The sequence below is a fragment of the Amycolatopsis sp. NPDC059657 genome, from assembly GCF_042734395.1.
In the GTDB taxonomy this organism is placed as follows: domain Bacteria; phylum Actinomycetota; class Actinomycetes; order Mycobacteriales; family Pseudonocardiaceae; genus Amycolatopsis.
In genome coordinates, this window is the sequence record NZ_JBHWEB010000048.1 from 20767 (window position 1) to 69523 (window position 48757).

45 protein-coding genes and 1 tRNA gene are annotated in these 48757 nt (G+C 68.7%); 18 read left to right on the plus strand and 28 right to left on the minus strand.

Features of this window, described 5'->3' with window-relative positions:
* Positions 1-43: 43 nt before the first annotated feature.
* The 8 genes from ACFV15_RS25110 to ACFV15_RS25145 are packed head-to-tail and all read right to left on the minus strand — an operon-like array spanning position 44 to position 12081.
* Positions 44-694, minus strand: coding sequence for a GntR family transcriptional regulator (locus ACFV15_RS25110; protein WP_378353033.1), 651 nt, complete (start codon positions 692-694; stop codon positions 44-46).
* 29 nt (positions 695-723) lie between these two features.
* Positions 724-4899 (minus strand): GDSL-type esterase/lipase family protein, encoded by a 4176-nt coding sequence (locus tag ACFV15_RS25115; RefSeq protein WP_378353034.1) that lies wholly within the window; start codon positions 4897-4899, stop codon positions 724-726.
* 11 nt (positions 4900-4910) lie between these two features.
* Entirely contained in the window at positions 4911-6584 is a 1674-nt protein-coding gene (locus ACFV15_RS25120) for an aldehyde ferredoxin oxidoreductase C-terminal domain-containing protein (RefSeq protein WP_378353035.1), read from the minus strand.
* Positions 6581-8032, minus strand: a complete 1452-nt coding sequence (locus tag ACFV15_RS25125) for a sugar ABC transporter ATP-binding protein (protein WP_378353036.1) — start codon at positions 8030-8032, stop codon at positions 6581-6583. The genes ACFV15_RS25120 and ACFV15_RS25125 overlap by 4 nt, the downstream gene beginning before the upstream one ends.
* On the minus strand, positions 8029-8940 hold the full coding sequence (locus ACFV15_RS25130) for an ABC transporter permease (protein WP_378353037.1): 912 nt from the start codon (positions 8938-8940) through the stop codon (positions 8029-8031). The genes ACFV15_RS25125 and ACFV15_RS25130 overlap by 4 nt, the downstream gene beginning before the upstream one ends.
* Positions 8937-9956, minus strand: a complete 1020-nt coding sequence (locus tag ACFV15_RS25135; RefSeq protein WP_378353038.1) for an ABC transporter permease — start codon at positions 9954-9956, stop codon at positions 8937-8939. The genes ACFV15_RS25130 and ACFV15_RS25135 overlap by 4 nt, the downstream gene beginning before the upstream one ends.
* Positions 9953-11041, minus strand: coding sequence for a mandelate racemase/muconate lactonizing enzyme family protein (locus tag ACFV15_RS25140; protein WP_378353039.1), 1089 nt, complete (start codon positions 11039-11041; stop codon positions 9953-9955). Before ACFV15_RS25140 ends, ACFV15_RS25135 begins: the two co-directional genes overlap by 4 nt.
* A complete protein-coding gene (locus ACFV15_RS25145; RefSeq protein WP_378353040.1) occupies positions 11038-12081 on the minus strand; it encodes a sugar ABC transporter substrate-binding protein in 1044 nt (347 codons plus the stop codon). The genes ACFV15_RS25140 and ACFV15_RS25145 overlap by 4 nt, the downstream gene beginning before the upstream one ends.
* Before the next feature lie 252 nt (positions 12082-12333).
* On the opposite strand from ACFV15_RS25145, the gene ACFV15_RS25150 reads away from it, so the two are divergent.
* The 3 genes from ACFV15_RS25150 (at position 12334) to ACFV15_RS25160 (ending at position 17088) form a co-directional block, all read left to right on the plus strand.
* On the plus strand, positions 12334-14637 hold the full coding sequence (locus ACFV15_RS25150) for a glycoside hydrolase N-terminal domain-containing protein (RefSeq protein ID WP_378353041.1): 2304 nt from the start codon (positions 12334-12336) through the stop codon (positions 14635-14637).
* Positions 14638-14646: 9 nt separating this feature from the next.
* The gene (locus ACFV15_RS25155) at positions 14647-16575 is read left to right on the plus strand and encodes an NPCBM/NEW2 domain-containing protein (protein ID WP_378353042.1); all 1929 of its coding nucleotides are present in this window, start codon (positions 14647-14649) and stop codon (positions 16573-16575) included.
* A gap of 102 nt (positions 16576-16677) precedes the next feature.
* Entirely contained in the window at positions 16678-17088 is a 411-nt protein-coding gene (locus ACFV15_RS25160; protein WP_378353043.1) for a hypothetical protein, read from the plus strand.
* Positions 17089-17227: 139 nt separating this feature from the next.
* Here ACFV15_RS25160 and ACFV15_RS25165 read toward each other — a convergent pair whose 3' ends face one another.
* Genes ACFV15_RS25165 through ACFV15_RS25180 form a run of 4 tightly spaced genes read right to left on the minus strand, consistent with a single transcriptional unit; the run spans position 17228 to position 19115 of the window.
* Positions 17228-17674, minus strand: coding sequence for an NUDIX domain-containing protein (locus ACFV15_RS25165; RefSeq protein WP_378353044.1), 447 nt, complete (start codon positions 17672-17674; stop codon positions 17228-17230).
* Positions 17675-17696: 22 nt separating this feature from the next.
* Entirely contained in the window at positions 17697-18335 is a 639-nt protein-coding gene (locus ACFV15_RS25170) for a DUF899 domain-containing protein (RefSeq protein WP_378353045.1), read from the minus strand.
* On the minus strand, positions 18332-18781 hold the full coding sequence (locus ACFV15_RS25175; RefSeq protein ID WP_378353046.1) for an SRPBCC domain-containing protein: 450 nt from the start codon (positions 18779-18781) through the stop codon (positions 18332-18334). Before ACFV15_RS25175 ends, ACFV15_RS25170 begins: the two co-directional genes overlap by 4 nt.
* Positions 18774-19115, minus strand: a complete 342-nt coding sequence (locus ACFV15_RS25180) for an ArsR/SmtB family transcription factor (RefSeq protein ID WP_378353047.1) — start codon at positions 19113-19115, stop codon at positions 18774-18776. Before ACFV15_RS25180 ends, ACFV15_RS25175 begins: the two co-directional genes overlap by 8 nt.
* Before the next feature lie 206 nt (positions 19116-19321).
* Between ACFV15_RS25180 and ACFV15_RS25185 the strand changes: the two genes are divergently transcribed.
* The 4 genes from ACFV15_RS25185 (at position 19322) to ACFV15_RS25200 (ending at position 20965) form a co-directional block, all read left to right on the plus strand.
* A complete protein-coding gene (locus ACFV15_RS25185; protein WP_378353048.1) occupies positions 19322-19573 on the plus strand; it encodes a WhiB family transcriptional regulator in 252 nt (83 codons plus the stop codon).
* Between the two features lie 80 nt (positions 19574-19653).
* Entirely contained in the window at positions 19654-19905 is a 252-nt protein-coding gene (locus ACFV15_RS25190) for a glutaredoxin family protein (protein WP_378353049.1), read from the plus strand.
* Positions 19902-20099, plus strand: coding sequence for a ferrous iron transport protein A (locus ACFV15_RS25195; RefSeq protein ID WP_378353050.1), 198 nt, complete (start codon positions 19902-19904; stop codon positions 20097-20099). Before ACFV15_RS25190 ends, ACFV15_RS25195 begins: the two co-directional genes overlap by 4 nt.
* On the plus strand, positions 20096-20965 hold the full coding sequence (locus tag ACFV15_RS25200; RefSeq protein WP_378353051.1) for a spermidine synthase: 870 nt from the start codon (positions 20096-20098) through the stop codon (positions 20963-20965). The genes ACFV15_RS25195 and ACFV15_RS25200 overlap by 4 nt, the downstream gene beginning before the upstream one ends.
* A gap of 168 nt (positions 20966-21133) precedes the next feature.
* Here ACFV15_RS25200 and ACFV15_RS25205 read toward each other — a convergent pair whose 3' ends face one another.
* From ACFV15_RS25205 to ACFV15_RS25215, 3 genes are all read right to left on the minus strand, one after another.
* The gene (locus tag ACFV15_RS25205) at positions 21134-22093 is read right to left on the minus strand and encodes a ribose-phosphate diphosphokinase (protein ID WP_378353052.1); all 960 of its coding nucleotides are present in this window, start codon (positions 22091-22093) and stop codon (positions 21134-21136) included.
* A 16-nt stretch (positions 22094-22109) separates the two neighbouring features.
* Positions 22110-22328 carry a hypothetical protein gene (locus ACFV15_RS25210; protein ID WP_378353053.1) on the minus strand — a complete coding sequence of 73 codons (219 nt, stop codon included), beginning with the start codon at positions 22326-22328 and terminating at the stop codon, positions 22110-22112.
* Between the two features lie 256 nt (positions 22329-22584).
* Positions 22585-22995, minus strand: coding sequence for an SSI family serine proteinase inhibitor (locus ACFV15_RS25215; RefSeq protein WP_378353054.1), 411 nt, complete (start codon positions 22993-22995; stop codon positions 22585-22587).
* A gap of 172 nt (positions 22996-23167) precedes the next feature.
* On the opposite strand from ACFV15_RS25215, the gene ACFV15_RS25220 reads away from it, so the two are divergent.
* Entirely contained in the window at positions 23168-24301 is a 1134-nt protein-coding gene (locus tag ACFV15_RS25220) for a helix-turn-helix domain-containing protein (RefSeq protein ID WP_378353055.1), read from the plus strand.
* On the opposite strand, the gene ACFV15_RS25225 is transcribed toward ACFV15_RS25220, so the two are convergent.
* Positions 24290-25261, minus strand: a complete 972-nt coding sequence (locus tag ACFV15_RS25225; RefSeq protein ID WP_378353056.1) for a LacI family DNA-binding transcriptional regulator — start codon at positions 25259-25261, stop codon at positions 24290-24292. The two genes, ACFV15_RS25220 and ACFV15_RS25225, sit on opposite strands and share 12 nt — an antisense overlap.
* Positions 25262-25341: 80 nt before the next feature.
* Here ACFV15_RS25225 and rhaI point away from each other — a divergent pair, with 80 nt between their 5' ends.
* The 8 genes from rhaI to ACFV15_RS25265 all read left to right on the plus strand — a co-directional run bounded on the left by rhaI (position 25342) and on the right by ACFV15_RS25265 (position 36061).
* Positions 25342-26490, plus strand: coding sequence for an L-rhamnose isomerase (gene rhaI, locus ACFV15_RS25230; protein ID WP_378353057.1), 1149 nt, complete (start codon positions 25342-25344; stop codon positions 26488-26490).
* On the plus strand, positions 26478-28490 hold the full coding sequence (locus tag ACFV15_RS25235) for a bifunctional aldolase/short-chain dehydrogenase (RefSeq protein WP_378353058.1): 2013 nt from the start codon (positions 26478-26480) through the stop codon (positions 28488-28490). The genes rhaI and ACFV15_RS25235 overlap by 13 nt, the downstream gene beginning before the upstream one ends.
* Before the next feature lie 44 nt (positions 28491-28534).
* Positions 28535-29815 carry a rhamnulokinase family protein gene (locus ACFV15_RS25240; RefSeq protein ID WP_378353078.1) on the plus strand — a complete coding sequence of 427 codons (1281 nt, stop codon included), beginning with the start codon at positions 28535-28537 and terminating at the stop codon, positions 29813-29815.
* A gap of 71 nt (positions 29816-29886) precedes the next feature.
* Entirely contained in the window at positions 29887-32454 is a 2568-nt protein-coding gene (locus ACFV15_RS25245; RefSeq protein WP_378353059.1) for a glycoside hydrolase family 97 catalytic domain-containing protein, read from the plus strand.
* A 54-nt stretch (positions 32455-32508) separates the two neighbouring features.
* Complete coding sequence (locus ACFV15_RS25250; RefSeq protein WP_378353060.1) at positions 32509-33285, plus strand: class I SAM-dependent methyltransferase; 777 nt, start codon at positions 32509-32511, stop codon at positions 33283-33285.
* 58 nt (positions 33286-33343) lie between these two features.
* Complete coding sequence (locus tag ACFV15_RS25255) at positions 33344-34261, plus strand: NADP-dependent oxidoreductase (RefSeq protein ID WP_378353061.1); 918 nt, start codon at positions 33344-33346, stop codon at positions 34259-34261.
* A 60-nt stretch (positions 34262-34321) separates the two neighbouring features.
* Positions 34322-35347, plus strand: a complete 1026-nt coding sequence (locus ACFV15_RS25260; protein WP_378353062.1) for a CobW family GTP-binding protein — start codon at positions 34322-34324, stop codon at positions 35345-35347.
* A 30-nt stretch (positions 35348-35377) separates the two neighbouring features.
* Positions 35378-36061 (plus strand): L,D-transpeptidase, encoded by a 684-nt coding sequence (locus ACFV15_RS25265; protein ID WP_378353063.1) that lies wholly within the window; start codon positions 35378-35380, stop codon positions 36059-36061.
* 244 nt (positions 36062-36305) lie between these two features.
* Here the strand turns inward: ACFV15_RS25265 and ACFV15_RS25270 are convergent, their stop codons facing one another.
* From ACFV15_RS25270 to ACFV15_RS25310, 9 genes are all read right to left on the minus strand, one after another.
* A complete protein-coding gene (locus ACFV15_RS25270; protein WP_378353064.1) occupies positions 36306-36755 on the minus strand; it encodes a single-stranded DNA-binding protein in 450 nt (149 codons plus the stop codon).
* Positions 36756-36857: 102 nt separating this feature from the next.
* Positions 36858-36929: transfer RNA gene (locus ACFV15_RS25275), tRNA-Glu, on the minus strand.
* Positions 36930-37457: 528 nt separating this feature from the next.
* The gene (rhaS, locus tag ACFV15_RS25280) at positions 37458-38513 is read right to left on the minus strand and encodes a rhamnose ABC transporter substrate-binding protein (protein ID WP_378353065.1); all 1056 of its coding nucleotides are present in this window, start codon (positions 38511-38513) and stop codon (positions 37458-37460) included.
* Positions 38510-39481: an ABC transporter permease gene (locus ACFV15_RS25285; protein ID WP_378353066.1), complete on the minus strand. Its 972-nt coding sequence runs from the start codon at positions 39479-39481 to the stop codon at positions 38510-38512. Before ACFV15_RS25285 ends, rhaS begins: the two co-directional genes overlap by 4 nt.
* Positions 39474-40526 carry an ABC transporter permease gene (locus ACFV15_RS25290; protein WP_378353067.1) on the minus strand — a complete coding sequence of 351 codons (1053 nt, stop codon included), beginning with the start codon at positions 40524-40526 and terminating at the stop codon, positions 39474-39476. Before ACFV15_RS25290 ends, ACFV15_RS25285 begins: the two co-directional genes overlap by 8 nt.
* Positions 40523-42025 (minus strand): sugar ABC transporter ATP-binding protein, encoded by a 1503-nt coding sequence (locus tag ACFV15_RS25295; protein WP_378353068.1) that lies wholly within the window; start codon positions 42023-42025, stop codon positions 40523-40525. The genes ACFV15_RS25290 and ACFV15_RS25295 overlap by 4 nt, the downstream gene beginning before the upstream one ends.
* A gap of 132 nt (positions 42026-42157) precedes the next feature.
* Positions 42158-43093, minus strand: a complete 936-nt coding sequence (locus tag ACFV15_RS25300) for a nucleoside hydrolase (protein ID WP_378353069.1) — start codon at positions 43091-43093, stop codon at positions 42158-42160.
* A gap of 32 nt (positions 43094-43125) precedes the next feature.
* Positions 43126-43344: an antitoxin gene (locus ACFV15_RS25305; protein ID WP_378353070.1), complete on the minus strand. Its 219-nt coding sequence runs from the start codon at positions 43342-43344 to the stop codon at positions 43126-43128.
* Between the two features lie 207 nt (positions 43345-43551).
* A complete protein-coding gene (locus ACFV15_RS25310; protein ID WP_378353071.1) occupies positions 43552-44208 on the minus strand; it encodes a maleylpyruvate isomerase N-terminal domain-containing protein in 657 nt (218 codons plus the stop codon).
* A gap of 245 nt (positions 44209-44453) precedes the next feature.
* Here ACFV15_RS25310 and ACFV15_RS25315 point away from each other — a divergent pair, with 245 nt between their 5' ends.
* Positions 44454-44651: a hypothetical protein gene (locus ACFV15_RS25315; protein WP_378353072.1), complete on the plus strand. Its 198-nt coding sequence runs from the start codon at positions 44454-44456 to the stop codon at positions 44649-44651.
* Here the strand turns inward: ACFV15_RS25315 and ACFV15_RS25320 are convergent.
* The 3 genes from ACFV15_RS25320 to ACFV15_RS25330 are packed head-to-tail and all read right to left on the minus strand — an operon-like array spanning position 44596 to position 47693.
* Positions 44596-45747: a sulfotransferase family protein gene (locus tag ACFV15_RS25320; RefSeq protein ID WP_378353073.1), complete on the minus strand. Its 1152-nt coding sequence runs from the start codon at positions 45745-45747 to the stop codon at positions 44596-44598. The genes ACFV15_RS25315 and ACFV15_RS25320 overlap by 56 nt on opposite strands.
* A gap of 9 nt (positions 45748-45756) precedes the next feature.
* Complete coding sequence (locus ACFV15_RS25325) at positions 45757-46530, minus strand: SDR family oxidoreductase (protein ID WP_378353074.1); 774 nt, start codon at positions 46528-46530, stop codon at positions 45757-45759.
* Entirely contained in the window at positions 46530-47693 is a 1164-nt protein-coding gene (locus ACFV15_RS25330) for a hypothetical protein (protein ID WP_378353075.1), read from the minus strand. The genes ACFV15_RS25325 and ACFV15_RS25330 overlap by 1 nt, the downstream gene beginning before the upstream one ends.
* Positions 47694-47777: 84 nt before the next feature.
* Between ACFV15_RS25330 and ACFV15_RS25335 the strand changes: the two genes are divergently transcribed.
* On the plus strand, positions 47778-48632 hold the full coding sequence (locus tag ACFV15_RS25335) for an IclR family transcriptional regulator (RefSeq protein WP_378353076.1): 855 nt from the start codon (positions 47778-47780) through the stop codon (positions 48630-48632).
* The last annotated feature ends 125 nt before the right edge of the window (positions 48633-48757 follow it).

A 48757-nucleotide genomic window follows, 5' to 3' on the forward strand; every position in this document is an offset into this window, starting at 1 on the left:
CAGTCGCCGGTTAGAACCGGCCGTACCACTCACGACCCCCGTGTCAGAGGCGGGCCAGGATGCGGTCGCGGGCCGTTTCGAGGTGGTGCTTCATCGCGTCCATGGCGGCTTCGGGGCGGCGGGCGATCAAGGCTTCGGCGATGGCGTGGTGTTCGTCGATGGTCTGCTCGCCGAAGGGCTGGTTGTACGACAGGCGGAAGAAGTGCAGGTGACAGTGGGTACGGGTGATCGCCTGCTCGACCGCCTCGTTGCCGGCGATGTGGAGGATCAACTGGTGGAGGCGGGCGTCGTGGGCGGTGAGGGCCTTGTAACCCTCGTAGTTGCCGCTGGACGGCGCCGCCGGGCAGGTCAGTAGTTCGTCTCGCAAGGCCGAAGCCAGCGGCTCGGTCATCTTGGCCGCGGCCTTGCCGGCGGCTTGGGGTTCGAGCAGGAGGCGGAGTTCGTACAGGTCTGCTATCTCCTGGGGGGTCAGCAGCTCTGTGGCCCGGTAGCCGCGCAACGGCAGGCGCGAGACCAGGCCTTCCGACTCCAGGCGCGCCAGTGCCTCGCGGACGGGGGTGCCGGACACCTGCAGCTCCCGGGCGACCTCGTCGATGTTGACGCGGTCGCCCGGCGAGATGCCGTGGTTCATGATGAGCGCGCGGATCTGCTCGTAGACGCTGTCGGCGAGCACCTGCCTGCTCGGCAATTCCATGAACCCAGTATATCGTGCATGATCCACGATCACAGCGTGGCTAGGTCGATCGCCGCCGCCATAGCCGAGTTGCCCGCGTCGGAGGGATGCAGCTTGTCCTCCGCCGAGTATTCCGGCTTCATCCGCAAAGGATCCTGCGGGTCGGCGATGGCGGCGGCGAAGTCGACGACGCCGTCGAAGATGCCGCTGGTGCGGATGAACTCGTTGACCGCCGTGCGGGTGGCCTCCAGGCCGGTGTCCCAGCCCCACCAGCCCTTGAACGGAGTGATGGTCGCGCCGATCACGCGGATCCCCTTGGCGTGCAGGCGATCCACCAGCGCACGGTAACCCGCGGCGAACTTGGCAGGGTCGTTCTGGCGCGGATCCTGGAGCATGTCGTTGATGCCCTCCAGCAGGATCACCGTGCGCACGGCCGTGCGATCAAGTACGTCATCGTCCACACGCGACAGTCCACTTCGGCCATACGCGAGCTCGCCGCCGTCGAGCAGGAGTCGGTTCGCGCTGATGCCGGAGTTCAGGACGCCGAAGCGCTGGCCCAGCCGGTCCGCGAGATAGTCCGGCCAGCGGTGATTGGCGCTCGAGGTCGAGTAGCCGCCGTCGGTGATCGAGTCGCCGAACGCCAGCACGCTCGCGTGGGCCGACGAGCCTCGGACGTCGATTTCCTTGACGTAGAACCAAGATCCGATCTGCCAGCCGAACGCGGCACCGGACACGTCGCCGACATGATCGCCCGCTCCCGCGAACGAGGTCTGGCTCGCGGCCGGGTGATACGTCGACGGGCCGGAGGACGGCGTGTACGTGGTCACCAGCAGGTCGCCGTCCGCGGGCACCGCGAAGTCCAGCGGATCACTGCGCACGTCCTGACCAGCGGGAACGGTCACCGTGTCACGGCCTGCGAAGGTCAGCCGGCGCACCGAGCCCGGCACGGCGTCGGCGGTCTGCGCAGCTCGTAACGCGACGCTGGCGCTCAGCACCAGCGGCGAGGTGCCGAACTTGTTGCTCAAAGTGACCCGCGCCGACGTCCCGGCCACGCTCGTGTGCACGATGTTGCGCACTGACTGCCCGGCCCGCGGCTCACCGCCCCCCGCGGGCGCCGTACCCCAGGTCCCGACCCAGCCTTCGTCGGCGACCGGGGTACCGAACACCTGAACCTCGGCCAACGACAAGTAGTCACGGCGAGCGAGCTGCACCATCACGTAGCGCCCGGTCACCGACATCGGCACCGAGGCGGAACCGCTCAGCCGCTGCGACCACACGCCAGGACGCGCGGCCTGCTGCTCCGGGGTCAGCGTGGTGTCGAACGGGTTCGCCGACACGAACAGCCAATAGTCGTTGAGCCGCTCGGAACAGCAATCCGTGCGGTTCCAGACGTTGACCGTGCTCACCGGCCCGGCCGCGCCCAGGTCGACCTGCCACCACGAGTGCGCGTCGAGATCGGTGTGACTCACGGAGTTGTAGCCGAACACCCCATTGGAATCACCGTCGACCACGCGCGACGCGAGGCCGCCCCACGCGTCCGACGACTGCGTGGCGATCTTGCCCAGCGCGAGGTCCGGGCTGCCCGCCAGCCCGACGGAGAAGATGTGCAGCTTAGGCGAATCCGGGAGCCGCACGGTCTTGACGGTCTTGTGCGGATCCAGCTTCACCCCGGCGTAGAACACGTGCACCGGCCGGTTGTCGCGGCCGCCAGGCCCATTGCGGTACGGCATGCTCACCACTGGGACCACCGACGGCGTGCCCTCCCAGTTCGGGCTGCCGATCGTGAAGTCCTGGCCGCTGCCGTCCGTGTACCGCACGCTGCCCGTGCCTTGCGTGTCCGGCGAACCCGAGGTGCTGGCCAGCAGGAACCCGAGCGTGTCGGAAGCACCGCTCACCCCGGCGACCTGGCCACGCGAGATCGCGTTGTCCGGCGAACCGGTCGGCCAGGTGAACTTGATGCCGTGTGACGAGATCAGCGCACCCGGGGTCACGCCTTTCGCCGCCAACGCCTCGGCCGAGTAGCTGTAGCCGTACCCGTCGACGTTGCCGCGCGAGGTGTCGCCGTCCGGCGTGATGCCCACGTTGTCGAACCGCGTGCTCAGCCCGGCGCACAGCGAGGACGCCACGGCCGAACTCGTTCCGGCAGCGGTGCTCACGGTGACCGTGCCACCTCCGGGCGAGGAAACCGTCAGGTGATTGGGCGAGACATAAGCCGCTGAGACGCGCTTGCCGCCGACGGTCACCGCCGCGTCCGGGGTGAAGCCGGAACCCGAAAGCAGCAGGTCACCCGTGCAGGACGGCGAAACCAGCACGAGCACCGGCGGACGAGAGGTCGTCAGGTCACGGAAGGCCGGTTCCAGCCCGGCGCCGGCCAGCACGGCGGCCGGAATCTCGCCCGCCTGCGGGTTCGGCGAGATCAGCCGGTTGCCGCCCAGGTCTTCGAGGCCGACCGGCGCGGGTGCGCAGGGGAACGAGTTGAGCGGGCCGACGTGGTAGTTGTCCTTGAGCCGCACGTGTCCCGTGGTCGAGCAGCCGCCGTTGAAGCCGCCGCCGTCGTCGTACTGGACGTTGCCGGCGATGGTGACGTAGTCGCCGCCTTCGTCGTTGTAGACGGTGTTCGCGGTCTTCTTCCCGCTGAAGTTGACGTTCCCGGCGACCGTCAGCCCGTGCTCGTAGCTCGTGCCCTGCGGCCCGTTGGTGTAGACGGCGCCGCCGTCGTAGCGGACGAGCATGTCCCGGTAGACGAGGTTGTTCGAGATCGTGTTGTCCGCGTTGATGTTCGGGTTCTCGCCGGGGAACGCCGAGTTGGTGCGCCAGCCTCCCCAGCCCGAGGAGATGCCGGTGTACGGCACGTCGCCGATCTCATTGTGCACAATGGACGTTCCGCGCGAGTAGCCGTTGACGATCGCGGGCGCGCCGGTGAACTCGACGCCGGTGTGGTGCAGGAGGTTGTTCCGGATCGTGTTCCCGGTCGCGATCTCCGCGTCGGTGGCGGGCCGGGGGTCGTCGACCGCGCCGAGCAGGATGCCGATCCCCGAGACATCGGTGACGACGTTGCCCTCGATCACGTCACGCTGAACCCCGTGCTGCAGGCCGAGCCCGGCGCCGCCGAGGTGGGTGAAGGTGTTGCGCACGAACGAAACGTTCCGCGTGCCGGTGAGGTCGACCGCCGCGTCCGGCCGCGTCCACGACGCGAACGGGCAGGTTCCCTTGGGCACCGAGTACTCGCAGAGGCCTTGGCTCTTGGACGCGCCCGGCCCGGTGAGCGTGAAGTTGGCCTGCATCTCGGCGAACCCGTCATCGCCGCTCGGCCGCAGCCAGGTCGCGTACGCGAACTCGATGCCTTCGAACGTCACATCGTGCAACGGCGCCGCGGCCGAGGTAGACGTCCGCACGAGCTGCTCCAGCTTGGGCGCGACGAAGTGCATCGACCGCACGTTCTCGCCGGGCTTCGGCTGGTAGTAGACGACGTGCTGGGCATCGTCGAGGTACCACTCCCCCGGGCTGAGCAGTTCGAACGCGTTCTCGACGCGCGTCGGCACGGCATCGGACGGATAGGTCGGGAACCCGCCTGCCGGATTGTCACCGTACGGGCCGCGCGGCTGGTCGGCGAGCTTCATGTTGTCCCAGCACGGCTGCCGCATCATGACGGCCGAGCCCTGGATCGTCGCGACGCCGCACCTGGGTTCGCTCCACGAACCATGTCCGTCACCGAGCACGAACTCGATCGAGGACGGATTGCGCCACGACGCCATCGCCGGGCTGTCGAAACCGGCCGTCGTCTGCTTCATCGCGACCTCGCCCTGTGCGCGCGGGAGCCTGATCCCGTCGGCGTAGAGCTGGCGTGTGCGCAGGTCCGCGGGCACACGCGCGCTCCACAGGCCACCCGACTCGCGCCAGCCCGTGACCGGGATCCCGCCGCTGAACACGGGTTTCTGGCCCGGCGCGGCCTGCCAGCGCACCCCGGAGTCCTCGGGTCCGAACACGAGCGGTGCGCGCAACGAATAGGTGCCGCCCGCGAGCCGGACGACGACTTCGGCGTACCGCGCAAGCTGGCGGGCCTGGTGCTGAGCGGTGGTCACCGAGCACGGCAGCATGGCCGAGCACAGCTGCCCGACCCCGTTCGGCGCCGCGTAGACGACGATCTGCCGTGGTGCGGCCACGGCGGGCGTCGCGAAGGCCAAGCACGCGATGGCCAGTAAGGCACCCAGTCTGCGCAAGAACACGGTCGTTCCCTTCATAGCCAGCCGAGCAGGGCGGACAGCCGCGTGACCGCGGCTTCGAAGACTTCGGGATCGAGGACGGCACCGGCATGCCGCCCGCTGTCGATGGGTCGCGTGAAGAACCGCCGCGGCAGCGTGTCGAGCGCGGGGCGCAGGCCTTCACGCAGGTTGTAGTGGCGCATCAACGCGAGCCGTCGGCGTCCCTGCGAACGCAGCTCGGCGGGCGTGATCGGCCAGCCGGTGACCGCGGCGAGCAACGAGGCGGCGGAGTCCTCGTCGAGGTTGCGGGTGGGTGGCGCGGCGAACAGGCAGAGCCCGGCCGCGTCGTAGCCGCTCCACAGTTCCATCAGGTCGGCGACGAGATCCACTTTGGACTCGGTCAGCGCCGTCATCGGCTCGCCGGGCAGGAACCCGTCGACCGGGTCGAAGTCGATGTCGTGCTCGACGGCGTCGTAGCGCGGCCCGAGCGGATGCACCGCGTACGCCAGCCCGAGTCCCTGGCACCCGCGAGGGTCGAACGCCGGAAGCTCGATTCCCTTGCTGTGCATGGCGAACGGTTCGAACCCGAGCAGCCGTGACGCACGTGCGACACCCATGGCCAGCACGTCATCACCTTGGATGATCTTCGACGCCAACGCCGTCAACGCGTCCGCGTCGCCGAACCTCGGCCCCGTGAGCAGTGCTTCCTGCGCGAGTTCGCACCGGAACGCGAGCACGCCCGCCAGCGAAACCGGATCCACGCCCAGCCGGTGGCACCAGGCGTTGAGTTCGAGCACGGTGTCGAGGTCCTCGATCGCGAGGTTCCCCGCGAACGCGGCCACCGCCTCCTGGTGCAGTGTGTGCCCGTCGAACGACTTGAGGCAGTCCTGCGGGCAGCCGGGACAACCACCCGACGACCTGCTCAGGCGGGCTTGGTAGGCCTCCGGGGTGAACCCCGCCAGGTTCACCCCGGAGGTGCTGTGGTTGCGGACGCCGAGATAGCCGTCGAGCCCGCTCGCGGGCCACGCGCCGAATCCCGGATCCGCTTTTTGGCTCAGCGTCAACGGATTCGCGCTGATACCGGCCTGGTAGTCGCCCGTGATCCTGGCGACCGCGGCCGGATCGGCGAACTCGGCAGGGGAACCACCCGTCACCACGACGGCTTTCAGGAGCTTGGCTCCCAGCATCGCACCGAGTCCCATGCGCGCCGCCGGATGCGAGTAGTCCGCGACGACGCTCGCGAACCGCACGAGGTTCTCCCCCGCCGGTCCGATCGCCGCCACGTGCGCGCCGAGACCGTGCCGCTCGAGCAGGCGGTCGGTCGTCTCCGTGGTGTCGGCGCCCCACAGATCGGCCGCGTCGAGCACCCGCGCCGAGCCGGGGCCGAGCAGCAGATAGCTCGGGCGCGGCGCACGGCCGGTGATCGACACGGCCGTGCGCCCGAGGTCGGCCAGCGCGGGCCCGAACGGTCCCTCGACCCGGCTCTCGCCGATGCCTCCGGTCGACGGCGACCGCGCGACCAGCGAAAACCGGTCCAGCGCGAGCGCACGCCGTCCCGAGAACCCGGCGACGAACACCACCGGCTGATCGGCATGCCAGACAGGCAACGATGGCACGGCGAGCAGTTCTTCGACAGCGAGGAATCGCCGCCGATCCACCTGTTCGACGTGGCAGGCGCCGGTGCCGACGTCGACCCGCAGCAGGGTCACAGCTCGGCCCCGGCATGGATGTGCCCCATCACGGCCTGGCTGGTCCGCGGGTAGTCATGGTCGTTGACGACCTCGCCGCACACCGCGAAATCGCGCATCACGAAGATCCGGTCGGCCAAAGTGACCATCTCGACCAGATCGCTGGTGATCAGCAGCACCGCCAGCCCGTCGGCGGCGAGTTGCCAGATCAGCTCGTGGAACGCCGCCTTGGTCCGCAGGTCGATGCCGACGGTCGGCTCGTCGATGATCAGGATCTCGGTCTCGGCCGCCAGCCATTTCGCGAGGCTGACCTTCTGCTGATTGCCACCGGAAAGATCACCGACCGCGCGATCCACCGACGACAGCCGGATGCCAAGCCTGTCGACATAGCGCGCCGCGAGTTCACGCTCGGCGCGCGCGGAAACGCCCAGGCGCCGCGACAACCGGTCCCACACGGGCACCGCGATATTGCGCGCGATCGACTGCTCCAGGAACAACCCCTCGTGCTTGCGGTCCTCGGGCACATACCCGATGCGATGCCGCCGCAGCGCGTCCCGCACGCCGCGGATCCGAGTCGCCTTCCCCCGCACCCGCACGGAGCCGGAAGTCACGGATGCCAGTCCCAGCAACGACTTCGCGAGTTCAGTACGACCGGCGCCGACCAGGCCGTAGAGCCCGACGATCTCGCCACGCCGCACGGTCAGCGAGACGTCATGGTGTCCGAGAGCGGTGCTCACGGCGTCCAGTTCGAGCATGGGCTCGGCGGGTTCGGCGCGGGCCGGGAAGTCGAGCACCGTATGTTCGCGGCCGACCATCGCGGTGATCAGATCGGCCCGTGACACCGAGGCCAGCGGGACGGATTCGAGCACCGAGACGCCGTCGCGCAGCACGGTGACCGTGTCGCACAGGTCGTACACCTCTTCGAGCTTGTGGCTGACGAACAGCACCGCCGTGCCCGCGTCGCGCAGCCGCCGCACGACCGTGAACAGCCGCTCGACCTCGCTCGGCGTGCTCGCCGTCGTCGGCTCGTCCAGCAGCAGGACACCCGCGCCGAGCGAAAGCGCTTTGGCGACTTCGATCAGCTGGAGCTGGGAAACCGGCAGGCCACGCACCGGCCGGTCCGGGTCGAGGTCGAGGCCGACGAGGTCAAGGCACCGCACCGCTTCCGCGCGCGCGGCGGCCCGGTCGAGCAGCCCGCGCTTCGACGGCGGGCGCCACAGCATGATGTTCTCCGCGATCGAGAAGCCGGGCACGAGGTTGCGCTCCTGATGGACGACCGCGATCTCGCCGTCGACCTCGAGCCGTCCGGCGTCGGGTTTGTACACCCCGGTCAGGATCTTGATCAGCGTCGACTTCCCGGCGCCGTTCTCGCCGAGCAGCGCGTGCACCGAACCCGGCTCGATCCGCAGGTTCGCGCCGTCGAGCGCCTTGACGCCGGGGAACGCCTTGACCAGCCCTTCCGCCTTCATAGCGCCACCCGTCGCCGCTGGGTCAGCAGCACCGTGCCGAGCACGACCGCGCCGACCACGAAACTCACCCAGCTCGGATCGAGCGAGAACTGCGCACGCGCGACGTCGACCAGCCGGACGATGAACGCCGCCAGCACCGTGCCCGTCACCGAGACCGCGCCACCGGCCAGCGCCGTGCCGCCGATGATCGGCGCGGCGAAGCTGGCGAGCAGCCAGTCACCACCGATGCTCTGGTTCACGCCGGGCGCGGTCGCCAGCGTGACGACCGCGGCCGCGCCGACCAGCAGCCCGGACAACCCGTGCGCCAGCACCAGCGACCGGTCGTTGGAGATCCCGGAAAGCTTGGCGGCCAAGGGATTCCCGCCGCTGGCGAGCATCCGGCGCCCGGCGACGGCGTGCCGCAGGAACCCGGCGACCGCCCCGGCGACGAGCAGTACCAGCAGGAGCACGACCGGGATGTGGAAGATCGCGAGCGAGCCGAACGCGCGCAGCGGATAGTCCGACACCGTCGCGGTGCCGACGACCTGGTACTGCAACCCGGTCAGCATGGTCATCGTGGCGAGCGTGACGATGAACCCGTTGATCCTGGTCAGCACGACGAGCACCCCGTTGAGCACGCCGACGGCCGCGCCCAGCGCGAGCGCGCCGAGCACGGTCAGCCAGGCGGGCACGCCGAGACCGGCCATCGCCCGTCCGCCCGCGACGGCGACGAACCCGCCGAGCGCGCCGACGGACAGGTTCATCTGGCCGACGGCCAGCGCGACCATCTGCGCGAGCCCGATCAGGATCGGCACCGCGAGGTAGACGAGCATGGTCTGCAGCGACGGCCCGGCCAGCAGCGAGCCGCCGGAAGCGACGGCCAGCGCGGCGAAACCGGCGAGCGCGACCGCGGGCAGTGAGTACTTCATCGGCGCACCGCCCGTCGCTCACCGACGACATGCCGGATCCGGTCCAGCGACAACGCGGCCAGCAGGATCGCGCCCAGCGACAGCGACAAGCTTTCGACGCTCGCGCCGAGCATCGTCAGGCCCTGCCGGATGACCTGCGTCAACGAGGTGCCGAGGAAGGTGCCGAGAATCGACACGGCCCCGCCGGTCAGCAGCGTCCCGCCGAGCACCGGCCCGAGGAACGACGGCAGCATGAACTCCGAGCCGATCCCGGCGGTGAACGAGCCGCCGGTCACCGCGAGCAGGAACCCGGCCAGCGCGGCGAGCGCGCCCGAAAGCGCGTGCGCGCCGACGATCCGGCGTGGCACATCGATCCCGGACAGTTCCGCCGCGACCGGGTTCGTGCCGACCATCAGCATCTCCCTGCCGGCGCGAGCCCGCCGGAACAAATAGCCGACCAGGCCCATCGCGATCAGCGCGAACACGAACAGTTGCGGCACCGCGCCGGACCCGCACAGGTCGCCGACACAGACATCCGCGAACGAGTACTGCCGCAGCTCGGCCATCCCGGCAGGCTTGGTGACGAACGCGGCCGAGGTCGTGACTTCCGAGTACACCAAGGAAATGAGCCCGAGCAGCGCGAAGTCCATCGCGAGCGTGACGACGAACGAGTTGACCCCGGAGGTCGTGATGATCAACCCGGTCAGCGCGCCGATCGCGGCGCCGGCGATCAGCCCGAGCGCCAGCCCGGCGTAGAGCGGGAGGTGCCAGTTGTCGTACGCGAGGCCCATGAACATCGCGCCGAACGCGGCCATCCGCCCGACCGCGATGTTGAGATGCCCGATCGAGAGCACCGCGAGCTGCGCCAGCCCGACCACCGTCAGCGTCGTGATGTCGCGCAGCAGCGGGAAAAGCACGAACCGCTCGTCGAAGAAGCCCGCGCGCAGTGAGCCGAAGACGAGCACCAGCAGCACGATCAGCGCGACCAGTCCGGTGCGTTGATCGGCCAGCACCCGCTTCGGCGCGAGCACGGTCATGCGACGCGCCGATCGTCCATGGAGTCGCGGTCCCACGCGATGCCGAGACCCGGTGTCTCGGGCGCGACCGCGTGCCCGTCCACGACGGCCATCTCGGCGGTCGTGATGGCGCGCAGCTGCGGGATGTGCTCGACGTAGCGGCCGTTCGGGATGGCCGCGGCGAGGCTGACGTGCAGTTCCATCAGGAAATGCGGGCAGACCTCGACGTTGAACGCCTCGGCCAGGTGCGCGACCTTGAGCCACGGGGTGACCCCGCCGATCCTGGCCACGTCGACCTGGATGATCGACGCCGCGCCGCGTTCGAGGTACTCGCGGAACTGCGCGATCGAGTACATCGACTCGCCGACCGCGATCGGGATGCTGGTCGAGCGGGCGAGCCGCGCGTGCCCGCTGACGTCGTCGGCGGGCAGCGGCTCCTCGAGCCAGAACAGGTCCACGCCCGCGAACGCCTCGGCGCGGCGGATCGCTTCGGCGCAGGTCATCGACTGATTGGCGTCGACCATGAGATCGAACCTCGGCCCGACGGCCTCGCGGATGGCGCGCAGCCGTTCCAGGTCCTCGCCCGCGGTCGGCTTGCCGATCTTGACCTTGATACCGCCCCAGCCGGCGTCGACGGCGGCCTTGGCGCCGAGCACCAGCTCGTCGACGCTCAGGTGCAGCCAGCCGGTTTCGGTGTCGTACAAGGGAATTCGTGGCTGGAATCCGCCCGCGACGCGCCACAGCGGTTCGGCGGCGCGCAGGCATCGCAGGTCCCACAACGCGGTGTCGACGGCCGCCAGCGCGAGCGAGGTGATCGCGCCGACCGTGGTCGAGCGGGTCGACGCGAACAGCTCGCGCCAGATCGACTCGACCAGCCGGGCGTCGCGGCCGATCAGCCGGGGAAGGAGGTTGTCGTTGAGCAGGGCGAGCACAGCGGTGCCGCCGGTGCCGATCGTGTAGGCATAGCCGAGGCCGGTCGCGCCGTCGTCGGTGTGAAGCTCGACGAAAACGGTCTCCTGCTTGAGAAACGCCTGCACCGCGTCGGTTCGCGTGCGCTCGACCTCGACGTCCACGAGGAACGCCGCTGCCTTGACTATCGCCGTCACCGGGTCTCCTTGCAGGTCAGCAGCTGGTCGAACTGGGTGGTGAGCTGGGCGGTCTTGGCCTGGCGTTCGGCGTCGAACGTCGCGACCGTGGCGGCGGTGACCACGAACGAACCCGAGTCGACGGTGACGCCGGACTGCTTGAGCGTGCAGGCGCCGGTCGCGAGCTTGGTCAGCACCTGGGTGCCGACATAGGCCTGACCAGCGGCGTTCTGCGCGACCGTGGCCGCGACCGAGCCGTCGCGGATACCGGCGAGCGTCTCGGGTGCATCGTCGATCGCGACCACCTTGACCGGCAGGCCGGAGGCCTTGACGCCGGCCGACGCGGCGACGGCCGGGTTGTACGCGGTGGTGACGATGCCCTGGATGTCCTTGCCGTGCGCGGAAAGCAGGTCGGACACGGCCTTCTGCGCCGACTGCAGGTCCTTGTCGACGTCGGTGATCGTGGTCAGCAGCGTGACCCCGGTTTCCTCGACGGCCTTGCGCACGCCGGCGATCCGGCGCTGGGTGTTGGAGTCGACGTTGTTGCCGGTGAGATGCACGAGGGTGCCCTTGCCGCCCATCGCCTCGATGGCCGCCTTCGCCGCCTTGTACGCGGCGTCGCCGACGTCGGTCGACAGGCAGAAATCGGCGTCGACCTTGTCACCGGCCGGGCAGGAGCCCAGCGAGGCGACGGTGGCGCCGCGTGCTTTCAGGTCGCTGAAGGTGCTGTTGATGTCCGTCGGGGACACCCCGAAGACGCCGAACGCCGTGTATCCCTGCGAGGACAACGCGTTGAGCACGCCGTTCTGCTTCGCCTGGTCCCACTGGCTCGTCTCGTCGAAGGTGACCGCGCCGAGCCCGAAGTCGGTCTTGGCCCGCTGGCCAGCGGGTTTCCAGTCCTGGAAGTAGGCGTGCGGGCCGCCGGGCACGAGTGCGACCTTGACCGAATCGGCCGGTTTGGCCGGGCCGGGCGCGGAGGCGGTGGTGTTCGCGCCCCGTGTGCTGCAGGACGCGGTGAGGCCGAGCAGCAGGACCGCCACGGCGAGTTTGCGGGTCGGCATCGTTGCCTCGCAGAATCGTATAGGATCTTTGATGTGTGATTCTTACGCCGCTCGCGTCGCGGCGTCAACCGCCGATCTCGCGAGAGATCCAGCAAGACATCTGATCTATCAAGGCAGTCGATCAATCATTAGTCTGATTTTTGGCGCTACAGAACGGTTTTATCCGTTCGCGGGTTGACACTATCGAAACATAGGTCGTACGTTTCGGCGAGTGTCCGCCCTCCTGTGTTGAACCCGCCGAACGGACCCTTGATGACCAACTCACGCCGTAACTTCCTCAAGCTGACCGGCGCGGGCCTCGCGCTCAGCGGGCTCCGCCCGTTCGAAGCCCACGCCGAACCCGCCAGACCCGAAGACGTCGACCTGGTGCCGAACGACCAGGCCAGCACGCTCTGGTACCCGTCGCCCGCGACGGAAGCGAAGATCATGGAACAGGCGCTGCCCGTCGGGAACGGCAGGCTCGGCGCGCTCACCGGTGGCGATCCGGCAAACGATTTCCTCTATCTCGCCGACGCCTCGCTCTGGTCGGGCGACGCCAACGACGCGTTGCAGGACGACGGCCAGTTCCCTTACGAGACAACGAAATTCGGCACATTCAGCGTGCTGGCCAAGCTCCGGATCAAGATACCGGCGCACGCCAATTTCACCGGCTACCGCAGGCAGCTCGACCTGAGCAACGGCGTCGTGTCGGCGAGTTACACCGTCAACGGCACCCGGTTCACCCGCGAGGTCTACGCGAGCCACCCCGATGACGTAGTGATCGTCCGGCTCAGTGGCGGTCCGCAATCGGGCACCATCACGCTGGAGGGCACGCACGGTGAGACGGTCGCCGACGCGTCGTTCGCCGCGTCCCTCCCGAATGGACTGAAGTACGCGGCCGTCGTCACCGCGACCGGCTCCGGCAAGGTCGCGGTCAAGGGCGCCGACGTCACCTTCACCGACTGCCGTGACCTGCTGATCGTGTTCAGCGGCGGCACGAACTACGCGGCCGACGCCGCCAAGGGTTTCCGCACGGCCGGTGATCCGCTGACCATCGCCAAGACCAAGGCACGCACCGCGGCAGCGGCGAACGCGTCGGCGCTGCTCGCCACGCACGTCAAGGACTACCAGTCGCTCTACAACCGGCAGACGATCGACCTCGGCCGGTCGACCCGGACGCAACGCTCGCTCGACTCGTGGTCGCGCATCGCCGTCCGCTACACCTCCGGCCAGCCCGACCCGGAGCTGGAAGCGAGCTACCTGCAGTTCGGCCGGTACCTGACGATCACGTCGTCACGCGACAGCCTGCCGATCAACCTGCAGGGTCTCTGGCTGCACACCAACAACCCGGACTGGATGGCGGACTACCACACCGACATCAATGTCCAGATGAACTACTGGCTCGCCGACCGCGCGGGGCTTTCGCCGTGTTTCGACGCTTTCGCCGACTACTGCGTCTCGCAGCTCAGCTCGTGGTCTTCGGTCACGCAGAAGCTCTTCAACGATCCGCGCAACCGCTTCCGCAACACCACCGGCAAGATCGCGGGCTGGGCCGTCGCGTTCTCGACGAACACCCACGGCGGGCTCGGCTGGTGGTGGCATCCCGGCGGCAACGCGTGGCTGTGCAACTCGCTGTGGCAGCACTACGAGTTCACCCAGGACCGCGCGTACCTGAGCAAGATCTACCCGCTGCTCAAGGGTGCCTGCGAGTTCTGGGAATCACGGCTGATCACGATGACCGTGAACGGACGCGAGGTGCTCGTCGACGACAACGACTGGTCACCCGAGCACGGCCCGCAGGACGCCAAGGGCATCACGTACGCGCAGGAGATCGTCTGGGACCTGTTCCAGAGTTTCCGCGCTGCCACGGCGGTCCTCGGGGTCGACGGGGCGTACGCGGCCACGATCAAGGGCCTGCAGGACCGGCTCTACCTGCCCGAGGTCAGCCCGAAGACCGGGTGGCTGCAGGAGTGGATGAGCCAGGACAACCTCGGCGAGACCACGCATCGGCACCTCTCGCCGCTGGTCGGTTTCTTCCCCGGTGACCGGATCGCCGCGGACACGTCTCCCCCTGCGCTGCTCGACGGCGTGCGGAACCTGCTGATCGCGCGCGGCATGGAGAGCTACGGCTGGTCGTGCTCATGGCGCGCGCTGTGCTGGGCGCGGCTCAAGGACGCCGACCGGGCGTACCAGTCGGTGCTCAACGTGATGCGGCCGTCGATCAACATGGGCAATGGGACCGCGCCGAACTTCTTCGACATGTACGCCAACGGCGACCACATGCTGTTCCAGATCGACGCCAACCTCGGCGCGCCGTCGGCGATGCTGGAGATGCTCGTCTACTCGCGGCCCGGCGTGATCGAACTGCTGCCCGCGCTGCCTTCCGCGTGGGCGTCGGGCAAGGTCACCGGCGTCGGCGCGCGCGGCGGGTTCACCGTCGACGTCGCCTGGACCGGCGGGAAGGTCACCCGCGCGACCATCCGCAGCGTCGGCGGGACCAAGACCGAGCTGCGCGCGGGCTCCTGGCGCCGCACCCTCACGCTGCGCGCCGGCGAATCCGTCACCATCACCCTTTAAGGAGCTTTCATGCGCCGATTATTGGCGTTCTTGGTCGCTTTGTCGGCTTTCACCGTGGTACCGGCCGCCGAGGCGAGCGGCGGGCTCGCGTCGCCGCCGATGGGCTGGAACAGCTGGAACGCGTTCCACTGCGACATCAACGAGCAGAAGATCCGCACCGCGGCCGACGTACTGGTCAGCTCCGGCATGCGCGACGCCGGGTACGAGTACGTGAACATCGACGACTGCTGGGCCGAGTCGCAGCGCAACGTCATGGGCGACCTGGAAGCGAACCGCAAGACGTTCCCCAGCGGCATGAAGGCACTCGCCGACTACGTGCACTCGAAGGGCCTGAAGCTCGGGATCTACACCAGCGCCGGCACCCGTACCTGCGCGGACACCATGCCGGGCGGACTCGACCACGAGGCCGTCGACGCGCGGACGTTCGCCGCGTGGGGCGTCGATTACCTCAAGTACGACAACTGCAACACCCAGGGCCGACCGGCGAGCGAGCGGTACAAGGCGATGGGTGACGCGCTCAAGGCGACGGGCCGCGACATCGTCTACGCGCTCTGCGAATGGGGCGAGAACAAGCCGTGGCTGTGGGGCCGGACGGTCGGCGCGCAGCTGTGGCGGACGACGCTCGACATCGCCGACAGCTGGGACAGCATGACCGACATCCTCGACAAGCAGGTCGGGCTGGAGGCGTACTCGGGGCCGGGTGGCTGGAACGACCCGGACATGCTCGAAGTCGGCAACGGCGGCATGACCGACACGGAGTACCGCGCGCACTTCGCGTTGTGGTCGATCTTGAACGCGCCGCTGATCGCGGGCAACGACCTCGGCGCGATGACACCCGAGACGCGGCGCATTCTGCTCAACCGCGACCTGATCGCGGTCAACCAGGACTGGGGCGGCAAGCAGGGGCACAAGATTCGCGACGACGGCGACGCCGAGGTCTGGGCGAAGCCGATGTCCGACGGCTCGGCCGCCGTGCTGCTGCTCAACCGCGCCAGCGCGACCAGGACGGTTTCCACGGACGCCGCCGCGCTCGGCCTGCGGTCCCGTGACTACCGGGTCCGGGACCTGTGGACCGGCGCCGAGACGTCCAGTGCCGGGGTCGTGCGGGCGAGCGTGCCTGGTCACGGGGCTTCGGTGTTCCGGGTGTGGCCCTCGCGCGGTGTCTTGGCGCCGCACACAACTTTGTCGCTCGACGCACCGGAACTCTCAGGCAAGGGCGAGCCGCTGAAGACCACGGTCACGCTGTACAACGACGGCACGACCCCGGTGGCCGGCGCGCGCGTGCGCTTCGCGGTGCCCGCGGGCTGGACGGCCGATGGTTCGACGGAAGCGTCCGTGCCGGTGGTGTTGCCGGGTAAGTCGTGGCAGCGGACCTTGACGTTGAGGCCGTCCGCGCAGGTTCCGGCGACCGTTTCGCCCAGTGTGTCCGCGGAGTACTGGTCCGTCGGCGGGCGCGGGTCGCTGACGACGAACACCTCGACCACGCTGGCCACGGCACCGGACGCGGGCATCACCTCACTGTCCACAGTGGACTGGGTGAGCGCGTCCAACGGCTGGGGCCCGGTCGAGCGGAACATGAGCAACGGCGAGCAGGCGCAGGGCGACGGCCACCAGATGCGCATCGGCACCGCCGTCTACGACGACGGCCTCGGCGTGCACGCGAGTTCGCACGTGCGGTTCTACCTGGGCGGGAAATGCCGGACGCTGACGTCACTGGTCGGCGTCGACCTGGAGGCCAACGGCGGCAGCGTCAAGTTCGAGGTCATCGGCGACGGCAAGTCACTGGCGGCTTCGAACGTCGTGAAGTTCCGCGAAGAAGCTCGGCCACTGCAAGCGGATGTCACCGGTGTGCGCGCTTTGGATCTCGTGGTGACCGACGGCGGCGACGGGTCCACTTCGGACCACGGCGACTGGGCGAACCTCAAGGTGGTGTGCTGACGCTCGACCGGGTTGGCCGATTGCGCGAATCTCGGTAACTTGGGAACTTAGAGGGACCGAGATTTGTGTTTCCACTGGGCGAATCGACTGTCCACTGTGGAGGTGAGACCCACGGCCAACGAGGTTGAAGAGCTGCGGCCAGGGTTCGGCGTGACGTGGCGCGGGTACGACAGGCAAGAGGTCCAGTCGTACCTGCGCTGCGTCGAAACCGAGCTCCGGCTCCTGACCGCCGAGCGGGAAGCCGCCCGCGCCTACGCGTCCGACGTCACCAGAACCCTGGAGGCGGTCGCCGAGGAGAACCGGGACCTCCGCGCCCGCGTCGACCGAATATCCCGCTCCCCCATCGAACCCGACGGCCTGGCCGAACGCCTCGGCCGCATGGTCGAACTCGCCAAAGAAGAATCGCTCGAGCTGATTCGCGAGGCCACCGAAGAGGCCGCGGCCACCCGAGAACGCGTAGCCGCCCAGCTCCGCGAAGCCCAAGCCCACCTAGCATCGCTAGCCCAGCCCTGACCCGTACACCAACCGCGGACACGCGTGCAGGAAACGCGGACACGCGTGCACAGAGAGCAAGTTAGGCCTTGAAGATCAACTTGCTCTCTGCGTACGCGTGTCCGCTGCTCCTGCACGCGTGTCCGCGATCTGTGCGCGGTCAGGCGAGGGCGGCCAGGCGGTCCAGGAAGGGGTGCTGGGACTTGAAGAGCTTGGTGCGGGCGTCGGCCAGGGAAAACCAGGCCACGCGGTCAAGCTCGGGGAACTCCTGTGTCTTGCCGGAGCGGGGCGGCCACTCCATCGAGAAGGTTCCGGGCACGACCTGGGCCGGGTCGAGGTCGGCTTCCACTGCCCAGATCGTCACGAGCTTGCCGCCCGACTGCTTGACCTCGCCTAAAGGCACCAGGTCGCCGGAAGGGACCGGGAGGCCGAGTTCCTCCGTGAACTCGCGGCGAGCGGCGGCTTCGGGGATTTCGTCGGGTTCGTACTCGCCCTTGGGGATGGACCAGGCGCCGTCGTCCTTCTTCGCGTAGAACGGGCCGCCCATGTGACCGAGCAAGACCTCGCGGTGGGAACGGTGGAGCAGAATGCCGGCGCTGCGTTTCATGTCCGGCATTCTGCACCGGCGCTCAGTACTCGTCGTGAGGGCGCCACCAGTAGCCGGGGCCGTCGTCGCCTCGGCTTTCCTCTTCCCATGCCTCCTGGCGGCCGAGCGGCGTCAGGTCGATGTAGCGCAGGGTCGACAGCAGCTGGTCGCCGCCGCGGCCGGTCGTGAAGTACGTGCGGTAGACCTTGTCGCCTTCACGCAGGAAGACGCTCACGCCGAAGCTCTCGACACCGCAGTCGTCGGTGAAGGTGCTGCCCAGCGCGGAGTACCACGGGACGGTCCACTCCATGCGCTTCTTCATCGCGTCGATCTCGTCGACCGTGGCCATCGAGGTGACCACGCGCGAGATGTCGCGGTTGTGGAGCGGCTCCTGGCGGCCCATGGTGTCGACCACGAACGAACAGCCGGGGCACGGGCCCGCCGACGTGAACGGCATGAAGTGGTAGACGATCAGCTGACGCCTGCCCTCGAACAGGTCGAGGAGCGTGACCTTGCCGTCCGGGCCCTCGAAGACGTAACCGGCGTCCCACTCGACCATCGGCAGCCTGCGGCGCTCCGCGGCTAGCGCGTCCTGCGCCTTGGTGAGCGCCTTTTCCTTCACCAGCAGCGCGTCACGGGCTTCCTGCCATTCTTCGGCGGAAACGACTTGCGGCATTTTCATCCCCGTTCACTTGTGAGCGACGCCAGTCGCTCGAACGTCTCCGTCCAGCCGCCCTCGTGCTCGTCGCGGCTCGCGGTGGTCGGGAATCCGACCTGGGTGAAACTCATCTTCGTTTTACCGCCGACATCATCGAACACGATGGTGACCAGCGATTCTTCGATCGTGCCCTGCACCTCGATACCCCAGGTGAAAACGAGCCGCTCCGGTTCCGCGACCTCGCGGTACAGGCCACCCGTGTGCGCCTCGAAACCATCCGAGTCGCGGACCATGCACGCCCGCCACTCACCACCCGGCCGGAGGTCGACGCGGATGGAGTCGAGCGGGGTGGTCATCCCGTGCGGCCCGAACCAGCGGGTGAGCTGCGCGGGATCGGTCCACGCGCGGAACACCAGGTCCCTCGGCGCGTCGAAGATCCGGGTAATCTCGAGCCGGAGGGTGTCATCCATCCGCTTTCCCTTTCTGGATCGCCCGCAGGTGGTCGTCCAGCCGGTCGAAACTGCCGTCCCAGAACATGCGGTACCTCTCCAGCCAGCTCGCGGCCGCCCCGAGCGGGCCCGCTTCCAGACGGCACGGCCGCCATTGCGCCTCGCGTCCCCTGGTGATGAGCCCGGCTCGTTCGAGCACCTTCAAATGCTTCGAGATGGCCGGAAGGCTCATCTCGAACGGCTCCGCCAGCTCGGTCACCGACGCCTCGCCACCCGCCAGGCGCGCGAGCATCGCGCGGCGCGTCGGGTCGGCGAGCGCCGAAAAGATGCCGCTGAGCTGGTCTGACTCTGCCACCGTCACACTTAACCACCTAGTTAATTAACCACTAGGTTCACTATAGCGCCGCGCGGTGCCCCGTCAAGCCCTCGGAATAACCAGAAGCCGGGAAGGGTTGTCATATGCGATCCTCAGTACCCGGCCACTCGGCAGGGGAAAACACACCAAGACAAATCGCGTTGCGGGTTTCCGCGCGCGCGAGAAATTTCGAGGAGGCGTTGACCATGCCCAAGGACTACATCGACTGGCGCGAGAACGCCGCCTGCCGCGACATCGAACCCGAGCTGTTCTTCCCGGTTTCCGAACTGGGCCCCGGCGCTCGCCAGGTCGCGCAGGCGAAGGCCGTGTGCGGGGCGTGCCCGGTGCGCGCGCAGTGCCTGGACTACGCGCTCGACAACGGGCTCACCTCCGGCATCTTCGGCGGCACCACCGAGGCCGAACGCCGGAACCTGCTCCGCCGCAGCCGCGCCGCCTGAACCGCCGGGGACCTCACACAACGAGGCCCCCGGCCGGTGTCAACTTCGTTCCCTGTCATCGGGTAAGTAAGCTGGAACATATGATCACCGTGCGCAGATTGACCGTTTACGGCACCAGCTGGTGCCCCGACGTGAAGCGCAGCCGCGCATTGCTGGACGCCGGTGAGGTCGAGTACGACTACATCGATGTCGAAGCGGACGAAGCCGCCGAACAGGCCGTCAAGGAACTCCAGGGCGGCAACCGGAAGATCCCGACACTGGTCTGGCCCGACGGCACGCACCTCGTCGAGCCCACCGACCCCGAGCTGACCGCGCATCTGGAAGGCCGGTGAAGCTCGGCTTCGCGCTGGGCACCAGGGTGGTCGTGCGGTACCGCGTCGAAGGTGGGTTCACCGACGCACTCGGGTACCTGCGCGCGCTCGACGACACCACGTGTGAGGTCGAGACCAAGCGTGGCGTGTCGAGCATCGCGCTCGACGACATCGTGGCCGCGAAGGCCGTCCCGCCACCTCCGGCCCGCCGATGAACAGGCGCGAGCCGCGAACCCGTACCGGGCCGTCAGACCCGCAGCCCGGTCAGTACCCGGTGCGGTTCGGCACGGCCGAGCTGCTGCGTGACTGGGACCGCGACAACGCCTGGCTGCTCAGCGTCGACGGGGTCGCACAGTCCTATGTGGACCTCGACGATCCCGGGCATCTCGAGTTCGACTACGTACGCCGCATGGGCGACGTCGTCGACTCGCTGCCGCCAGGCCCGGTGGAGGCCGTGCACGTCGGCGGCGGCGCCTGCACGCTCCCCCGCTACATCGCCTTCACCAAGCCCGGCTCACGCCAGCTCGTGTTCGACGCCGACGACCGCCTCGTCGAGCTCGTCCGCGAACAACTCGACTTGCGCGGCGTGGCCGCGCTCAAGGTCAGGGTCTGCGACGGCCGCGACGGCGTCGCGACCAGGCGCGACAACTCGGCCGACCTGCTGGTGGTCGACGCCTATCAGCGCGCCGAGATGCCGGGCGGGCTCGCGACCGCCGAGTTCCTGCGTGACACCGCGCGGGTGCTGCGGCCGTCCGGGACGCTCCTGGTCAACATCTCCGACGGCCAGGGCCTCAAGTTCGCCAGGCGGGTGATGGCGACCGTCGCCTCGGTGTACCCGCACGTCCTGCTGCTCGCCGACCCCGGCGTCCTGCGCGGCAGGCGCTTCGGCAACCTGGTGCTCGCCGCGTCGAAACACGAGCTCCCGGTCGAGACGGTCGCGCGCCGCGCCGCGTCCGCCGTGTTCCCCGCGCGCTGTGTGAGCGGCACCGAACTGGAGAAACTGTTCGGCCGCGCGGAGATCTTCACCGACGAGACGCCGGTCGTCACCCCGCTGCCGCCGAACAACGCGCTCGGCCTCTAGCCAAGCTGTGAAGGGAGCCTTCACACAGCCCAGCGGGTCAAACTAGGCCCTCACATCGCCGCCAGATCAGACAAAAGCGACATCAATTGGCAAAAAGTCGCAACGTTAGTCCTTTGTGGACGCGTGTCGTCCGGCTGGGCACGCCGGCGTTCGCCGGAGAACCATGCCTCAGCGCGCGAAAAGGCCTTCGACCGAGTCGTCGTCGAACACGGCCTGGATGGCGTCGGCGAGCAGTGGCGCGATCGGCAGCACAGTGAGCTGCGGGAACCGCGAGCTGTCCGGGATCGGCACGGTGTCGGTGAGCACGACCTCCTTGATGCCGCACGCCGCGATCCGCTGCGCCGCGTCACCCGAGAGCACGGCGTGGGTCGCGGTGGTGACGACCTCGGTCGCGCCCTCGGCGAGCAGCAGCTTGGTCGCGCCGGTGACCGTGGCGCCGGTGTCGATCATGTCGTCGACCACCACGCAGAGCCTGCCCTCGACGTCGCCGACGACGGTGTGAATGCCCTTGTGCTCGCCTTCGAGGGTGTCGCGGCGCTGGATGATGGCCATCGGCGCGTCCAGCAGCTCGGCCCAGGTCTCGGCGAGCCGCACGCGGCCGGAGTCGGGGGCGACGACCGTGAAGTCCGCGCCCGCGTAGCGCGCGAGGATGTGCTCGGCGAGCATCGGCTGTGCCCGGAGGTGATCGACGGGGCCGTCGAAGAAGCCCTGGCCCTGCGCGGTGTGCAGGTCGACGGTCATGATCCGGTCCGCGCCCGCGGTGGCGAGCATGTCCGCGACCAGGCGGGCGGTGATCGGCTCGCGGCCGTAGTGCTTCTTGTCCTGGCGGGAGTACGGGTAGAACGGCAGCAGCACGGTGACCCGCTTCGCGCTGGCCCGCTTGAGCGCGTCGAGCATGATCAGGTGCTGCAGCAGCCACGTGTTGATCGGCCTGGTCTCGGTCTGCAGCACGAACGCGTCGCAGCCGCGGACCGACCGGTCGAAGCGGACGAAGCTCTCCCCGTTGGCGAACGTGTGCTCGGTCTGCGGGGTGATCGACACGCCGAGCTCGCTCGCGATCTCCTTGGCGAGCACCGGGTGCGAGCCGCCGGAGAAGAACATCATGCGCTTGGTCACGGTCGCCGTCATGATGGCGAGGTTAGTCTCAGGCGGCGACCAGCGGTTCCAGCAGGGCCGATCCGACCTCGGTCAGCTCGGCGGTGACCCACAACTCGCCTGGTCTCGGCCGTCCGGGCCGGACGTAGCCGCTGCGCACCAGCTCATGCGCGACGATCTGGTCACAGCAGAGCAGCCCGTCGATCCGCATATCGGGCTCGCAGCTGCACGTGATCTCCGCACGCCCGGCCGCCACCGCCCGCAACATCGCCCTGCCCCTGCTGGACAAGGTCCCCGGTAATCGCGTCTGTCCCATCCTGAACACCCGCCTTCACTGCCCATTGTGGTCTGGCTCACAACGATGCCGCGCCGACACGCCGAGCGGGACCGGCGAATTCCCCGGTCTTGCGACCAGGGTCATCCCTTATGCCGGGGTCAGGGAAGGGCAGCGCGGGCTCTGCCCCAGCTTTCCCTGTGGACGGGGCCGGCGGCGGTCCCTGCAGCCATCCGCCGGCCCCGTCATCTCAGAAGGCGAACACCGCGCCCGTCTCCGCGCGCATGACGCAGGTGTTCGCGAAGGTTTCGGTCATGCCGGTCCGCTTGCCGTGCCACCAGCCCTGCTCGGACACGGTCACCGGCGCATAGATCATCGGACAGTGGCGGTCGTCCGTGGCCACGGCTCTGACGTCACCGTTCGCATATTCGAGATCGGCGCAGGCGGCGGCCGCCAGCGGGTGCGTGCCGCCGGTGGGTGAACACTCGAGCACGCGGTAGCGGTCCACCACCGTGCTCAGGTGCGGCATGCTGACGGTGAGCAACAGCACCGACCGTGTCGGGACCAGTTCGTCCGCTTGGGCGCTCGGCGCGGCCGAGACGGCCATCGCCGCGCACGCCGCGGCGATGCCGATCGCGTAGGAACGCCTGATACGGCCCATGATGAAGACTCCTCACAACGTCGGAAACAATGCTCGGCCAACGCTAGAACCGTTGACGCACAATGGGTTCACTGCTGTGAACGATCGTGAACATTCACTCGTTCGCCAGCCGGGAGCGGCATTCGGACCGGCTACGCTGATCACCGCCGTCCACATCCTGAGAGGTTTTTCCGTGAGCAGCAGCACTTTTCCAGCCGACGTCGGGCACCGGATCAGGAAAGCCCGCCGAATACGGGGGTTGAGCCTGCGTACCACGGCCGAACTCGCCGGGTTCTCCCCCGGTTTTCTTTCCATGGTGGAAAACGGCACGCGCACACTGGACAGACTGAGCCACATCAGTGCGCTCGCCGACGCGCTGCGCGTCGCGCCGGGCGACCTGCTCGGCACCAGCCTTCCGTCCACTTCGCCACACTGGGACACCGCGGTGCGGGAGCTTCGGATCACGTTGCTGGCGGCTTCGTCTTCCGTTCGCCCGAACGAAACCTCGCCGGAACTCACCCGCGCGGTCGACGACGCGTCCTACCTGATGAACCACGGCGAGTACCTGATCCTGTTGCAGCGCTTGCCTTCGCTCGTCGACCGCTGCACGGATCTACGCCAGCTACTCCGGTTGTACCACAGTGTCTGCGTCCCGATGCTGCTCGACATCGGCCTGCTCGACCTGGCCGCCTTTGTCGTCGAACTCGCCCGCACGCATGCCGAAGTGCTCGGCGACCCGGTCGAGGACGCGGTGAACACGTTGTGGCGCAGCAAAACCTGCACGCGCGCGGGCGCGTGGACCGACGCAGCCGCAATGGCCGAACGCGCGCTCGCCGAGCTCTCCGGTTCACCGGCCGTCCGAGGCAGGCTCCATCTCGCCGCCGCACAGGCGGAAGTCCATTTCGATCACACGACCGCCTTCAGCCATCTGGCCGAAGCCGACCGGCTCGCGCGGTCCGCCGCGCCGGAAGCGTCGGCCGCGTTGCCGTTCACGCCCGCGCTGGTCCATTTCCACCGGATGCTGCGGCTGTACGACGTCGGGCGGTTCGATCAGATCATCGCGGCCGCGGACGCCCCGCATGACGTCACGAACCGGATGTACGCGGCGGGGATTCAGTTGATGGTCGGCTGTTCCTACGCGAGGGTCAGCGGGCAGGCCACGCGCGCGGTGACGCATCTGCAACGGGCGGAACGCATCGCGCCGCTCCCGACGCGGGTCGACGTGCACACCCGCCAAGCCGTTTCCTCACTGCTCAGCGCGTCGCCCGGCGGCAGCACCGCCCGCGAACTCCGCGGCATCGCCCACCGGATCGGGTTACGGGCGTAGCGTCGACTCGCGGACGACCAGTTCCGGCTTGTACACCACGGACTTGTGCTCATGCTGGCCCTCGCCCGAGGTCTCCGCGATCAGCAGCTCCGCCGCCGTCCGGCCCAGCCTGGCCGCGGGCTGGCGGACCGAGGTGAGCGGAACCGCGGCGGCCGCGGCGAATTCGATGTCGTCGTAGCCGACGATCGCCATCTCGTCGGGGACACGGACACCGGCGGCGACCATCGCCTGCAGCACCCCGAGCGCGAGCAGGTCGTTGGCGCAGAAGACCGCCGTGGGCCGCGGGGTGAACGCGAGCAGCCTCGCGCCAGCGTCACGTCCTGAAGCGACGTCGAGACCACCCGCGGCCAAGACGATCGGGTCGGGCAGTACAGAGCGCACCCCTTGCTCGCGATCGAGGCATTGGGCGAGCACCGCGGGACCGTTGACGAACGCGATGCGCCGATGGCCGCGGTCGAGCAGATGCCGCGCGGCGAGCGCGCCGCCCGCGACGTCGTCGACGGAGACCGAGCAGGCACCGGGCACCAAACGATCCACGAACACGTACGGGATCCCGTTGCGCCGCAAGCCGTCCACCGAGGCGTCGGTGACCGGGCTCAGCAGCACGCCGCGGACGCGTTGCTCCGCGAGCATGGCGAGGTAGGCCGTCTCGCGGTCGACACGCTGGCCGCTGTTGCAGGTGATGACGTTCAGGTCGGCCTCGTAGGCCGCCTCTTCGGCGCCGCGGGCGACATCGATGAAGAACGGGTTGGCCAGGTCCAGCACGAGCAACGCGAGCGTGCGGCTGCGGCCCGCGCGCAGTTGCCTGGCGGACTCGTCGCGGACGTAGCCGAGTTCTTCGATGACCGTCTGCACGCGCACGCGCGTCTCCGGCGAGACCACATGGGGGCGGTTGACGACGTTCGAGACCGTGCCGATCGACACGCCCGCCCGGCGGGCGACGTCTTTGATACCGACCATCCGACCTCACCCTTGCCGTGTGCCCGTGGCGGACCATACCATGTGGATGAAACGTTTCAATCATCGGCGCGGGGGTCCGGATGGACGCGGTGAAAGCAAAACTGGCCGGTCAACGCATAGAAACGCCGTCGTGGGCGTATGGCAACTCGGGGACCAGGTTCAAGGTGTTCACCCAGCCGGGCGTCCCGCGGTCCCCCGAGGAGAAGATCGACGACGCCGCGCAGGTCCACGCCTTCACCGGGGCCGCGCCGAGCGTCGCGCTGCACATCCCGTGGGACAAGGTCGACGACTACGGCGCGCTCGCCAGGTACGCGCGGGACGCCGGGGTGGCGGTCGGCACCATCAACTCCAACGTGTTCCAGGACGACGACTACAAGCTCGGCAGCGTCACCAACCCCGATCCGGCGGTGCGCCGCAAGGCGGTCGATCACCTGCTGGAATGTGTCGACGTGATGGACGCGACCGGCTCGCGCGACCTCAAGCTCTGGTTCTCCGACGGCACGAACTACCCCGGCCAGGACGACATCCGCGACCGGCAGGACCGGCTCGCCGAAGCGCTCTCGACCGTCTACAACAGACTAACCGGCGACCAGCGGATGCTGCTGGAGTACAAGCTTTTCGAGCCCGCGTTCTACACCACCGACGTCCCGGACTGGGGCACGTCCTACGCGCATTGCCTGAAACTCGGCGACCGCGCGACGGTGTGCGTCGACACCGGGCACCACGCGCCGGGCACGAACATCGAGTTCATCGTCGCTTTCCTGCTCAGGGAAGGCAAACTGGGCGCGTTCGACTTCAACTCGCGGTTCTACGCCGACGACGACCTGATGGTCGGCGCCGCGGATCCGTTCCAGCTCTTCAGGATCCTCTACGAGGTCGTGCGCGGCGGCGGGCTCGAGTCCGTTTCGTTCATGCTCGACCAGTGCCACAACATCGAGCTCAAGATCCCGGGGCAGATCCGCTCGATCTGCAATGTCCAGGAGGCGACGGCCAAGGCGTTGCTGGTCGACCGCGCGGCGCTGAAGTCCGCTCAGGACAGTGGGGATGTCTTGGCAGCCAACGATGTCTTCATGGACGCCTACAACACCGACGTCCGCCCGCTGCTCGCCGAGCTGCGGACCGAGCGAGGACTCGATCCCGATCCCGTCGCCGCCTACCGGCGCTCGGGGTACCAGGAGAAGATCGCCGCCGAACGCGTCGGCGGCGAGCAGGCGGGATGGGGCGCGTGAACGAGCTGATCGGCCGGTCGAACCGGCTCGGGTCCGACCCGGCCAACACGAACTTCGCGGGCGGCAACACCTCCGCCAAGGGCACCGGGACCGACCCGGTCACCGGGCAGCCGGTGGATCTGTTGTGGGTCAAGGGCTCCGGCGGTGACCTCGGCACGCTCACCGCCGACGGGCTGGCCGTGCTCCGGCTCGACCGGCTCCGCGCGCTGGTCGACGTCTATCCCGGACCCGACCGCGAAGACGAGATGGTCGCCGCGTTCGACTACTGCCTGCATGGCCGCGGCGGCGCGGCGCCGTCCATCGACACGGCCATGCACGGGCTGGTCACCGCCGCGCATGTCGATCACCTGCACCCGGACGCCGGCATCGCGCTCGCGACGGCGGCTGACGGCGAGAAGCTGACCGAGCAGTGCTTCGGCGACCGCGTGGTCTGGGTGCCGTGGCGGCGGCCCGGCTTCCAGCTCGGGCTGGACATCGCGGCGGTCGAGCGGGACAACCCGGCCGCGATCGGCTGCATACTCGGCGGGCACGGCATCACCGCGTGGGGCGCGACCTCCGACGAGGCCGAGTCGCACTCGCTGGAGATCATCCGCGCGGCGACGGCGTTCCTCGAAAAGCACGGACGGCCCGACCCGTTCGGCCCGGAAATCCCCCGCTACCAAGCCGATCCCGACCGGCTCGCGAAGGCGGCCGCACTGGCGCCGGTGCTGCGCGGGCTCGTCTCGACCGACCGGGCACAGCTCGGCCATTTCACCGACGCCGCTCCGGTGCTCGACTTCCTCGCCCATGCCGAGCATCCCCGGCTGGCCGCGCTCGGCACCTCGTGCCCTGATCATTTCCTGCGGACCAAGGTGCGCCCGCTCGTGCTCGACCTGCCGCCGTCGACGCCGTTCGACAAGGTCGTCACCCGGCTCAGGGAGCTGCACGAGGCGTACCGCGAGGACTACCGCGCCTACTACGAGCGGCACGCGACGCCCGACTCCCCCGCGATGCGTGGCGCCGACCCGGCGATCGTGCTCGTTCCCGGCATCGGCATGTTCTCGTTCGGCGCCGACGCGCAGACGGCCAGGGTCGCCGGCGAGTTCTACCTCAACGCGATCAACGTCATGCGCGGCGCCGAAGCCGTGTCGACCTACGCGCCCATCGAGGAGCGCGAGAAGTTCCGCATCGAATACTGGGCGCTCGAGGAGGCCAAGCTCGCCCGCCGCCCGAAGCCGAAACCCCTGCAGGGCCGGGTCGCGCTGGTCACCGGTGCCGGATCGGGCATCGGCAAGGCGATCGCGCGGCGGCTCGCGGCCGAAGGCGCGTGCGTGGTCGTCGCGGACATCGACGCCGAGGCCGCACACGCCGTCGCGGACGAGCTCGGGCAGGTGGCCGTCGCGATGGACGTCACCGACGAGGCCTCGATCGACGCCGCGTTCGCCGCGGGCGCGCTCGCGTTCGGCGGGATCGACCTGGTGGTCAACAACGCGGGCCTGTCGGTGTCGAAGCCGCTGCTGGAGACGACGGCCGAGGACTGGGACCGCCAGCACGACGTGATGGCGCGCGGGTCGTTCCTCGTCTCGAAGGCGGCGGCGCGCCAGATGATCGCACAGGGACTCGGCGGCGACATCGTCTACATCGCCAGCAAGAACGCCGTGTTCGCGGGACCGAACAACATCGCGTACAGCGCGACCAAAGCCGACCAGGCGCACCAGGTCCGGCTGCTCGCCGCCGAACTCGGCGAGCACGGAATCCGGGTCAACGGCGTCAACCCCGACGGAGTGGTCCGCGGCTCCGGGATCTTCGCCGGCGGCTGGGGTGCTCGGCGCGCGGCCGTCTACGGGGTTCCCGAGGAGGACCTCGGCGCGTTCTACGCCCAGCGTTCGCTGCTCAAGCGGGAAGTGCTGCCGGAGCACGTGGCCAACGCGGTGTTCGTGCTGACCGCGGGCGAGCTGAGCCACACGACCGGGCTGCACGTGCCGGTGGACGGCGGGGTCACCGGGGCGTTCCTGCGGTGAGTGTCTTCGCCGCGGTCGACCTCGGCGCGTCCAGCGGGCGAGTGATGACCGCCGACAGCGCCACACTCGAACTCCGGGAGGCACATCGGTTCCCCAACCGGCCCGTGCGGACCGGACGCACGCTGCACTGGGACATTCTCGGGCTGTACCAAGGCGTGCTGGACGGCCTGCGTGCCGCCGGGCCGGTCGACGGCATCGGCGTCGACTCGTGGGCGGTCGACTACGGACTGCTCGACGCGTGGGGCACGCTGGTCGGCAATCCCATCCACTATCGCGACGAGCGGACCTCCTACGCGGTACGGCCGCCGGGGCTCTATGCCGCGACCGGCATCCAGTTCCTGCCGATCAACACGATCTTCCAGCTCGGCGTGGAGCACCGGCCCGCGTCGAAACTGCTGCTCATCCCCGACCTGATCACCTACTGGCTGACCGGGAACTCCGGCACCGAACTGACCAACGCCTCGACCACCGGCCTGCTCGATCCCCGTACCCGCGGCTGGTCGGCGAAAGCGTTCGCGCTGATCGACCGCGATCCCGGTTTGTTCGCACCGCTGCGACGGCCCGGTGACTTCGCCGGGCACCTGCTTCCCTGGGTCGGCAAGGAAACCGGGCAGTCCGCGCCGGTGTACACGGTCGGCTCGCACGACACGGCTTCGGCGGTGGCGGCCGTGCCCGCGGTGGACGAGAACTTCGCGTACATCTCCTCGGGCACGTGGTCACTGGTCGGCGTCGAACTGCCGGAGCCGATCCTCACGGCCGAGGCCGAGGCGGCCAACTTCACCAACGAACTCGGTGTCGACGGGCAAGTTCGCTTCCTGCGCAATGTGATGGGCCTGTGGCTGCTCGAAGAATGCCGTCGCGAATGGACAGTCGACCTCGGCACGCTCTTGGCCGAAGCAGCGACCTTGCCCAAACGAGCCGTCGTGGACGCCACGGATCCGCGTTTCCTGCCCACCGGCGAGATGACGGCCAGGATCGCACAGGCCTGTCGGGAAACCGACCAGCCGGAGCCGGAAACCCCCGCCGAATTCACCCGTTGTGTCCTAGACAGTCTCGCGGAGGCTTATCGCGCGGCGATCGAAGACGCCGCACGGCTTTCCGGCCGTCGCGTCGACGCGGTCCACATCGTCGGCGGCGGCGCTCGCAACACACTGCTCTGCCAGCTGACGGCCGACGCCTGCGGGCTGCCGGTGGTGGCCGGTCCCGTCGAGGCCACCGCACTCGGCAATATCCTTGTGCAGGCACGGGCCGCCGGCGCGATCAGCGGTGATCTCCGCGAACTGGTGCGCAGGACGCAATCATTGCAGCACTTTGCTCAAGAGTAATAATATTAGTAATGAATTATGTCCGGCTGTCCTGTTGACCTTTCGGCGGCGCATCACAAGACTTCAGGATCATGGCATCGTTTTCCGCGGTCCTCGCCCTGCTCGCTTCGCTGTTACCCGCGCCGCAGCCCGCCGCGGGCTGGACGGTCAGCCTCTCAGGCAAAGTGACTGCCGAAGTCACCCAGACCGCGGCAGGCGGGCTGACGTTCGGCGTCACCCGAGCGGGACGGCGAGTGCTGGAGCCCGCGCCGCTCGGCGTGCGGACCGCGACCGCCGACCTGACGAAGAACCTGCGTTTCCTGAGCCGTAGCACCAGGACCGTGGACGAGCGGTACACGATGACCACCGGCAAAAAGCTGCAGCGCCAGGCCCGCTCCGCCGAAACCACGCTGGCCTTCGCCGGCGACGGCGGCGTCCGGCTGAACCTGATCGTCCGCGCGTCGGACGACGGCGTCGCCTACCGCTACACGCTGCCGTCCGCCGCGACGATCACCGGCGAGGCGTCGGCGTTCACGCTGCCCGCCACCGCTCCGGCCTGGCTGCTCCCCTACAGTCCGAACTACGAGAACACCCGCGTCGAAACGACGGCTTCGGGTGCCGCGGCAGGCGATTTCGGGTTCCCGTCCCTGTTTTCGGTCGGCGACGACTACGTGCTGCTCTCCGAGTCCGATGTGGACGGACGCTACTCCGGCGCCAGGCTCACGCACGCGGCGGGCTCCGGCACGTATTCGATCAAGCTCGCGGACGCCCAGGTGCCCGGCGTCCTGCGCACGCCGTGGCGGACGGCGATCGTCGGCGACCTCGCGACGGTCACCGGCTCGACCCTCACCGACGATCTCGCGAGCCCGTCCAAGCTCGCCGACACCTCGTGGATCCGGCCGGGCAAGGTCGCCTGGTCCTGGCTGTCCGAGCACAGCAGCCCCGGCGATCCCGCGCGGCAGAAGCAGTACATCGACTTCGCCGCCCGCAACGGCTGGCCGTATGTGCTGATCGACGAGGGCTGGGACGCCTCCTGGGTGCCCGAAGTGACCCGCTACGCGCGCGCTCGCGGCGTCGACGTGCTGCTCTGGTTCCACTGGACGCTGCTGGACACCCCCGAGGAACGGGAGAGCAGGCTCGCGCAGGTGAAGTCCTGGGGCGTGGCCGGCGTGAAGGTCGACTTCATGGACTCGGACTCGCAGGCCACGTTCGCCTGGTACGACCAGATCACCGCGGCGACCGCGAAACACCAGCTCATGGTCAACTTCCACGGCGCGACCATTCCGCGCGGGCTGCAGCGCACCTGGCCGCATGTCATGAGCTTCGAGGCCGTCCGCGGCGCCGAGCAGTTCCGCACCCGCGCGGCCACGAACACCATGTTCCCGTTCACCCGCAACGTGGTCGGCAGCATGGACTACACGCCGACCGCGTTCGTGGTGAGCGATCGCGACACCACCGACCTGCACGAGGTCGCGACGTTCCTGGTGTACGAGTCGGGCTGGCAGCACGGCGCCGACAAGCCGGAGAACTACCAGGCGCGGCCAGAGGCACTGCGCACATTGGACCAGCTGCCGACCGTCTGGGACGAGACCAGGCTGCTGAGCGGCCGCCCAGGGCAAGAAGCCGTCGTCGCGCGGCGCTCGGGTGAGCGCTGGTTCGTCGGCGGGCTGTCCGCGCAGGCCGCGAAGACGTTCGACCTGCCGTTGAGCTTCCTCGGCGGTGGCAGCTGGCTCAGCGACACCCTGCGCGACGGGTATCTCCGCGACTTCCGCACGGTCGGCTCGGCCGATCGGCTGGCGGTGCCGACGGCCACGAACGGCGGGTTCGTCTCGATACTCTGCCCCGCCAAGCCAGGCCGGACGAGCTGCGACGAGCCGGTCCGGCAGGTGCCGCGCACCACGCTGACCGTCACGCCGCCGTCGGCCGAGGGCACCACAGTGGACGTGACCGGGACGTTCAAGCCGGACGCCGCGATCACCGACGTCCGGCTCGCCGCGACCGCACCGTCGGGCTGGTCGGTGACCGGCCCGACGCTCACCCGCGCCACACTGGCGGCGGGCGAGACGCTCTCCGGGACCTGGCGCTTCACCAAGGCCGATCAGTCCGTCGGCACCACGGACTTGCCGGTCGTGGCCACGTACCGCTTCCCCGGCGACCCGGCCGGTCTCCCGGTGCATGTCGAATCCGTGGTCCAGACCTTCGTGCCGCCGCCGAACCCGGCCGGAACCACGCAGGTCAGCGACCTGCCGTTCCTGGCGGAGAGCAACGGCTACGGTCCCGTCGAGCGGGACAGGTCCAATGGGGAGGACGCGGGCGGAGACGGGCACACGCTGTCGATCGGCGGCACGCAGTACGCCAAGGGCATCGGCATGCACGCGCCCGGTTCGGTCACCGTGTGGCTCGGCGGCGCCTGCTCGACCTTCAAGGTGAGCGTCGGCATCGACGACGAGGTCACCTCACCCGGTTCGGTCACGTTCCGCGTTCTCGCCGACGGCCGCCCGCTGGCCGACACCGGCGTCGTCCACAGTGGCGACGGCGCGAAACCGGTCACTGTGGACGTCACCGGGGTGCGGCGATTGACGCTGGAAGCGACCGACGGCGGCGACGGAAAGAATTTCGACCACGCGGACTGGGCCACCCCGGTTCTTGGCTGTGCGTAATTGGCTATGCTCGGCCACGGAGGGGGATCCGGATAATCCACAAAGGAATCCCTGATGCCGAAAACGGTTGGGTGGAACGGTTTCGTCGACACGCAGACCCAGGCGGAGTACGAGCGGTTGAGCCTGTTGGAGCAGATCTTTGATCCGTTCAGCCTGCGCAATCTCGACCGTTTCGGAATCCGGCCGGGATGGCGGTGCCTCGAAGTCGGCGCGGGCGCCGGTTCGGTCGCCCGGCGGATGGCGGAACTCGCGGGCGGCGAACATGTCGTCGCCACCGATCTCAGCCTGAAGTTCCTGGGACCGCTGGAAGAACTCGGCGTCACCGTGCTCCACCACGACATCACGGCCGACCCCGCGCCCGGCGAGTTCGACCTGATCCACACCCGTTTCGTGCTCGACCATTTGGCCGAGCGCGAAACGGTGCTCAAGCGGCTGGCGTCCTGGCTGCGGCCGGGTGGCTGGCTGCTCGTCGAAATGGCGACCACCCTGCCCGAATTGTCCTCCGACCCCGATGTCCGGCGGTCGATGGAAACACTCGGCCTGGTGTTGTCCCAGCGAGTGGGTACCGATCCCAATTTCGCTCGCACACTGCCGTTGCCACTGGAACACGCCGGGCTCGTCGGCTGCGATTCCGAAGGCCTGATCATGCCCGCCCGCGGCGGCTCACCCTTGGCGCATTTCCTTCGTTCGACCACCCGGCTCGTCGAGGCGCACGCCGTCGAGACCGGGCTCGTCACCCAAGACGTGCTCGACTCCGCATACGCGACCTACGACGACCCGACCTTTGTCGACTACTCGTGGATGACCGTCGCCGCGTGGGGGCAGCGCTGAGGGTTCCCAACGGGTGAACCCCGGAATAGCTCGCGGGACGGCTGGGTTGCCGACCCATATGACTGAGACATATCGCGCCGTCGAGTTCTCCGAGTACGGCGACTCCAGCGTGCTCAAGGTGGCCGAGCGCCCGGTTCCGGCGCCGGGCCCCGGCCAGGTCCGGATCACCGTCCGTGCGGCTTCGGTCAACCCGATCGACTGGAAGATCCGCAGCGGGAAGGCGTTCCCCGCGCGGTTCCCGGCGATCCCCGGCGGGGACATCGCCGGTGTGGTCGACGCGGTCGGCGACGGCGTCACCGAGTTCGCCGTCGGCGACGAGGTGCTGGGTTCGGCGACCGGCGGCGGCTACGCGGAGGTCGTGCTGGCCGAGGTCGCCGCGCTCACCGCCAAGCCCGCCAAGCTCTCGTGGGAGCAGGCCGCGGCGATCCCGGCCGTCACCAAGACCGCGTACCGGGCGCTCGGCCTGCTCAACCTCGCAAAGGGCGAGACGCTCGTGATCGACGGTGCCGCGGGCGGGGTCGGGACCGTCGCGCTGCAGCTCGCGGTGCGCCGCGGGCTGACGGTGATCGGCACCGCGAGCGAGTCCAACCACGAGTACCTGCGCTCACTCGGCGCGATCCCCGTGATCTACGGCGGCGGCCTGGCCGACCGCGTGCGCGCCGCGGCTCCCGGCGGGGTCGACGCGGCACTCGACGCCTCCGGGCGCGGCTCACTGCCCGCGCTGATCGAGCTGACCGGCGGCACCGAGCGGGTGATCACCATCGCGGCCCCGGACGCCGCCGACCACGGCGTGCGGTTCACCGGCGGCAGCCCGTCCGAGGAAGTCCCCGGCGCGCTCGCCGACGGCACCCAGCTGGTCGCCGACGGGCACCTCCAGCTCCCCGTCGCGGGCACCTACCCGCTGGCTGAGGCCGGCGCGGCACAGGACGAGAGCGAAGCGGGCCACGTGCGCGGCAAGCTGATCCTCCTGCCGTGAACCTCGTGAGCGGCGACCCGTTAGGGTGTCGGCGGGTCGCTGCTCTCGGGGAGGGAAGTCTTGGCGCGGAAGCGGATTCCGGTGCTCATCGTCGCGGGTTTCCTGGGCTCCGGTAAGACGACGCTGCTCAACCACCTGCTCACCAATGACCAGGGCGCGCGCATCGGCGTGATCATGAACGACTTCGGCGCCATCGGCGTGGACGCCATGTCGGTCGCCGGGCAGGTCGACGCCATGGTCTCGCTGTCCAACGGCTGCCTGTGCTGCGCGGTCGACGCACGCGGGCTCGACGCCATGCTGGGCAAGCTCTCCGAGCCCAAGGCGAAGATCGACGTCATCGTGATCGAGGCGAGCGGCCTCGCCGAGCCCCGCGACCTGATCCGCCTGATGATCGCCAGCGAGAACCAGGCGATCACCTACGGCGGCCTGATCGAGGTCGTCGACGCGGCCGAGTTCGACGAAACCCGCGCGCGGCACCCCGAGCTGGACCAGCACCTCCGCTTCGCGGACCTGGTACTGCTCAACAAGACCGACCGGGTGCCCGAGCCCGAGCGGCAGCGGCTCACCGCGCTGCTCGCCGACCTCGCGCCCGGCACGCCCGTGCTCGCGACCGAGTTCGGCCGTATCGACCCCGAGCTGTTCTTCGACCCCGAGCCGCGGCCCAAGACCGGTCAGCTGTCGTTCGACGACCTGCGCCACGACCACACGGACCACGCGGATCACTCCGAGCACATCCACGCCGCCTACGAGAGCGTCGAGTTCGTCTCCGAGCGTCCGCTCAACCCGCGCAGGCTGGTGAAGTTCCTCGAAGCCCGCCCACGCGGCCTCTACCGCATCAAGGGCTTCATCGACTTCGGCCCGAGCGCGGACCGGCAGAAGTTCGCCATGCAGTCCGTCGGCGCGTTCCTCCGCTTCGAACGGACCCGCTGGGCCCGTGACGAGCGGCGTCGCACCGAACTGGTGCTCATCGGCGCAGGCATCGACAGCCAGGCCGTGCACGCCGACCTCGCGGCTTGTGTGGAAGACGACCCACCTCAGGCCGACGAACGCGGCATGCTGTTGGTCCTGCGGCACACCGAGTCCTGAAATTCACCTCCCCAGTTCGAGGATGTCAAGTTGACCAAGCGTTTCCTCGCGACCACGATCCTCGCCGTGACCACCCTGTTGGCCGGCGCGCTGCCGGCGGATGCGGACACCGCCACGTTCGCCCGTGAGCTGCCCCTCCCCTACGAAGGGGACGCCGACCAGGTGGTGACGGTCGTCGGCGCCGACGAGACCGCGACCACCGCGGAACTCACGGCCTGGCGCAGGTCCGGCTCGGGCTGGCGGGTCGTGCTGGGCCCGGTCAGCGCGTTCGTCGGCAAGCAGGGCATCGGCGAGGCCAGTGAAACCACCTCCCACACCCCGGCGGGCGTCTGGACGCTCACCGAAGGCTTCGGCAACGAGCCCGACAACGGCTACAAGATCCCGTACCTCCAGATCGACGACAACGACTGGTGGGTCTCCGACACCGAGTCCGAGTTCTACAACCAGTACTACCGCTGCGCACCCGGCGAGTGTCCCTTCAACGAGGAGGCGGGCGAAGACCTCGGCACCGTTGGCCGGGCCTACGACCGCGCCGCCGTCATCGACTACAACCGCGACCCGGCCACCCCGGGCGCAGGCTCCGCCTTCTTCCTCCACGTGTCCACCGGCAGGCCCACCGCGGGCTGCGTCTCCATTCCCGCGCCCGAGCTGGACAAGCTCCTGAAGTGGCTCGACCCGGCCAAGGAACCGGTCATCGACATCGGCATCGCCTGACGCTGAGCCCGGCTTTCGGACGGGTGTGAGCGTGTGCGTTTTCGGCCGTTGGACGGCCCAAAACGCGCTCGCTCAGCTCAGGCCGAGCCGGCTGAAACGGCCTTTGTTCCGACGGGCTGCCGATCGGCCAGGCAGCGAGGGGGCCCTTGGGTGCTTACTACGCACCGCGGGGCACCCTCGCTTCGGCCACCTGGTCCACCGGGGGCCGGGGTGGGCTTGGGCCGCCCTTACCCGCCTGGCCTTGTCAGAACGGGGGCTCGCCGCCCACCCCCGCTCCCACCGGGACCGGCGGCGAAGCCCAAGGCGACTCGGCGGGCCCGCCGCCGCCTCGGCTCGCCTTGGCGAGCTTGGCCGTGACCCAGCGCAGCGAGGGCCCGATCTCCTCGACGTCGAGTTCGACCACCGTGCGTTTCTCGCCGTCTTTTGTCTCGTACGACCGCTGTTTCAGTCTGCCTTGGACGATCACGCGATCACCGCGGTTCAGTGACTCGGCCACGTTTTCGCCCGGCTGCTTCCATAAGTTGCATCTCAGCGCGATCTTGTCCTTGTCCCGCCATTCGCCGGACTCGCGGTCCAGCATGCGGTGCGTCGAGATGACGGTGAAGTTGGCGACGCCCGCGCCGGACGGGGTGAACTTCAGTTCCGGGTCCGCTGCGAGGTTTCCGACGACCGTGATCACGGTTTCTCCGGCCATGATGTGCTCCTTGCTCGTTCGCGGGCTCCCCCGCCTGCCGGGGTAGCTCAACCGCTCACGACCATCGGAACACAGGGGTCCGACACTTTCGCGAACCCTCGGCAGCGCGTGCGGGAATCGAACCCGCGTCGCCCGGGTGAAAACCGGGAGTCCGTGCCACTGGACCAACGCGCCCTGCGCCTCGGCACCGATGTGAGGAGTCGAACCCCAATGCCCGGGTTTGGAATCCGGGCAGTCCCCTGGACACACCGGCAAACAAAAAAGCCGCCGATCGGCATGACCGACGGCGGCTCCTTGCGTGACAAGTGTTGTCACGCAAGGAAACCGCCTCCGGGTTCACGCCACGACTCGCTCATGCCGCCCAGTCTGGCCGCCCACCCCCTGCCCGGTCAACGCAGAGTTACCACTCGCTCGCGCGGGCAGGTGCTATTAAGTGAAGGGCAAAGGTGGCGTGCGCTGGGCTGGTTTGGTGAGGGCCTCCCTCACCCAGTTCGGTGTGGTGAAGGGAGCCTTCACCAAGCTATGCGTGGTGAACTAGGCCCTCACGTGTGCTGATCACACCACGACGAGCGCGCAACCTAGCTTTGCTAGGCCGGCGCCTACGCGAGCCGAGCATGGAGCGAAAGGAAGAATCCGGACGTTGAACGGCCAGATTCTTCCTTTCGCGAAGAGAAACTCACCTAACGCGGACGAACGCACGGGTCAGAAGTTGTATTGGCCGATGTTGTCCTTGGTGAAGACCGTGGGCGGGCCGAGGATGACCTCGGCCTTCTTGCCGATCGTGTATTCGCCGAGTGAGCCCGCGGTGAACTTCTCGCCCTCGGCGCCGGTGATGCGGCCCGAAATGAGGGAGGCCGCGGCGATGGTGGCGAGGTAGCCGAGCTTGGCGGGCTCCCAGAGTGCCAGTGCTTTGACCGTTCCGTCGTTGACGTACTCGCGGAGCTGGTTGGGGGTGCCGAGGCCGGTCAGCGCGACCTTGCCCTTGTACTCCGAGGAGCTGAGGTAGCGCGCGGCGGCGGCGAGGCCGACCGTGGTCGGGGCGATGATGCCCTTCAAACCTGGGTGGGCCTGCAGGAGGCCCTGGGTCTTCTGGAACGACATCTGGTCTTCGTCGTTGCCGTAGACGGTGTCGACCAGTTTGAGGCCGGCGTACTTGGGCTTGGCGAGCTCGTCTTTCATGATCGCGATCCAGGCGTTCTGGTTGGTCGCGTTGGCGGTCGCCGAGAGGATCGCGATCTCGCCGGTGCCGCCGATGGCGTCGGAGATCAGCTCGACCTGCTTGACCGCGATCTCGGTGGAGTCGACCTGGTTGATGAACAGGTCGCGCGCGTCGGGCGCGACGTCGGAGTCGAGGGTGACGACCTTCATGCCCTGCGCCCGTGCGGCCTTCAACGCCGGCGCGACCGCGTTCTGGTCGTTCGCCGCGAGCAGGAGCGCGTCCTGGCGCTGCTGGGCGGCGGTGTTGATGTACGTGACCTGGGAAGCCGCGCTCGCGTCCGAAGGACCGGTCGCCTTGTACTCGCCCTTGACCTCGCCTGCCGCCTGCTCGACGCCCTTGCCGACCACCGAGAAGTACGGGATGTTCACCGCTTTGGGCAAGTAGGTGAACTTGAGGCCGGTCTTCAGCTCGGCCTGCGCGTTGGCCGCGCCGGTGGAGCCGGACGGGCCGTTCTGCTTGGCGCCGCTGTCCTTGGTGGTGCCGCCACACGCGGTCAGCAGGAGCGCGAGCGCGGTGACGGTGGCCAGTTTTCGGATCATCTTGTCGCTTCCTTCAGTATGGAACGGCCGGCCCGCCAGCGCGCGAACCGGACCGCGCTCGGCGGCGCGAGCACGCCGACGAGCAGCAGCAGGCCGGTGACGATGGTGAGCGTTTCGGTCGACACGTCGTCGAGGATCAGCAGATTCCGCAGGCCGCCGAGCAGCAGCACCCCGGCGATCACCCCGCCGAGCGAGCCGGTGCCGCCGAAGATGGAGACCCCGCCGAGCAGGACGGCCGCGACGACGGCGAGTTCGAGTCCGGTGCCGTTGTCCGCACGCGCGCTGGAGAAACGCAGTGTGTAGACGACACCGGCGAGCGCGGCGACCGCGCCGGTCAGTGTGAACAGGATCAGTTTCGTGCGCTTGACCCTGATGCCGGAGAACCGCGCGGCCTCGGTGTTCGCGCCGATCGCGTAGACGGCCCTGCCGAACGAACTACCGTGCAGCAGCACGCCGAAGACGACCGCGAGCACGACGAAAACCACTATGGGATAAGGGAAATCCGTGCCGGGGACGGGCGTGGTGCCGAACTGCGTGTAGCTCGCGGGGAAGTCCGCCACGGCCGTGTCGCCGAGCAGCACGAGCGCGAGCCCGCGGTACAACGCGAGCGTCCCGATGGTGACGGCCAGCGATGGCAGGCCGAGCCCGGTGACCAGAAACCCGTTGACAGCACCGCACAACGCGCCGGCCAAGATCACGATCGGCAGGATCGTCTCGAGCGGAAGACCGGCGTTCCACAGCGTCCCGATCAGGGCGCTCGACAATCCCAGCACCGACGCCACCGAAAGGTCGATCTCGCCCGCGACGATGACCAACGTGAGCGGCAACGCGATCAAGGCGATCTCGCCGATGTCGAGGCCGAGATAGAAAAGGTTCTTGCCGTTCAGGAAATCGCCGCCACCCACCACGGCGACGACCACGACGGCGAGCACGAGCACCGTTTCCCAGCGCAGCAGGCGTTCACGCATGGTGGTCCGCCTTCCGCCGGTCGGGACGCAACGCGGCGGCGAGGCGCAGCGACACGATTCTGTCGACTGTGATCGCCGCGAGCAGGAGCGCGCCGGTGATCGCCTGCTGCCAGAACGCGGGCACGCCCAGCACGATCAGGCAGCTGGTGATCGTGCTCAGCAGCAACGCGCCCAGCGCGGCGCCCAGCACGCTCCCGGAGCCGCCGAAGATGGCGACCCCGCCGACCACGACCGCGGCGACGACCTGGAGTTCGAGCCCGGTGCCCGCCGCCGCGTCGACCGTCCCGTAGCGCGCCATCCACAGACCGCCCGCGAGTCCCGCGACCGCGCCGGAGACGGCGAACGCGGCGAACACGCGCCGCCGCACCGGAATCCCGGCGAGCATGGCCGCTTCGGGATGCGACCCGATCGCGTAAAGCTCTCGACCCGAGCGATACGAACGCAGGTACAAGGCCGCCGCGACGACCACGACGACCGTGATCAGCACCAGGTACGGCACGCCGAGCACGCGTCCGCTGCCGAGCCCGAGCAGCGACTGCGGCAGATCGGCGGCGTTGACCTGAGTGCCGTGCGCGAGCGCGAAATCCAGCCCGCGGAACACGTACAGCGTGCCGAGCGTGACCACCAGGCTCGGCACCCGGCCCAGCGACACCACCAGGCCGTTCACGATCCCGCACACCAGCCCGAGCGCGACGCCGAGCAGCAGCGCGCCCGCGGCCGGGATCCCGGGATGCGCGGCCACCACCGACGCGGTGATGAACGCCGAGAGCCCCAGCACCGAGCCGACCGACAGGTCGACGTTGCGGGTCACCACCACGATCGTCTGGCCGACCGTCAGCAACGCGATGATCGAGGCGTTGAGCAGCAGATCGCGCAGGCTCTGCGGTTGCACGAACCGGGGATTGGCCACCGCCGTCCCGGCCACCACGAGCACCAGCACCAGCCCGACACCCAGCTCACGGATGCGCCCGGCGCGATCGAGCAGGCGCCGCGCGCCGCGCTCCGGCTCGACGCTGTCGGTGCGTGCCTCCACGTGCGCGGTCATCCGCGACCAGCCGCGGCGAGCGCGATCGACTCCTCGGTCAGCGGCGCGGTGAGCTCGGCGGCGAGCCTGCCCTCGTGCATCACCAGCACCCGGTCGGCCATGCCGAGCACCTCGGGCAGCTCGGAGGAGATCATCAGCACCGCGACGCCGTCGGCCGCCAGCTCCGAGAGCAACCGATGCACTTCGGCTTTGGTGCCGACGTCGATGCCGCGCGTCGGCTCGTCGACGATGAGCACTTTCGGCTTACGGGACAACCACTTCGCGAGCACGACCTTCTGCTGGTTGCCGCCGGAGAGCACGCTCGCCGGGTCGCTCAGCTTCGCGAACTTGAGCCGCAGTTTGACCGCCCAGTCCTGCGCGAGCGCGCGCTCGTCGCGGCGGCGCATGATCCCGCCCTTGCTCAGCCTGCCGAGCGACGCGAGCGCGGCGTTGCGTTCGATCGACGCGTCCATCACCAGCCCCTGCTGCCGCCGGTCCTCCGGCACGAACCCGATACCCGCGGCCATCGCGGCGCTCGGCGAACCGGCGGGCAGCACACGGTCTCCGACACGCACCTCTCCCGCGTCGAGCTTGTCGATGCCGAACACCGCGCGCGCGACCTCGCTGCGCCCCGCGCCGACCAGCCCCGCGAGCGCGACGATCTCGCCCGCGCGCAAGTCGAACGAGACGTCGACGAAAACGCCCTCGCGGGTGAGCCGCCGCGCGGACAGCAGCACCTCGCCGGGTTCCGTGTCCTGCTTGGGAAACAGCGCTGAGAGCTCGCGCCCGACCATGCGTTTGACCAGCTCGTCCGGGGTGGTCTGGTCCAGTGGTCCGGACCAGACGTGGCCACCGTCGCGCAGGACGGTCGCTTCCTCGCAGAGCTCGAAAACCTCGTCGAGACGATGTGAGACGAACAAGACCGCGACCCCCTGTCCCAGCAACGCACGCACGACGCCGAACAGCCTTTCGACCTCGGCCGCGGAGAGCGCGGCGGTCGGCTCGTCCATCACGATCACGCGCGCGTCGAAGGAGAGCGCTTTCGCGATCTCGATGACCTGCTGGTCGGCGATGGACAGTCCGCGCGCGGGACGGTCCGGATCGAGTGCCACGCCGAGCCGCGCGAGCAGCGCGCGGGTGGCGGTCTTCGTGGCGGCGTGGTCGATGCGGCGGCCGGACTTCAACGGCTGACGGCCGATGAACACGTTCTCCGCCACCGAAAGATCGCCGAACAGCGTCGGCTCCTGATAGATCACCGCGATACCCGCGGCCTTGGCGTCGCCGGGGCCGTGCAGGCGGTGCGGGACGCCGTCGAGGTGGATCTCCCCGGCGTCCGGCCGATGCGCGCCGGCGAGTACCTTGATCAACGTGGACTTGCCGGCACCGTTTTCGCCGAGCAGCGCGTGCGCGACGCCGGGACGCAGCTCGAGTGAGACACCGGACAGCGCGCGGACGGCACCGAAACTCTTGACGACGTCACGCAGCGCCACGACCGGCGACTTCGCCGCGACACGGTCCACCGTGCGTTCCCCTCAGACAGTGATGATCACGGAAATGAATCGTTTCAATACGCTGTCATCAGGGTGGTGCCGAAGTAACGGTTGTGTCAAGGGTCAATGAACCACCGACACCGGACAATGACCGGACACGCCCTAGTCCACTGTGGACAAAACGCGCACCGCTTCGATCACATGATCGAAGAAGGCGGGCGCGTCGAGTCCGACGGCGACCCGCGCGTTCGGCGGCATGCCCAGCCTGCCGTCGAAATCCACCACGGTCGCTCCACTGGTGTGCTCGCCGAGCGTCTCGATCGCCACATGCGCTTCGACGCAGGACACCAGCGCCGGGTCGATCACCCGCGCGACGGCGACCGGATCGTGCAGTGGCGGTGACGTGAAGCCGAAGAGGTCGCGATAGGTCGCGCCGAAGAAGGTCATCAACTCGGCGCAGACCCGCCCGAGCTCGGTGCCGAGCCCTTCCAGCCGGGCGACCACGTCCGGTGTGACCAGCGCCTGGTGCGTGACATTCAGCCCGCACAGGGTGACCGGGACCCCGCTGGCGAACACGATCGCCGCGGCTTCCGGGTCGACGTGGATGTTGAACTCCGCGTACGGCGTGGTGTTGCCCCGCCCGGTCGAGCCGCCCATCAGCACGATCTCGGTGATCCGGGCGGCGTCCTCGGGGTATCTGGTCAGCAGCAGCGCGATGTTGGTCAGCGGACCGGTCGGCACGAGCGTCACCGGGCGTTCGGCGAGCAGCCGGTGCATCAGCTCGACCGCGTGCTCACCCGTCACGTCGACCGCGGGCTCACCGAACGCGGGTCCGTCCAACCCCGACTCGCCGTGCACGTCCTGCGCGACCCGCAACGGGCGGATGAGCGGCCGCGCGCAGCCTGCCGCGATCGGGACATCCTTGATACCCGCGACGGTGCACACCCGTCGCGCGTTCAACGTGGTCTTCTCGAGTGTCTGGTTGCCGGCGACCGTGGTGATGCCCAGCAGGTCCAGCGCCGGATCGGCGGCCGCAAGCATGATCGCGATCGCGTCGTCGTGCCCCGGATCGCAATCGAGTACCACAGGGATGCCCATGCGCCCATTCTCGGCGCACGGGCCCCCGCTGGCTACTGCACGTGACCGGGGCCGGGGTTCTCGGTGGTGGCCTTGCGCACCTTTTGCAGCACCCCGCCGATCTGGCCGTGGTACTTGCCCTTGGTGCGCTTGTCGACGAATTCCGCGGCCTGGCCCGCGATTTTGTTGACCTTTTCCGGGTTCTTCTTCGCGTAGCCGCGAACCGCGGCCGCGGTGCCCGCGAGCGCGGCAAGCTTCTTGAACGACGGCATGACCATCCCCTTTCGTCCGGTACGTCCTGTCAGTACAACGAACGCACCGCACCGGAAAGTTCCCGTCGGTGTCTTGCCCTAAACCAGGCCACGGCGGGGAAAGACGATTTCCGGCCGGCGCGGGGCGCGATTTTCAGGTTGCCTTTGGATACCCGGCGACATTTCCGGTAGCGGTGCCCGCGCCCGATCTACGGCAGCCGGAGCCGCTCAGCCGATGATCAGCGGTAGCTTCGCCGCCAGCTCACCGAGCTCGGCCTGCTCCGCCTCGGTCGCGACGCGACGTCCGGTCCCGACCAGCAGCACATCCTTGTCGGAGAACGACTCCGGGAATTTCATCCCGGCGATCTGTTCGATGATCGTCCGCGTCTTGGCGACGGCTTCGGCGGGCGGTTCGGCCTTGCCGGGCAGGTGCGCGATGAGGTCGAAGTGGTGCAGTGTCCACTCGAGAACGTACGCGGAAAGGTAATCCCCCGCGGTGAGCACCACATCGCGGGTGCCGACGCGCATGCCCGGATCGGCGAGCTCGGCCGCACGGCCCGCGGCGGACCCGACGTCGTCGAGGTGGAACTTGAGCAGTCCCGGCTCCTGGTAAGCGGACGCCAGCCTGACGATCAACGCGTCGAGCGGGTCTTCGCCGGTCGGGGGCTTGTCGGAGACTTCCCAGTAGGTCACGGAGTCACGCGTGGGTTCGGTTTCGGCAGGGGTGACGAGGGTGATCAGGACGTCCTGCGCGTCGATGACCAAGTGACACACGAGGTCACGGACAAGCCACCCGGAGCAGCCGGACGGCTTGGCGAAATCCTCATCGGTGAGATCGGCGACGGCCTTGAGCAACGCGTTCCACGCGCGCGAGAAGAGATCCACAGCGGGACGCTAGCAGTGCCAGACCCAGCGTGCGACCACTTTCCTCTCGTGGACCTGGGTCGCCAGAACACCCTTTCCCCCAAGGTCCTGGCGCCGTATCGCTTGGCCAGACCGGTCGCTCGCAGCGTGACGAATCCCGTGACACGGAGTGCACACCTGACGGATGAGAGAGCGACAAGACGGAGTGACACCGGCCACTCCAAGGTGTGCGTTTCATTCTCGCCCGATCGGGGTAGCAAGCCAACGTGCCTGAGGAGGAAACGCCGATCGGCAGGCGCGCGCCCCAGGGTGACGTGGACCAGGTCGATCCGGACGAAATCGCCGCGAACATGCGGTCAGCGGTCGCGCGGCTGCGCGGCCAGGTGACCGACGTCTACAACATGGTCGTCAACGACCAGAGACCGGATACCCCGCGAAGCGGGCAGCCACACCTGAATCAGTGAGCCCGAAGTCGGCGAGCGAATACCGGTGCGCCGGCTTGGCCTGACCCGAGGTGCTCTGCTCGTGCAGGCGCCGCATCCCGGCTTCGGCCTGCTCGCCGAGCGGCAGGCCGAAATGGCGGTACACCCCCGCCGCGGTGCCCAGTGGATCCGCGACGAACTCCCGGTAGTCGACATCCAAGAACTGTGACTGGTCGTGGCGGGCTCGTTCGGCGGTGAATCGGTCCAGCCCACGCGCCCAGGTGTCGACCTGGTCCCGGCCGACGACCGGGCCGTGGAACCGGTTCGACCAGCCGGCCGAAGCCTGCTCGGTCAGGCTGCAGACCGACGCGATGATCGTGCTCGGCTCACGATGGGTCTGCACGATCAGCGCGTCGGGATACACCTCGAGCAACGCGTCGAGCGCGAAGAGGTGACTCGGGTTCTTCAGCACCCAGCGCTTCCCCGCGTCCGGCAGGCCGATGAGCTGCAGGTTCCGCCGATGCCGCCGGTAGGCGCCGGTCCAGTCCTGGCCATCGAGCCACTTCGCGTAGGTCGGCAGGTGGGCGAGACATTCGTAGGACACGGACTTCATCGACTGCCGGAGCAGCTGCCAGCACTCCTCGACCTGATCCGCGGACATGTGGTGCACACCCATGAACTCGGGATGGTCGATGTGGTGCTGCTCGTAGCCCGCCTGGATGTGCTGGAAGATCGGGTCGGCCGACCAGGTCGCGCGCGGCGGCCGCGGCTGCGGGACCTCGGCGAGCCACACCTCGAGGCCCTGGTGCGCCGGGTCGGCGGCGAGCAGCCGATGCAACGCGGTCGTGCCGGTGCGCGGCAGGCCGGTGACGAAGATCGGGCGTTCGATCGGCACTTCGGCGTGTTCCGGATGCCGTTGCCACGCCGCCTCGCTGAGCAGCCGCGCGACCAGCGCGCCACGCAGGAACGACCGGTGGACCCGGTTGCCGAGCGGTGTCAGCTGTTCGTCGCGGGCATAGGACTCCAGCAGGACTTCGAGTCCTTCGAGGTACTCGTCGTCGCCGAAGTCGTCGAGACCGGTGATCTTGGTCGCCGACGCGTGCAGATCGGCGACCGTGCCGACGCTGTCCCGTTCCACAAGGGCTCCTCAGTGGTGGTATTCGCCGCCGTTGACGTCGAGGCATTGACCGGTGATCGCCCGCGCGAGAGGCGACGCGAGGAAGACGACGGCGTCGGCGACCTCATCGGGTTCGGGCAGTCTGCGCAGGTCGATGGTCGCGGCGGTCTCGGCGTAGATCTCCTCGGCCGTGACGCCTTTTTCCTTGGCCAGGTAGGCGAAGTACCACCGCAGGTTGTCCGCCCAGATGTAGCCGGGCGCGACCGAGTTGACGCGCACCCCGCGCGGCCCGAGTTCGGTCGCGAGGCTCTGGGAGATCGCCAGCAGCGAGGCCTTCGCCATCTTGTACGCGCCGAAGGTCCGCCGGGAATGACGCACCACCATCGAGTTGATCATCACGACCGCGCCGTCGTGTTCTTCGAGTGCGGGCGCGAACAGCCTGGTCAGCCGGAGCGCGGCCAGTGTGGTGGTGTCCAGCGAGGTCTTGAGCACGTCGAGGTCGATGTCGAGCAGATCGACCATGGGCGGCATCGCGAACGCGTTGTTGACGAGCGCGTCCACCCGGCCGAATTCCGTCAACGCCGCGTCGCGGAGGTGCTCCGCCGACGCGTCGTCGGTGATGTCGGTCGCGACCACCAGCGCTGTGCGGCCGAGAGCGTCGATCTCCTTGGCGACATCCCGCAACCGCGATTCGGTGCGGGACGCGAGTACGACATCCGCGCCCGCGTGTGCGCTGCGCAGCGCGATCGAGCGGCCCAGCCCAGGGCCCACCCCGGATACGACGACGACCTTGTCTTCCAGCATCAGCCCAGCATCCTTCGCGCGACGGCGGCCTGGCGCGCGGCGATCCGCGCGGACCAGTCCTCGGGGGTGATCGGTGTGTGGAATGGCAGTTTCCCGGGCAGCTCGGCGAAATCGACGATCTCGACCTCGGGCCCGTCGTCGGGTTTGAGGTCGCGCGTCAGCCGCTGCCAGCGAATCTGCACGTAGCCATGGGCATGCCCGGTGCGGTCGAGCCAGTTCGCGACGCCCGGATTCCGCTCGCTGATCACGAAGCGGATCTTGCCGTCCGGGTCGGTGTGCGCCTGGTCGGCGGTGAGGCTGGTCTGGCGGTTGATGTAGTCCAGCGACACGTACCACGGGCTGCCGAGCTGGATCCCTTGATACGGCGCGGTTTCCTTGCCCGCGTTCGGCACGGTGACGATCATGACCTGATCGTCGGTGAGGTCATAGTGCCCGGCGGAGGAGAACTGGGTGGTGAGCCCGCCCGGCGTCGGCCTCGGCTCGGTCATCGTGTTGACGGGCAGGTCGAGGTAGAACCACTTCGGGAAGGCGAGAAACGTCTTCAGCCTGCTGAGCAGGATCTTCCCGGCGACGCCGTAGCGCTTCGCCATCGCGTCCTTGGCCAGTGGCTTCGGCGCACCGCCACGGGTGTCGACACACTGGATGGTGATCTCGCCCTTGCGTTCCGACCAGTCGCTGAAGACCTCGCGGACCACGAGCATCGACGCGCCCGGCCCGAGCGTGAAGTAGTTCTTCGCGGCTTTCTCCGGGCCGAACCGGATCTCGAACGTGCCGTCCTCGCCGATCTCGATCGCCCGGTCGTCGAAGGCTGCCAGGCTGTCCGGAACCACGACCGGCGAGTAGTCGCCGTTGAGGATCTGGAAACTGAGGTCGGCCGTGGTGCCACGGACGCCGGTGACCAGGTACTCGCGGTCCTCGCGGATGTTGGCGTTGAAGTAGAGGGTGTCCGGGTTGTCCAAGCCCATTTTCGTGTAGGGCCCGGTCGACTGCGTGAAGAACGGGAAGTCGCGCTCGTAGGCCCACGCCATCTGCAGCGAGGCGCGGATGCCACCGGCGAGGTAGTCGTAGCCCTCCAGCAGATCCTGCTCGGTGCGGATGTGCGGCGCCTCGGTGATGATCTTCTCGGCTTCGGCGATCGCGGCGGCGAACGGCTGCGTGAGCACAAGCGACTCCTCGCGGTACAAATATGGACCGGGCTGGTACAGTTTGCGTTCGCTGAGAGTAGAACCTGTTCTAGGTGGTGGTCAATGCGCACGTCCCCGCCGACCACCCGCGTGCTCCAGGTGCTCGACTTCCTGGTCGCGGCGGGCGGCAAGCGTTTCGGCCTGTCTCGGCTGGCGCGCGAGCTCGGCCTGAGCAAACCGACCTGCCTGGGCATCCTCACCGCGATGACGGACGGCGGCTACCTGCTGCGCGACCCCGTCACCAAGACCTACGGCCTCGGCCCGGCCTTGATCACCGCAGGCCACGTTGCCCAGGAGGGCTTCACGGCGGCCGGACTGGCACGGCCGCTGCTCGAGGAACTGGCCGACCGCTACGCCGCGGTCTGTTCGGCGTCGGCCGTGGTCGGCGACCAGATCGTGGTGCTGGAACGCACCGGCCCCGGCGTCGCGGGCCAGCGCTATCCCTTCGCTCCCCCGGTCGGCCTGATGTACGTCCTCTGGGGCCCCGACGCCGACTTCGAGCGCTGGCTCGCGAAGCCGCCGACCCTCCCGATCAAGCTGAACAGGGGCAGGCTGCGCCAAGTCGTCGCCGAATGCCGCGACCGCGGCTATCTGGTGGAAAGCCTGACACTGGCCGGCGTGCGGCTGCACTCACTCCTGGCCGGGGTCGCGGCCTACGAGTTGCCGGCCGAGGTGCGGGATCTGGTCGGCGAGATGGTGTCCAACCTGGGCGAACGCTTCTACCTCGCGGAGGATTTGGCACCCCGTAAGAAGCAGCCGGTGAACTTCATCGCGGCGCCGACGTTCAACGCCGCGGGCGCGCAGGAGCTGGTGCTCACCCTCTCGGTCGGCATGACGATCACGGGCGCCGAGATCGCCCGCCGCGGCCAAGCCCTGACCGAGGCCGCCGCCAAAGTCACCGCAGCCGTGGGCGGCTGACATTTGGGGGTCGTGAGTGTTTTCGCCGGTTAGTACTCCAGCTGTAGTTCGTGATCGGGTGCTGGTTGTTGGTGCCGTCGCTGGTAGTGGCATTGGCGGGCTCGGTGTTGGTGGTGTCGTCGCCA

Bases quoted from the DNA above. Each gene is read 5' to 3' on its own strand.
- ACFV15_RS25165 (WP_378353044.1), bottom strand. From the start codon at position 17,674: ATGAAACGCAGCGCCGGCATTCTGCTCCACCGTTCCCACCGCGAGGTC.
- ACFV15_RS25200 (WP_378353051.1), top strand. From the start codon at position 20,096: ATGAACAGGCGCGAGCCGCGAACCCGTACCGGGCCGTCAGACCCGCAG.
- ACFV15_RS25155 (WP_378353042.1), top strand. From the start codon at position 14,647: ATGCGCCGATTATTGGCGTTCTTGGTCGCTTTGTCGGCTTTCACCGTG.
- ACFV15_RS25240 (WP_378353078.1), top strand. From the start codon at position 28,535: ATGACCGCCGACAGCGCCACACTCGAACTCCGGGAGGCACATCGGTTC.
- ACFV15_RS25185 (WP_378353048.1), top strand. From the start codon at position 19,322: ATGCCCAAGGACTACATCGACTGGCGCGAGAACGCCGCCTGCCGCGAC.
- ACFV15_RS25270 (WP_378353064.1), bottom strand. From the start codon at position 36,755: ATGGCCGGAGAAACCGTGATCACGGTCGTCGGAAACCTCGCAGCGGAC.
- ACFV15_RS25150 (WP_378353041.1), top strand. From the start codon at position 12,334: ATGACCAACTCACGCCGTAACTTCCTCAAGCTGACCGGCGCGGGCCTC.
- ACFV15_RS25250 (WP_378353060.1), top strand. From the start codon at position 32,509: ATGCCGAAAACGGTTGGGTGGAACGGTTTCGTCGACACGCAGACCCAG.
- ACFV15_RS25215 (WP_378353054.1), bottom strand. From the start codon at position 22,995: ATGGGCCGTATCAGGCGTTCCTACGCGATCGGCATCGCCGCGGCGTGC.
- ACFV15_RS25245 (WP_378353059.1), top strand. From the start codon at position 29,887: ATGGCATCGTTTTCCGCGGTCCTCGCCCTGCTCGCTTCGCTGTTACCC.
- ACFV15_RS25190 (WP_378353049.1), top strand. From the start codon at position 19,654: ATGATCACCGTGCGCAGATTGACCGTTTACGGCACCAGCTGGTGCCCC.
- ACFV15_RS25175 (WP_378353046.1), bottom strand. From the start codon at position 18,781: ATGGATGACACCCTCCGGCTCGAGATTACCCGGATCTTCGACGCGCCG.
- ACFV15_RS25305 (WP_378353070.1), bottom strand. From the start codon at position 43,344: ATGCCGTCGTTCAAGAAGCTTGCCGCGCTCGCGGGCACCGCGGCCGCG.
- ACFV15_RS25205 (WP_378353052.1), bottom strand. From the start codon at position 22,093: ATGACGGCGACCGTGACCAAGCGCATGATGTTCTTCTCCGGCGGCTCG.
- ACFV15_RS25335 (WP_378353076.1), top strand. From the start codon at position 47,778: ATGCGCACGTCCCCGCCGACCACCCGCGTGCTCCAGGTGCTCGACTTC.
- ACFV15_RS25110 (WP_378353033.1), bottom strand. From the start codon at position 694: ATGGAATTGCCGAGCAGGCAGGTGCTCGCCGACAGCGTCTACGAGCAG.
- rhaI (WP_378353057.1), top strand. From the start codon at position 25,342: ATGGACGCGGTGAAAGCAAAACTGGCCGGTCAACGCATAGAAACGCCG.
- ACFV15_RS25255 (WP_378353061.1), top strand. From the start codon at position 33,344: ATGACTGAGACATATCGCGCCGTCGAGTTCTCCGAGTACGGCGACTCC.
- ACFV15_RS25235 (WP_378353058.1), top strand. From the start codon at position 26,478: ATGGGGCGCGTGAACGAGCTGATCGGCCGGTCGAACCGGCTCGGGTCC.
- ACFV15_RS25170 (WP_378353045.1), bottom strand. From the start codon at position 18,335: ATGAAAATGCCGCAAGTCGTTTCCGCCGAAGAATGGCAGGAAGCCCGT.
- ACFV15_RS25145 (WP_378353040.1), bottom strand. From the start codon at position 12,081: ATGCCGACCCGCAAACTCGCCGTGGCGGTCCTGCTGCTCGGCCTCACC.
- ACFV15_RS25135 (WP_378353038.1), bottom strand. From the start codon at position 9,956: ATGACCGTGCTCGCGCCGAAGCGGGTGCTGGCCGATCAACGCACCGGA.
- ACFV15_RS25125 (WP_378353036.1), bottom strand. From the start codon at position 8,032: ATGAAGGCGGAAGGGCTGGTCAAGGCGTTCCCCGGCGTCAAGGCGCTC.
- ACFV15_RS25130 (WP_378353037.1), bottom strand. From the start codon at position 8,940: ATGAAGTACTCACTGCCCGCGGTCGCGCTCGCCGGTTTCGCCGCGCTG.
- ACFV15_RS25210 (WP_378353053.1), bottom strand. From the start codon at position 22,328: ATGTTGCGGGCGGTGGCGGCCGGGCGTGCGGAGATCACGTGCAGCTGC.
- ACFV15_RS25325 (WP_378353074.1), bottom strand. From the start codon at position 46,530: ATGCTGGAAGACAAGGTCGTCGTCGTATCCGGGGTGGGCCCTGGGCTG.
- rhaS (WP_378353065.1), bottom strand. From the start codon at position 38,513: ATGATCCGAAAACTGGCCACCGTCACCGCGCTCGCGCTCCTGCTGACC.
- ACFV15_RS25225 (WP_378353056.1), bottom strand. From the start codon at position 25,261: ATGGTCGGTATCAAAGACGTCGCCCGCCGGGCGGGCGTGTCGATCGGC.
- ACFV15_RS25300 (WP_378353069.1), bottom strand. From the start codon at position 43,093: ATGGGCATCCCTGTGGTACTCGATTGCGATCCGGGGCACGACGACGCG.
- ACFV15_RS25285 (WP_378353066.1), bottom strand. From the start codon at position 39,481: ATGCGTGAACGCCTGCTGCGCTGGGAAACGGTGCTCGTGCTCGCCGTC.
- ACFV15_RS25290 (WP_378353067.1), bottom strand. From the start codon at position 40,526: ATGACCGCGCACGTGGAGGCACGCACCGACAGCGTCGAGCCGGAGCGC.